The following is a 57,671-nucleotide window of genomic DNA, read 5'->3' as shown; positions in this document are numbered from 1 at the left end:
ACAAGGGGCACTACCGGATCCCCTTCTCGAAGCCGGAGTGGTCACCCGAGCGGATGCTCGGTCAGATGTACACATCGCACCTCTCGGTGTTCCGACGGACCCTGCTCGAGCAGGTCGGTCCGTTCGACTCGGCGTACGACGGATCGCAGGACCACGACCTGGTCCTGCGGTTCACCGAGCAAGCCAGGGGCATCGCGCATGTGCCCGAGGTGCTCTACCACTGGCGAGCCGTGCCCGGGTCGACCGCGCTCAACGGCTCGGAGAAGAGCTACGCGTGGGCGGCCGGTGCTGCGGCCGTGAGTGCCGCCGTCGCTCGCCGAGGATTCGACGCGGAGGTCTCATTCGGCCCGAACTTCGGAACCTACACGGTCGACTACGCCCTCTCACCGGCGACGTCTGTCTCAGTCATCATCCCCGCAGGCGCGGATGGGCAGCCCATCGACGCGCCCCGCATCGATGGGCTCCTCGCAGACCTCGCGCGAGCCGCCGGCCCGGTCGCCGAAATCGACGCGATCATCGTCCATCCGTCGGGAACCCCCAGACCAACAGAGCGTTCGACGGTCGGCATGGTCCAGGTACGAGTCGAGGAGAGCACGTCGACCGAGTTCACGTCGATGCTGCAGTGCGGTGCGCTCGGAGCCCGAGGCGATGTCCTCGTCTTCATCGGTGGGAGCATCGTCGACCTGCCCGCCCGATCGGTCGCCCGTGTGGCTGGCCCGACCGCGCAGGACGACGTGGCCCTGGTCGGCGGCCGCATCGTGTTCGCCGACGGAACCGTGAAGCATGCCGGCTACCGCAAGTCGAAACTCCACCTCCGGGATGCGTTCCGCGGCTGGCCGGCGTATGCCGACAGCACGTATGGAGCGCTGACGGTTAACCGTGAGGTGTCCGCCGTCTCCACCGAGTTCGCGGCCGTGCGCCGCGACGCGTTCCTGGCGGTCGGCGGCTTCAGCTCGCTCCTCGACGGCTATTGCGCCGAACTCGACCTTGCCTGCAAGATCCGCGCCCGTGGCGCGCGCGTACTCAGCATGTTCGGACCCACGGTCACCTCGAGTGACACCACGGTCCCCCCGCACGAACTCCCCAAAGCGCAGCGAAAGGTGATCGCGGCGCGATGGGGGTGGAAGGGCGTCGACCCGTACACACCGTGAAGCCGGGTGAGCCCTGGATTCACGGCGCGAGCCGCGCATGGACTCAGCCGCGCAGTGTCGCGTAGAACGCCCGGGCGTCATCCCAGGTCGGCAGGAGGCCGGCGGCGGCCGCCTCGTCGAGGCCGGGGGCCTCGGTGTCCTTCGGCGAGAGCAGCGGGGTGCCGGCCTCCGGCGGGATGACGAGACCGACCCGCTCGTCGAGCGGGTTGATGCCGTGCTCACGGTCAGGACGGTAGACGTCGGTCACCAGGTAGCTGACCGTGGCGTCGTCGGTGAGCGCCACGAAGCAGTGACCGAGGCCCTCGGAGATGAAGATGGCCTTGCGGTCGGTGTCGTCGAGCAACACCGAGTCCCACTGGCCGAAGGTCGGTGAGCCCACGCGGATGTCGATGACGTAGTCGAGGACGGCACCGCGCGTGGCCGTGACGTACTTCGCCTGCCCGATCGGGATGTCCGCGAAGTGGATGCCCCGGACCGAACCGCGCTTCGACACCGAGGTGTTCGACTGGGCGAGCTTGATGGACCGGCCGGAGGCCTCTTCGAGCTTGTCGAAGCGGTACCACTCGAGGAACACGCCTCGGTCGTCACCGAACTGCTTCGGCGTGATCTCATAGCTGTCGGGGACGTTCAGTTCGCGGATCTGCACCCGGGGAGTCTACCAAGACGGATGCGCCCAGCGGCGGGACGCCGCGGTCCTGTTCCCGGTCGCCTCAGGCATAATCGAGTGTCCACGCACAGAACGGCCCGCCATGATCCCCCTGCTCCGCCGACTCTGGGACGGCGTCGCCGCGTACGCGGTGAAGTTCGGCGTCGTCGGACTCATCGGCTTCGGCCTCGACGTCCTCGTGTTCAACCTGCTGCGGGTCGGCGTCTTCGGGCATGACCACCTCGCGCAGTCCCCCATCGGCGCCAAGGTCATCAGCGTCTCGGTCGCGATCGTCTTCAACTGGATCGGCAACCGGTACTGGACCTTCCGCGAGCACCGTCGGAAGAACTTCGTCCTGGAGCTCGGCGAGTACGTGATCGTCTCCCTGGGCGGCATGGCCATCGCCGTCGGCTGCCTCTACGTCAGCCACTACGTGCTCGGCTTCACCTCGCTGCTCGCCGACAACATCGCGTCGAACGTGATCGGGCTGGGCCTCGGAACCCTGTTCCGCTTCTTCCTCTACCGCTTCTGGGTCTACGGACACCACCGGGCGGACGGCCTGGCCAACCTGGCTCGGGTGGAGGAGGCACAGCGGACCCTGTTCGAGGAGCCACCGACCGACGCCACCCGGTCAGCGACCTCCCCGACCGAGCCGGGTACGATGAACGGGCCACTCCCGAGAGGACCCCTATCTTGACGTACCTGATCACCGGCGCTTCCGGCATGCTCGGCCACGATCTGCAGGAGGCCCTGACGGGTCGCGAGGTCACCGCCCTCGGTCGCGCGGAGCTCGACGTGACCGACCTCGAGGCCGTCCGCGCCGCTGTCGCGGGTCACACCGCCGTCATCAACGCGGCCGCCTACACGAAGGTCGACGACGCCGAATCGCACGAGGCCGACGCAGCCGCCGTGAACGCCATCGGCGCTCGCAACCTCGCGGTCGCCGCCCGGGAGGCCGGTGCGAAGCTCGTCCAGGTGTCCACCGACTACGTGTTCGACGGCTCCGCCACCTCGCCGTACCAGGAAGACCACCCGCTGGCCCCGATCAGCGCGTACGGCCGCACGAAGGCCGACGGGGAGCGCGCCGTCCTCGCCGAGCACCCGAACGGCGGCTATATCGTCCGGACGGCCTGGCTCTACGGCAAGAACGGACCGAACTTCGCCGCCACCATGGCGAAGCTGGCTGCGAACGGCGTCGACCCGGCCGTCGTCACCGACCAGCTCGGCCAGCCGACGTGGACCGCGGACCTCGCCGCGCAGATCGTCGCGTTGCTCGACGCCGACGCTCCTGCCGGGGTCTACCACGGCACCAACGCCGGGCAGGCCTCCTGGTACGAGTTCGCCCAGGCGGTCTTCGAGGCGGTCGGCGCCGACCCGGCACGGGTCTCCCCCACCGACAGCTCGGCGTTCGTCCGCCCCGCGCCGCGCCCCGCCTACTCGGTGCTCGGCCACGATGCATGGGCCACCGCCGGCCTCGCGCCGATGCGTGACTGGCAGGAGGCCTTCGAGGCAGCGACGCAGCACGGCGTCGTCACGGCACCGTGACCACCCTCCGCGTCGTCGTCGACCAGATCGTCGCACCGGTCGCCGGTGGGGTCGGTCGCTACTCCGAGGAACTCACCCGGGAACTCATCGCGAGTGCCCCGGCGGGATGCGACGTCGAAGGCATCGTCTCGGCGGTGCCGAAGGAGAAGATCGACCTCCTGGAGTCCAAGCTCCCCGGGCTGGCGGCGCTGCATCGCACCACGCTGCCGCGTCGCGAGCTCAGTGCCGCCTGGCAACTCGGCATCGTGGCACCCGGGACGGCGAACGGCATGGTGCACGCCCCAGGCCTGCTCGCACCGCTCAACCGCCATGACCGCATCAACGACGGCAACCAGATCGTCGTCACCATCCACGACACGCTCGCCTGGTCGCACCCCTCGTCACTGACGCCGATGTCGGTGGCCTGGCAGAAGGCGATGGTCAAGCGGGCGAGGAAGCACGCGGACGCCATCGTGGTCCCGACGCACGCGGTCGCCGATGAGCTGCGCGATATCGTCGATCTCGGCGACCGCGTCCGCGTCATCGGGGGTGCCGCCGCGACCACGCTCAGCATCCCGACCGACGCCGACGGCCGCGCACGGACGCTCGACCTCCCGCCCGAGTACCTCGTGTCCGTCGGTTCACTCGACCCCCGTCGTGGCATCACGGAGCTCATCACCGGTCTCGGCCGGCCCGGCGCCCCCGACCTCCCGCTGCTCATCGTCGGCACCGACAGCTGGGGCGACGTCACCCTCGCCCAGGTGGCCGATGAAGCCGGTCTGCCGGAGGGGCGGGTGCGTGCACTCGGATTCCTCGACGACGCCGACCTCGCCGTCGTCCTCGACCGCGCGACGGCTTTCGTCTACCCGAGTCTCGCCGAAGGGTTCGGGCTCCCACTCGTCGAGGCGTTCCGCTTCGGCACGCCCGTCATCCACTCCGACGTGCCGGCGCTCATCGAGGTCGGCGGCGGAGCCGGCGTCGTGGTCGAGTCCGGAGCCAAGGGGTACGCCGATCGCCTCATCGCGACCATCAACGACGTCATCGGCGACAGCGAGCGCCTCTCACGCCTGCGCATCCTCGGCATGGACCGCGAGCAGGCCTTCAGCTGGCGAGACTCCGCTGAACGCGTCTGGCAGCTGCACGCGGAGATCTGAGCCAGTCGGGACGATGACGATCAGCGTCGGCTCACGCCGCTGAACCAGCCCGTTCGTAACGTGGACGGACGACCGATCCGACACTCGTAGGGTGGATGGGTGACCTCTTCGACCGCTCGCGAGCGCTACACGCTCGGCCACCACCCCAGTGTCCTGCGCACCCATTCCTGGCGCACCGCCGAGAACTCCGCAGCGCACCTGCTCCCCCATCTGCACGCAGGCCTCCAGGTCCTGGACCTCGGCAGCGGACCAGGCACGATCACGCTCGACCTCGCCCGCCTCGTGGCGCCAGGCACGGTCGTCGGCGTCGACGCCTCGGACGAGGTCACCGCCGACGCCCGAGCCCGCGCGGCCGCCGCCGGCGTCGGGAACGTCAGCTTCACCGTCGGTGACGCCTACGCACTCGACCTCCCCGACGACAGCGTCGACGTCGCACACGTCCACCAGCTCCTCCAGCATGTGGCCGACCCGGTCGCCGTGATCCGCGAACTGCGGCGGGTGGTCCGACCGGGCGGCATCATCGCCCTCCGCGAGATCGTCTACGGCGGGGCGGTCTGGTACCCGCTGTCCCCCGGCCTCAGCCGGTGGATGGAGGTCTACCAGGAGCTCGCCAGGGCGAACGGCGGTGAACCGGATGCCGGTAGCCGGCTCAAGTCGTGGGCGATGGAAGCCGGGCTGGCGGACGTGCGCAGCACGGCGAGCGTCTGGTCGTTCGAATCCCCGGTGGACCGCGAGTGGTGGGGCGGCGCGTGGTCGGAGCGGGCGCAGACCTCCAGTTTCGCGACCCAGGCGCTGGAGACCGGGATCGCGGACGACGCCGACCTCGAACGCATCTCGACGGCATGGCGGGACTGGGTCGACGCGGACGACGGATGGTTCGCCGTTCCGCACGGTGAGATCATCGCGACCGTGCGCTGAGCCCGTCGACAGGCTCAGGGACCTTGGGCTCAGCCGGCGTCGGGCTCCGGGCTCGGCGACGGTGGGAACAGCTGGTCCTGCACCATCTGGTGGATGAGCGTGTAGTCAGGCTCTTCCGGATCGATCGTCGGCGGGACGAATTGCAGGGAGTTGATCGGCAGCTCGCGCGTCTTGAGCGCGAGGTTCACGAAGTAGCCGAGCATGCCCTGGGGCACATCGGTCTTGACGACATCGCCTCCGGCCGCCGCGACGTCCTGGAATCGGGCGAGGACGTTCGCCGGGTTGAACTGCTTGAGCATCGCCGTCTGCAGGATGTGCTGGCGGGCCATGCGGTCGTAGTCGCTCGTGGAGTGTCGCGACCGGGCGTACATGAGCGCCGTCCAGCCGTCCATGTGCTGCTTGCCGGGCTCGATCCACGCTGTGACGTTCTCGAGGTCGGCGTCGCCGTCCATCGGGAGCCGTTCCTTGACGTCGATGTCGACGCCACCGAGCGTGTCGATCAGCGTGGCGAAGCCGTACATGTCGATGAGGACGTACCACTGGATGTGCAGCCCGGTGATGCCCTCGGCGGCCTGCTTCATCGCCTCGATGCCGGGCTCACTCGCCTCGGCCGTCGCCTTGGGGAACAGTTCGGGGTTCTTCAGCTCAATCTCGGTGTAGATCGAGTTGAGCTGACAGACGTCGACGTCGCAGGAGTCGTCGTAGCCGTCCGGGTAGAGGGACGCCATCTCGCTGCCCTCGGGGAACGGGATGTCGACGAGGTCGCGCGGCATGGACATCGTCGTCGCCTGCCCGGTCTCCGCGTTGATGCTGACGACCGACATGCTGTCCGGCCGCATACCGTCGCGGTCGGGGCCGGCGTCGCCACCGAGCAGCAGGATGTTGTAGTAGCCGTCCACCGGCGGCTCCGACGGACCGGTGTTGCCGAAGATGGAGGAGATCGAGCCGCGGGTGGCGCCTGCGACGACCGCTCCGTACCCGGCCCCGCCGGCCACCAGCACCATGGCGAGGGTCGTGAACAGCGCGACACCGAGCCTGGCGTTCGGCGAGGCCTTCACGAGGCGGACCAGTCGTAGGGTGTCGAGCGTCAGCACGACCCACAGGATCGCGTAGGCGACGAGGAGGACCTGGGCGACCGTCAGCGCGATCGGGTTCGTCGCGAGGGTGAAGAGCACCTCGCGGGCGAGGAACATCGTGGCGATGCCGACGACGACGAACAGCCAGAGGAAGAGCGTGAACCCGAGTCCGAACCGCCCGAGCTTCCGGTTCCCGGCGAGCACCTGTGCGGAGCCGGGGATCAGGAGGTTGAGGACGACGAGCCACCAGGCACGCTTCGTCATCACCTCGCGTGAACGGGTGTCTGGGTACCGCATCGGCTTCGCGGCGGTGGCTGCACTCGTCATAGCTGCGCTTTGAGGTTCCGGTTCTTCTCCTCGACCGAGTCGGCGAGGGCCTCGGCATAGGCGACGAGCGCCTGGTGCAGGGCGTCGTCGGCCGTGGCGAGGATCTTGACGGCGATCAGCGCGGCGTTCTTCGCGCCGCCGATCGAGACGGTCGCGACCGGCACGCCCGCGGGCATCTGCACGATCGACAGGAGCGAATCGAGGCCGTCGAGGCGGGAGAGCGGCACCGGCACGCCGACGACCGGCAGCGTCGTGACCGAGGCGAGCATCCCGGGGAGGTGGGCCGCGCCGCCGGCTCCGGCGATGACGACCTTCACGCCACGACCGTGGGCGGCCTTACCGTAGGCGATCATCTTCTCGGGCGTGCGGTGAGCCGACAGCACCTCGACCTCGAACGGCACGCCGAAGTCGCGGAGCACCTGCGCCGCATCGCTCATGACGTTCCAGTCGGAGTCCGAGCCCATCACGACGCCGACGAGCGGCGGGGCGTCAGGGGACGGGGCGGAGTTCTCGGGCATGAGCACCATCGTAGATCGCGGTGCCTGAAGATCGGCTCAGGACGCACCGCAGCTGGTGGACAAGCCCTCCCCAAGGCGACCCCAGTCCGGGGACGCCTCCGCGCCGCGCAGCGCACCGATCGACAGGTGTCTGGGACAATCGGCGGATGAGCACGCCGACCGCGGATGGATCCGCAGCACGCCAGGAGCCACCCAGCCAGCGCGAGCTGCGGCGGTGGCGCGGGTACCTCGCCGACGAACGCGCCGAAGCCGCCGTCTACCGGGATCTCGCCGGCCGGCGGAGCGGTGAGGAGCGCGACATCCTGCTCGCGCTCGCCGAAGCCGAGAAACGTCACGAGTCGCACTGGATCGCCCTGCTCGGGGACGACATCGGCAAGCCGCAACGCGGTGACCTGCGGACCCGGCTGCTCGGCTGGCTCGCGAGGCGGTTCGGATCCGTCTTCGTCCTGGCGCTCGTCCAGCGCGCCGAGTCGCGCTCGCCCTACGCGACCGAACGGGCGGCCACCGAACGCATGGCCGCCGACGAGCAGATCCACGAGGAGGTCGTCCGGGGCCTGGCCGCCCGAGGACGCAACCGCCTGTCCGGAACCTTCCGGGCGGCCGTGTTCGGAGCGAACGACGGACTCGTCTCGAACCTCGCGCTCGTCATCGGCATGAGCGCCACCGGTGTCGGCAACGGCGTCGTCCTCGCCGCCGGGCTCGCGGGCCTCCTGGCGGGTGCGCTGTCGATGGGTGCCGGTGAGTACGTCTCCGTCCGGTCGCAGCGCGAGCTGCTCGAGGCGTCCAGCCCAAACCCGGCGGCCGACGACGCCCTCCCCCACCTCGACGTCGACGCGAACGAACTCGCGCTCGTCTACCGGGCCCGTGGCATGGAGGTCGGCGAGGCCGAGGCACACGCCGCGGACGTCCTGGCCCGCGTCGGTGCCGGGACCTACGAGCGCGAGGCCCGTGCGGCGCTGGAGCACGAGGCCATCGGGACCGGGCTCGGAGCCGCGCTCTCGAGCTTCTGCTTCTTCGCATCGGGCGCCGTCATCCCGGTCCTGCCCTACCTGTTCGGACTGCAGGGCGTCGCTGCACTCCTCGTCGCTGCACTCCTGGTCGGGGTGGCCCTGCTCGGCACCGGCGCCGTCGTCGGGCTCCTCTCCGGCGGTCCCCCGCTCCGCCGGGCATTGCGACAACTCGCGATCGGGTACGGCGCTGCCGCGGCGACCTACGTGCTCGGCCTGCTCTTCGGCGCGAACGTCGGCTGACCTGACCGTCGACCGTCCGCCGCGCGACACCCGAAACCGAAGCGAACCGGTCACCTGCCGTCCACGAGTGCGTCACCGGCGTTCCCTACGCTGAGCCAGCCGTCCGTCGATCCGGACGGCGGAGGAGGGCGCGTGAGGCAGGTGCAGGACCGGACCGGCGCGCCTCCCCTCCTCGGAGCGGTTCCGCGCACGCAGCCCGACATCCAGCTGCTCCGCGCGATCGCCGTCCTGTCCGTCGTGGTCTTCCACCTGTCGTCGAGCCTCCTGCCCGGCGGGTACGTCGGCGTCGACGTGTTCTTCGTCGTCAGCGGGTATCTGATCACGAGCCACCTCGCGCGCCAGGCCGACGAGACGGGACGCGTCGACCTCCCGGCGTTCTGGGCCCGCCGGATCCGGCGACTCCTCCCGGCCGCCCTGCTCGTCCTCGCCGTGACCGCCGTCCTCATCTGGCGGCTGGCTCCGCCGAGCGCCTGGACGCAGTTCTTCACCGAGACCGTGGCGAGCGCGACCTCCTGGGAGAACTGGTTCCTGGCCGGGAGTTCCGTGGACTATCTCGCACAGGGCAGCGCCGCGTCACCGGTCCAACACTTCTGGTCGCTCTCCGTCGAGGAGCAGTTCTACCTCGGCTGGCCGCTCGTCGTCGTGCTGTGCGTGTGGCTCACCCGGCGTCGACCGTCGGACCTCCGGCGCGCCCTCGGGGTGGCGCTCGGGATCATCGGCGCCACCTCACTCCTGTGCTCGATCCTGTACACGGCGGCGGATCCGGCACCGGCGTACTTCGCCACGCCGACCCGTGCCTGGGAGTTCGCGGCCGGCGGTCTCCTCGCGCTCCTCGGGCCGGTCGTGGTCGTGCACCGCACCCGGTGGCGAACGGTCTCCGGCGTCCTCGGCGTCGTCCTCCTGGCGGTCGCCCTGGTCGCCTTCACCGAGCGGACGGCGTTCCCCGGGATCGCCGCCGCCCTCCCGGTCCTCGGGACGCTCCTCGTGATCGTCGGTGGGTCGTCGACCCACCGGTGGTCCGTGACGACCATTGCGCGCACACGGGCGTCGCTCCTCCTCGGCGATCTCTCCTATTCGCTGTATTTGTGGCACTGGCCGCTCATCGTGGTCGCGCCGTGGGTGCTCGGCGTGCCCGTCGCGCTCGGCGACCCACTCGGGTGGGCGGTCGCCGCCGCACTCCTGGTCGTCGCCGTGATCCTCGCCGCGCTGACGAAACGGTTCGTCGAGGACCCTGTCCGACGAGCCCCCGTCCTCGCGCACGCACGCTCCGCACGGACCGTCCTGCTGGCGGGCGCGGCGACCGCACTCGTGCTCTGCATCCCGACCGCGGGGTTGCTCACCGTCGCTCACGAGGAACGCACCCTCGCGAGCACCGTGGACGCCTACGTCGCGGACGGCGAGCCGTGTTTCGGTGCCGATGCGGCCGTGTCGGGCTGCACCAATCCGGCGTTGGCGGACGAACTCCTGCCGCCGCTGTCGGTGCGGACCGAGGACACCGGCGACACCTTCCGGTGTTCCGCGGCGGCCGAAGCACCGGATTTCCCCGGCTGCACCTTCGGTTCCGAGCGCCCGGACGCCACGCGGGTCGCGCTCACCGGGAACTCGCACGCCACGATGCTCATCCCCGGACTCGTCGACCAGCTCGAGGCGCGCAACTGGCGACTCGACGTGTACGTCGGCAAGGGCTGCGAGTGGCGGGCACCGGGACCCGACGACTCGGCGGCCTGCGACGCCCGGCGGACGCTCATGCAGGAGGCGTTCACGGGTGAGCGACCGTACGACATCATCCTGGTGACCTCCAAGAGTCCGGACGAAACCTCGGTGGCCGAACAGGCCCGGATCCGCGATGCGACGCTCGCGGCATGGGGACCGGTGCTCGAGCAGGGGACGTCGATCGTGGTGCTGCGGGACAATCCCCGCGTGCCGGTCGAGGCCGCGGCCTGCGTCGACCGCACGAGCGCCGCCGAGCTCATCGCGGGGGCGTGCGCCTTCCCCGTGGCCGAGGCGTACCCGACGTTCGACCTGAACACCGCCACGGCGGCGATGACCGACGGCGCCGTGCCGGTCGTGGATCTCGGCGAGCTGTACTGTGCGGCCGGAACCTGTCCGCTCGCCGTCGGGAACGTGCTCGTCTATCGCGATCTGCACCACATCACGGCCACCTGGTCGCGGACCCTGGGCCCGTTCCTCGTCGACCGCATCCGAGCCGCCACCTCCCGGGGGTGACCAGTCCCCGATCGGGTGGAGTGCCAGCGCGGTGCGCTGACGCGAGGGTGTCGAAACCGGCGTCGGCGCGGTGCGCTGACGCGAGCGCGGCGGAACCGGCACGAGCGCGGGGCACACACGTGAGCGCGCCCCTCCGGAGACCCGCGCTCACGTCCCCGACCCGCGGTGACGTCAGCGCACCGCGCTGGCGACCACCCGGGAGAGCTCGGGCGAGGGGCGGTCAGGCGGAGGTGGGCTCGTACTGGCGGCGGTCGCCGACGACGCCCGCGAAACGGAACGGCGCGCCGGTCTCGCGAGGGCGGTCGGAGTCGTGGACGTCGGCCGAGGCCGCATCCTCGAGGAGCTGCAGGTAGCGGGCGTCGTCGACGACCGTCCGCGCATCGAGCTGCGCACGGTTCGCGTCGCTCCGCAGAGCCGAGCGGTAGCCCGGACGCACGATGCCGCTGAAGCACTCCGCGACCGCACCCGATCCGTAGCTGAGGAACGCGATGCGCCGACCAGCGAGGTCGTCGTCACCGTCGAGCAGCGCGAGCAGCGCGAGGTACACGGAGGCCGTGTAGCTGTTCCCGATCCGGCGGTTGTACCCGGTCGTCGGCTCGATCTGTGCGTCCAACTCCTCCTGGGTGCGCTCGGAGCCGAGCGACTTGGCCAGGTGACGGTGCGCCTTGATCGCCATCTTCGTGAACGGCTGGTGATAGCAGAAGTGATCGACCTCGGAGAAGTCCGCTCCGCCGCGCGACCGGTAGTCCGCCCAGGCCCCCTCGATCGCGTCCTGGTAGGCGGAGATGGACAGCTTGCCGTCGACGATCGCCGTCGCACTGTGGTTCGGGCGCCAGAAGTCCATGACGTCCTGCGTGTAGACGCCGGTCGCGGTCTCGAGCTCGAGGATGGCCGGATCGGCGGCCACGAGCATGGCGACGGCCCCGGCGCCCTGCGTCGGCTCGGCGTTGGAGTGCAGTTCGTACCGCGCGACGTCGCTCGCGATCACGAGCACGGTCTCCTCGGGGTTCCGCGCCACGAGCGCAGCCGCGAACTGCAGCGCCGCGGTGGCCGAGTAGCAGGCCTGCTTGAGCTCGACCACGCGGACCGCCTGCGGCAGACCGAGCAGCCGGTGCACGTAGACGCCCGCGGACTTCGACTGGTCGATCCCGGACTCGGTGGCGAACAAGACGGTCCGGAGCCGGTCGCTGCCGTGCCGTTCGATGATGGGCGCGGCAGCGGCGGCGGCCATCGTGACGATGTCCTCGTCGGCGGCAGGGACGCTCATCTCGCTCTGGCCGAGACCGACGTAGTACTTGGCGGGTTCGACACCGAAGCGCCCCGCGAGCTCGGCGAGGTCGATGCGGTTCGCCCCGGTCGCGAAGGCGATGTCGTCGATGCCGACGGCGGGGTTGCTGGTCTGGTTGGTGTTCACGTGCGGGGTGCTCCGTTCGAGCGTCGACGATGCACCGGTCCCCCGGTGCGGTGGGAGGGTCAGGCGGGCGCGCCGGCTGCGGTCTGTGCGCTGCGTTCGAGCTTCAGGTGGGCGGCCATGAGCTCACCGGGGTTGGTCTGCGCGGCGAGGAGTGACAGTTCGCCACACCAGACGGCGGCAGCACACAGGACGGCGAGTCGCCGGGCGTTGGCGCCGGGTTCACGGTCCTCGCGGCACCCGAGGCGGGTGAGGTTCTCCTCGACGAAGCCGAGCCCCTTGCCGTTGCCGACCGTGCCGACGATGAGGTTCGGCAGGGTGCAGGAGAAGTAGAGGTCGCCGTCGTGGACCTCGGCGTGCGTGACGCCCTGCGAGCCCTCGACGATGTTCGCCGCGTCCTGGCCGGTCGCCAGGTAGAACGCGAGCAGCATGTTGGCGTAGTGGGCGTTCGCGCTGCGCAGGCCACCGGCGAGGATCGTCCCGACGAGGTTCTTGCGCACGTTCAGCTGCACGATCTGCTCGGGCGTCGTGTGCAGGAACCGCTCGACGATCGCCCGCGGGATCGTCATCTCGGTGACGACGTTCTTGCCACGGCCCAGGATGCCGTTGACCGCGGTCGCCTTCTTGTCGGAGCAGAAGTTGCCGGAGATCGAGCCGTACCGGAGCATCGGCCAACGCTCCATGATGTACGGCATGAGGCGGTCCGCCGCGAGCGTGACCATGTTGTGACCGGACGCGTCACCCGTGCGGAACTCGAGGCGCAGGAAGAGCAGGTTGCCGGCGATCTGCGAGTTGATCTCGATGAGTTCTGCGAAGTGACTCGACTGGGCGACGACGGCCTGCAGCTCGGGCAGGCTGCGCTCGATCTCGCGGAGCGCCTGCAGGGCGTCGCCGGCGGAGTCGACCTCGAACAGGACCGAGCGGCTCATCCGCTCGTCGACGAGCGTCGCGCGGATGCCGCCGGGGACCATGGAGGAGATCCGCGCGCCTCGGCGCACCGACGGCCAGAGCGGGCTCTCGTACGTGGCGAGCGGGACCTCCTGCTCGCCCTCCATGACGTTGCCGCTCAGGTGGAGCGGACCGATCCACTTGAGTGGGACCGGTGCGACGCCGTCGGGTTCGTTGCTCATGCGTGGGGTTCCGTTCCGCCCCGGAGGACGTCGTGCTGCTCGGCGAAGGCACGAGCGTAGGTGGATCTGATGGATTCGACCGCGTCGTCGTCGGTACGGCTGATCTCCGACGGCCCCCACGGGCTGTGGGCGGCGTCGATGAGTCCGGTCGGCGGGTGCACCGTGAGCGGGAGCCGCTCGATGCCGTGCGCCGACCAGTCGTCCTCGAGGGCGGCGGTGGAGACGGACTGGCCGATGAACGCGATCCCGCAGTCGCCACCACCGGCACCGGAGGACTTGGCCGCCCCGCCGAGGCGCTCGGCGGCGTCGCAGAGCTGAGCAAGCGCGGCGGTCTCGATGTCGACACCGGCGTCGCGTCCGAGACCGGCGAGCGTCGCGCGCGCGGAGCGGACGGCACCGAGCACGAGGGCCGGGTCCTCGTCGTTCAAGCCGATCGTGAGGGCGTCGACGGCGGCGCGACTGGCCGCGAGGAACGAGGTGTAGTGGGCGGTCTCCGCCCATTTGCGGGACTGTAGTTCGTCGACGAGACGCGTGGTCGAGGCGGGCTCGCCGGTCCAGCCGACGAGGAGACGGAGCGAGGTCGGTGGCGACAGGCGCTCGAGCCCCAGCTCGGCCCAGGGGTCGCGGAGGGCGGCGAGCACCCCTTCTCGGTGGCGCACCTCCCTCAGCCGCGCCCGATCGGGCGAGGTGTAGCGGAGCCAGCCGCCGAACATGCTCGCCGCGAGGTCGCCCCCGGAGGCTGCCGGCGCGACGTCGATGGTGGCGAGGATCGCGAGCTTGAGCATCTGCGTCCGGGTGAGGTCGAGCTGGTAGAACTCGTCGAGGGCGCGGATGGTGGCGGTCGTCACGGCCGCGCTCGAGCCGAGGCCGAACTTCCGGCCGCTCGCGTCGTCGAGCTCACTGGTGATCGACAGCGCGGAGAACCGCTGCGCCACGCCGAGCTCGGCGACGAGGGTCTCCATCGTGCTCACGGCGGAGAGGACGTGGTCGAGCGGGCGTTCCTCGTGCTCGACGACGACCCCGTTGCGGTTGCGACGCCAGATGATGGGCGCTCGGCCGTACTGGTCGGAGAAGATGCGGCCCTCGTGCTCGCTCGCCTCGAGTCGGACGGTGACGCACCGGTCGACCGCGACGAGGATGGATGGGTGCCCTGGTTCGACGACGGCGTACTCGCCGGCCACGAAGAGCTTGCCGGGCGCCTTGATCTCGATCATCGCGCTCCTTCCGTTGTCTGCTCGCCCGCCGATCCGCCGGGCTCCGAGGTGATGAGCCTCGCGCCCCGTCCGGCTCTGGCGGGGATGACGCCGATGTCGGGCTGCGCCTCGAGGATCCGAGTCGCGAGCTCGTCGACCGCGTCGGCTCGACACAGGATCTTCACGTTCGGGCCGGCGTCCATCGTCGCATAGCATTCGAGGCCGTCGCCTCTGAGGTTTGCGACGAGATCGAGCAGTTCCACGCTCGCCGGTCCCCAATACCTGACCGGCGGCTCGGCGCCGAGCATCGTGGCGTGCATCCGCATCGCGTTCCGCTCGGCGATCGTGCCCACCGCGGTGAAGTCGGCGCGGGCGATCGCGGCGAGCATCTCCTCGAGTTCGACGGGGGTGCGTTCGACCCAGGCGGGGTAGTACGGGGAGGTGTCGACCGTGCGCCGCATGCCGTCGCGACTGGAGACCGACTTGGCCCGGGCGTCGAGGACGGTGAGGACCATGCCGAGCTCGAGTCCGGGCGCGGGCACCGCCTCGGCGAAGGAGCTCTCGTCGTCGTGCCCGGCGTGCCAGACGGCGATCCCGTCGAAGATCGAACGGGAAGCCGATCCCGAGCCACGGCGGGCCAGCCGGGAGAGGGCACGCCGATCGAGGTCGAGTCCGAACGCGGTCGATGCGGCGAGCGCCAGTGCAGCGAAGCCGGAGGCCGAGGAGGCGAGGCCGGCGCCCGTGGGGATCTCGTTGTGGGAGTCGACGGTGACGCGCTCGTCTCGGCCGGCGAGCGCGCGCACGAGGTCGATGAAGCGCGTGACGCGGGAGCGGGCGGTGCCCTCGAGGGCTCGACCGCCGAGGAGCACGACGTCGTCGGCTGCGTCCGTCAGTCGCACCGTCGTCGTCGTGGGCGCTGCGTCCAGGGTCAGTGAGAGGCTTCCGGTCCACGGGAGGATGAGCGCCTCGTCCCGCTTGCCCCAGTACTTGACGAGGGCGATGTTGGGGTTGGCGAGCGCGGTCGCACTGCCCTCCTCCGAGGCGGTCGTCGCGAGCTGTTGCGGGGTCAGGGTCACGCGTAGTCCTCCGCGTCGATCGTCCAGGTGCCGAGTGCTCCGGCCTCGAGGAGGGCTTGCGAGATGCGTCGGGCTGACGCGGGGTCTGCGGCGAGGGTGATGATGCATCCGCCCTGCCCGCCGCCCGTGAGCTTCGCGCCGAGGGCGCCGTTCGCCTCGGCGACCGCGATGAGCGCGGTGATGGCGGGGTGCCCGGCGCCGAATTCGTCGAGGACGACCTGAGCCGCGTTCATGCGGGTCCCGAGGTCGTCGCGGCGGTCCGCTGCGAGGTCGGCGACGCCCGCCACGGTCCCGCGTTCGAGCTCGGCCAGGAGCGCGCGACCACGCTCGGGGTGCAGCTCGACGAAGGCGCGGACGTCGGCGACCGCCTTCCGGGTCGACCCGCGCGCACCGGTGTCGGCCACGACGAAGCTGCCGCCGAAGCGGATCGGCGGATGCTCGACCCGGCCGGCGGTGAAGAGGATGGGTGTCGAGGCGCTCGTGGCCCGGGCGTCGAGACCGCTGGGCGTCCCGTGGGCGACGCGTTCGCCGCGCTGCACGAGCTCGAACCGGTCGGCGTCGTCGAGCGCCACGCCGTGCAAGTCGGCGACGGCGTCGACGATCGCGTTGGCGGCCGCGGCACTCGATCCGAGGCCCCTGCCGATCGGGAGCGTCCCGCGGACGACGACCTCGACACCGGCCGGTGCCGCACCGACGTGAGCGAGGGTCTCGAGGACGGTGGTCCCGAGCGGATCGGAGGCGTCGAGCGGGCCGAGCGAGATCTCGGTGTCGAGGACCGAGGCCCCGTCGATGCGTCGGGCGGTCGCCTCGACCCGGAGCGACGGGATGGGCAGGGCGACGGCTGGAGACCCGTACACGACGGCGTGCTCGCCCAGCAGGATCGCTTTGGCATGCGCGAAGCCGCGACCGGTCGCAGCCGTGTGCTCTGTCGTCATCTCACCATTCTGGTCCGAAAAACATGCAGCTGGCTGCACATCGGTCGTCCGGTCGCGATCCGATCCACCACGGGCCGGCTCGTGAGCCGTCCCGCAGCGCATCCGGGCGCTGCACGATGGGCCGTCGACGGGAGCCGCCGGAGCGCTCACGGCGTGTCCCATGCGTACCGGAAACACCCAGCCTACGCCGAACGGCCCGGTTCGGCTCGTTACGGTTGAGTGGGCGGGACGGCCCGGTTAGGATCGGAACACCTCCATTCATGCAGACGACGGCCGCCGCACCCAGCGCCCGCGTCGACACGGACCCACCCTCCAGCGACGTAGATCCGGTCCCGTCATCTCACCGTCTCCGGGCCGTCCAGCGCCCGCATTCCGAGGGGTACCCCGTCGTGATCTCGTCTTCCGTCCCACCGCGCCCGCGCACCGCCGCACCATCGCCCCTGCCCGACCTCGTCGATCGCCAGACCGACAAGAGCGACTGCGGCGTCGGCTTCATCACCCGCAAGGATGGCGTGCAGAGCCACGACGTCATCGCACTCGGCGACACCGCCCTGTGCGCCATCCCCCACCGCGGCGGCATGTCGTCCGAGGGTGTCGGCGACGGAGCGGGCGTGCAGATCGACCTCTCGGTCGACTTCTTCAGCTCTCTCGTCGGCAAGCCGCTCGTCGCCGGTCGGTTCGGCGTCGCGAACGTCTTCCTCCCGGTCGACCACGGTCGGATCGGCGATGCCGAGGCGCTCATCGAACGCTCGCTGGGCGAGGCCGGTTTCACCGTGCTGCTCGCCCGTGCCGTGCCGACGGTCGACGCCGTCCTGCGCCCGAAGGCCGTGCAGTACCAGCTGCCGATCCGGCAGTGGATCTTCGAGCCCTCGGACGACGCCTCCGCGGAGGACCTCGACCGGCGCGCGCACGCGGCCCTGCTCGCGATCGAGGCGACCGCTTACACGGACCTCACCCTCGACGGCCTGTACCCGCTGTCGCTCAGCACGCGCACCCAGGTCCTCAAGGGACGCCTCAACTCCGGCGAGGTCATCCCCTACTTCGCCGACCTGGCCGACCCGCTGCACCGGGTCAGGACCCTCGCCTTCCACACCCGGTTCTCGACGAACACCGCTCCCCACCCGTCGATGGCGCAGCCCTTCCGCCTCATGGCGCACAACGGCGAGCTCAACACCGACCGCAAGAACCGTCTGTCCGAGACGGCGCTGGCGGCGTCACGTGGCCGGAAGATCATCCGGGCCAGGGGCCAGTCGGACAGCTCGCGACTCGACCAGACGCTGCACAGCCGCGTCGTCGAGGACGGCCTCGAACTGCTCGAGGCGGTCGTGTCGGTCATGCCCCCGGCCTGGGAGAACGATCGCACGCTGAGCCGCGAGGTTCGGGCGATGCTTGAGTACTTCTCGCTCGTCGAGGAGAAGAACGACGGCCCGGCCGCGCTCATCTTCAACGACGGCACGACCGTCGGCGCCCGCCTCGACCGCCTCGGCCTGCGCCCGTTGCGCAGCGTCGAGACGGCGGACTACCTCTGCGTCACCTCCGAGGCCGGGCAGCTGCCGTTCCCGGACGACGAGGTGGTCCACCGCGGTCGCATCGAGGCCGGCGGCATGCTCGCCTACGACCACCGCACGGGCACGCGCCTCCGCACGGGCGAGGCGCTCGAGCTCCTCGCGGCGCGCAAGGACTACCCGGCGATGCTCGCCGCATCGGCCACCGACCTCGACGCGCTCGAGGACCGGGGTGTCCCGGTGTCGGCACCGACGGCCTCGGCGGACGACGCCTTCGCTTACCGCGGTGGCCTGAGCCAGGTGCAGCGCTACGTCGCGTACTCCCTCAACCAGGAGAGCTTCCGGTTCATGACGGACCCGATGCTCGCCTCGGGCAAGGAGCGGATCTCGGCGATGGGCTACGGCAACGCCATCAACGCCCTGTCCGACCAGGAGGGCGGCCTGGCGAAGTACTTCTCGCAGCGCTTCGCCCAGGTGACCAACCCGCCGCTCGACAGCATCCGTGAGGCGGACGGCATGACCCTCCGGGTCGCGCTCGGCCCGAAGCCCGGCAGCGGCACGATCGGAACGAAGCAGCTCGTCCTCCGATCCCCCATCGTCAGCGAGGACGAACTGCGGCGCCTCAGCGCTCAGCATGAGTCGCCGGTCGCGTGGTTCGACATCCTCTACCGGCCCGAGGTGGACGCGCAGGCGAACGCCGACGCGCTCGAGGCCGCCGTCGAGCGCGTGGCCGCGGAGGTCGCCGGGTTCGCCGCAGAGAACGGCGGCATCGCGATCCTCAGCGACCGCGGCGTCCACGCGGAGGGTGCCGCCCTGCCGCTCATCCTCGTCGTGGCGGCCGTCAACCAGCGACTCATCGACGACGGCCTCCGGCTCCGCGTGTCGCTCGTGGTCGACAGTGGCCAGCTGCCGTCCTCGCACCACGTCGCCTCAGCCCTCGGCTTCGGAGCGTCCGCGGTGCACCCGCTCGCGGTCCGTCTCCGTGCCGAACAGCAGCACCCCGACGACGTCGAGGCCGCGTTCCGCCGGTTCGCCTACGCCGCCGAGAAGTCGCTCCTGAAGACCATGGGCCGGGTCGGCCTCTGCACCGTCGAGAGCTACATCGGCGGCGAGTTCTTCGAGCCGAACTACCTCGACACGAGCGACCCCGTGCTCGCGCGCGCCTTCCCGCACCTCCGCGCCCCCGTCGGCGGCGTCGGGTTCGCCGGGATCGCCCGGACGGCGAGCGCCTGGCACCAGCGCGCCCTGACGACGTCGAGCGACGCGGACGTCCCGCTCCTCGGCCTGTTCAAGGAACGCGCCGAGGGCGCCGGCCACTCCTACGGGACGACCGCGGTCCGCGGCTTCGTCGACCTCACCGAGGAACCCGTCCAGCTGCCGCGAGCGGACACCACGGCCGTCGACCGCGACGGCGGCACGCTCGGTGACGACCCGCTGCGCCTCCACACCATCGGGAACCTCGAGGACGCGTTCGGGATCGACGACGACGCCTACCAGCACACCTCCTTCGACGCCCTCGACGACGACGAGATCGACGCCTTCACCATCACGCCCGGCTACCGCTCCTTCGTCCAGTCGATGACGACCGAGCGGCGCCGTCGCCCGGCGGCCCTCCGCGACGTGCTCGTGCTGCCCGAGGACATCACCCGACTGACCACCCCGGAGGAGTTCGCGCGCGAACTCGACCGGCTCGGCCCCGTCGGCAACTCCTCGATCGTCGTCCGCGGCCTGCGTGCGACGCGGACCGAGCAGGGACGGCACCGGCTGCAGCTCACGGGACCGCTCGCGGGCGACCTCACCCGGGTCTCGGCGCTCGGCGAGTACTACGTCCACCGCTTCGGCGGCGAGGTGACGGGGCACTGGATCTCCGGGGGCGACCTCATCGTGGAGGCGACAGGCTCGGCCGACGACTACTTCTCGATGCTCGTCGAGGGTGCCGAGAGCATCTCGACCGACCTCGTCCAGCCGGCGAGCGAGATCACCCGATCCCTCGCGTCCGGGGCGATGAGCCACGGCGCCCTCGTGGCGACCGCGCACGAGGCGGTCGCGCACGGCACCAACATGGTCGGCGGGATGTCGAACAGCGGTGAGGGCGGCGAACACCTGTCCCGCTACGGCACCATCCGCGGCTCGCGCATCAAGCAGTTCGCCTCGGGCCGCTTCGGCGTCTGGGCCGGCTACCTCGCCGACCCGATGCTGCAGGAGCTCGAGATCAAGATCGGCCAGGGCGCCAAGCCCGGCGAGGGCGGTCAGCTCCCGGCGCCCAAGGTGACGGTGGACATCGCCGCCGCCCGGGGTGGCACGCCCGGCATCGAGCTCGTCTCGCCGCCGCCGCACCACGACACCTACTCGATCGAGGACCTGGCGCAGCTCATCCACGACTGCAAGGCGGCTCGGGTCCGCGTCGTCGTCAAGCTCGTCTCCTCCGAGGGCATCGGCACGATCGCCGTCGGCGTCGCCAAGGCCGGTGCCGACGTCATCAACGTGGCCGGCAACACCGGTGGTACCGGCGCAGCCGCCGTGACGAGCCTCAAGTACGCCGGACGCAGCGCCGAGATCGGCATCGCCGAGGTCCACCAGGCCCTCAGCGCGAACGGTCTGCGGTCGAAGGTCACCCTGCGCTGCTCCGGCGCACACCAGACCGGTCGCGACGTCGTCATCTCCGCCCTACTCGGCGGCGACAGCTTCGAGTTCGGGACCACCGCGCTCATGATGCTCAAGTGCGTCATGGCGAAGAACTGCAACGTGAAGTGCCCGGCTGGTCTCACGACCAACCCGGAGACCTTCGACGGCGACCCGCGCGCGCTCGCGCAGTACCTCCTGAACATCGCGCACGACGTCCGCGAGCGGCTCGCCATCCTCGGCCTCCGCTCGCTTCGCGAAGCCCGCGGTCGCACCGACCTCCTCCACCTCGTCGACCACCCGGCGGCCGTCGCAGACCTCGACCTGCGCGCCATGCTCGCCGTCGTCCCCGAGGTCGTCGTCACCGACCCCGTGTACCTGGAGAAGGACTTCACGCTCGACGACGCCCTCATCGAGCGGGTACGGGCAGGACTCTTCGACGACGGCCGGACGACGCTCGACCTGGGCGCCGAGGACGCCGACGGCGGGATCCGCCTCGGCAACCGCTGGCGTTCCGTGGGCGGACAGCTCGCGATCGACCTCGAGCGCATCCTCAACCACGAGCTCGACGACGCCCAGGCGGCGGCGATCCCCTCGGTCGTCACCGACGACCGCGGCCACCGTTCCCTCGCCGCCGACACCGTGACCATACGCACCGAGCACTCCGCGGGGCAGTCGTACGCGGCATTCTGCGTCGACGGCCTGCACTGGCGGCACACCGGCACCTGCAACGACGGCGTCGGGAAGAGCGCATCCGGCGGCACCATCGCGATCCTCTCCCCCGGCGGCGGCAGCTCGGAGGACGGCGGCAACGTCCTCATCGGCAACTTCGCGCTCTTCGGCGCGACCGGTGGCCGCACTTTCGTCCAGGGCGAGGCCGGCGACCGCTTCGCCGTCCGCAACTCGGGCGCCACCGCGGTCGTCGAGGGCGTCGGCGACTACGCCTGCGAATACATGACCAACGGCGCCGTGCTGAACCTCGGCGGCTTCGGGAGCGGCTTCGGCAACGGGATGAGCGGTGGCTTCGTCTACCAGTACGACCCGCGGGGCGAACTGCCGAGCAAGGTCAGCGCGGACTCCCTCCTCCTCGGATCGATCACCGAGGGCGAGCAGGCAGCGTTCCACGAGGCCGCCGTGCTCCTGCTGCTGGAGTGGCACGTCGAGGCGACCGGCTCGCCGCTCGCCTCCCGGTTGCTCGCCGACTGGGACACGGCCAGGCACCAGTTCGTGTTCGGCATGCCCCGCGCGCTGCTCCTCTACCAGGACAGCGACGCGATCCTCGCGGCCAAGAGCCGCAAGGAACTCCTCGACGAGCTCGGCGCGGCCCTCGCGGCACAGCAGCTCCGCACCTTCAAACTCGACTACCGCGACCGCCGACCGGTCCGCGGCGGTCGCGCCCCCGGACTCGGCGAGCCCGCGGCGGACCCGCAGGACGTCTACGCGCTCCTCACGAGCTACACGGTGCTGAAGCTCGCCCAGGAGGTCGCGCTGTCCCGCACGCCCGGCATCGACGACCCGTCGCACCCGCTCGTACAGGCGAGCGTCCGCACGCTCATCCTCACCGAGGACTTCTTCGTCATGCAGCGGGTGCAGCGGGCGGCTCGAGAACTGCTCGAACGGTACGACGACGGAGCGCTCGCCGCCATGATCGCCGCGAAGCGCCTCCACGACTACACGGAGGCCCTGCGCCTGCGGAACGTGCGGTCGATCGACCACCCGGGCACCACGGGGTGGATCATGCACCAGCACGCCAAGAACCGTGCCCGATCCGCAGCGACCGGTGGCACCGAAGCACTCCTTGCATCGGCCGCTCTGGCCGAGCTGACCCTGGCGGGTTCCCGATGAACGCGCCCGAACTGGAGGGGACGATGCCCTCGACCCATGCCCCGGCGGCCAGCACACCGAGCCCGGTGCTCTTCGAGGCACTCGCCGCGCTCGGCAGCAGCGCCGACGACCCGTTCATCCCGGCGGACGCGCCGTTCAGCCCCGAGCAGCGGGTCTGGCTCGCCGGATTCCTGGCAGGGGTCCGCTCCAGCGCGATCGACGCCACCGACGCCGGTGGCCGCACGCCGCAGCTCGCCCTGCACGTGCTCGTCGGGACGCAGACGGGCACCGCGGAGGCCATCGCGGAGGATCTCGGCCGAGCCGCCTCCGGCTACGGCGTCGCGGTGACGACGATCGGACTCGACGACGTCGAGGTCGACCGACTCCCGACGATGGGACACGTGGTCGTCATCACCTCCACGTACGGCGAAGGTGAGATGCCCGACAACGCCGAACTGTTCTGGGAGACGCTCCAGGCGAGCACCGCACCACGCCTCGACGGCCTGAAGTTCTCCGTGCTCGCGCTCGGCGACTCCGGATACGACGGGTTCTGCCAGGCGGGCAAGCTCATCGACACGCGTCTGGAGCAGCTCGGCGCGGAACGCATCCTCGCCCGCGTGGACTGCGACGTCGACTACGAGGAGCCCGCCGCGGCGTGGACCACACAGGCCTTGTCGCTCTTCGGCGCCCTCGCCCCGACGGACGCCGATGCCGCACCCGCTCCCGCGCCGGCGGCCAAGCCGGCGAAGAAGCCCGGACGCACGCGCTCACCGTGGACCCGCAAGACGCCGTACGGCGCCACCCTCGCTGTCAACCGCGTCCTGTCCGGGCCCGCCTCGTCGAAGGAGATCCGGCACTACGAGTTCGACCTGGGCGACAGCGGCATCGAGTACGCGGCCGGCGACGCCCTCGGCGTCATGCCGAGCAACGACCCGGCGCTCGTCGACGCCATCATCGCCGAACTGGACGCGACCGCGGACGAGTCGGTCGACGGCTCGACCCTGGCGGACCGGCTCACCCACGGGTTCGAGATCCGCACCCCGTCGAAGGACCTCGTGGCCGAACTCGCCGACCGCGCGCCGGACTCGGAGCTGGCGGGGATCCTCGCGCTCGCCCAGGCGGAGACGCTCGACTCCTGGTTGCGCGACCGCGACATCCTCGACCTCCTGCGCTCCACCGCGGTCCGGTTCGACGCCGCCGCGCTCCTCGACGTGCTGCGTCCGCTCCAGCACCGCGCCTACTCGATCTCGTCCAGTCCGCTGGCGGCCGACGGGCGCGTGCACCTCACCGTCGCGAGCGTCCGGTACGCGGTCGGCGACCGTCTGCACGGCGGCGTCGCGTCGACGCATCTCGCCGACCGGGTCGCGGAGGGCGCGACGAGCGGGATCTTCGTCTCCGCGAACGCGGGCTTCCGGGTGCCGTCGGACGACGACGCGCCGCTCATCATGGTCGGCCCGGGAACCGGGATCGCACCGTTCCGCTCGTTCCTGCAGGAGCGCCGCGAGCGCGGGGCCACCGGTCGGAACTGGCTGTTCTTCGGCGACCAGCACCGGGCACACGACTTCATCTACGAGGACGAACTCGGCGAGCTGCTCACCGGAGGGGTGCTGGATCGTCTGGACCTCGCGTTCTCCCGCGACCAGCGCGAGAAGGTGTACGTCCAGACCCGGATGCGCGAGAACGGCAAGGAGCTGTACGCCTGGCTCGAGGAGGGCGGCCACTTCGCCGTCTGCGGTGACGCCTCACGGATGGCGAAGGACGTCGACCAGGCGCTGCACGAGCTCATCGCCGAACACGGCGGGCGTTCGACGGAGGCCGCGGCCGAGTACGTGCACACGCTCAAGCGCGAGAAGCGCTACATCCGCGACGTGTACTGAGGCGCACCTCGACCGGTCCCTGGGCCTGTCGAAGGGCGCACCTCGACAGGCTCGGCGACCGGTCATCGGTCCCTGAGCCCAGCCCTCGGCCCCTGAGCCTGGCCCTCGGTCCCTGAGCCCAACCACCGGTCCCTGAAGCCCAACCACCGGTCCCTGAGCTTGTCGAAGGGCGGTCAGGCGTTCTCGGCGCCGAGCAGCGCCGCGGCGGCGCGTGCCTCGTACACGACGTCGTCGAGGTCGTCGCCCGCGACGTTGACGTGGCCGACCTTGCGCCCGGGGCGCGGGTCCTTGCCGTAGTTGTGCACCTTCGCCAGCGGGTGCGCACCGAGGACCTGCGGGTAGCGGTCGTCGAGCGACCCCTCGGCCGGCCCGCCGAGCACGTTCACCATGACGGTCCAATCGCGGTGGCAGCCCGTCCAGCCGAGGGGCAGGTCGAGGACGGCGCGCAGGTGCTGCTCGAACTGGCTCGTGACACTGCCGTCCTGCGTCCAGTGCCCACTGTTGTGCGGACGCATGGCGAGTTCGTTGATGAGCAGGCGGTCGTCCTCGGTCTCGAAGAGTTCGACGGCCAGGACCCCGGTCACCCCGAGCGCGGTCGCGACGGTCACGGCGATCTCCTCCGCGGCGTCGGCGAGCCGGCCCGCCGAGCCGGGCGCCGGAGCGATGACCTCGCTGCACACCCCACCGAGCTGCACGGTCTCGACGACGCGCCACGGCACCACCTCACCGGACGGGCGCCGGGCGACGAGCTGGGCGAGCTCGCGCCGGAACGACACCAGCTCCTCGACGAGCAGCGCACCTCCGTTGGCGTCCTCGGAGAGCGCCGTGAACCAGTCGGCGACCTCGTTCGGTCCGTGGACGACACGGACGCCCTTGCCGTCATAGCCACCACGCGGCGTCTTCACGACGCCCTTCCCGCCGTGCTCGGCGAGGAAGGCCGCGAGCTCCTCCTGATCGTGCACGCGCGCCCAGTCGGGGACCGGCAGTCCGAGCTCCGTGAGGCGTTCGCGCATGAGCAGCTTGTCCTGGGCGACGGCGAGCGCGTCCGGTCCCGGGTGCACCTGCACGCCGGCGTCGACGAGTGCGCGCAGGACGTGCTGCGGCACGTGCTCGTGGTCGAAGGTGATGACGTCGACCGTCTCGGCGAAGGCGAGCACGGTGTCGGCGTCGCGGTAGTCACCCACCTCGACGGTGGCGAGTCGGGCGGACATGCCATCCTGCTCAGCGAGCACCCGGATGTCGAGTCCGAGGTTCACGGCCGCCGGCACCATCATCCTGGCCAGCTGGCCGCCGCCGATCACTCCGACGCGAATGCTCATGGGTTCACTCCAGCTCTCCGGCGACCGGCCGGCGGGTCTCGTATCGGCAGGCGGGACGGGCGGATCCGGAGGCGGATCGGCTGGTGCCCCGACTCGAACATCGTACCGGCCGGGCGGGCCGGTCACCGGTCAGCGTCGGACCGGTGGCTGCTGCGTCGGAGCCGGTGCTGCCGGGTACGGCGCGGCGATGCTCTGGTTCTCCGCGACGAGCTCGTGCAAGGCGTTCTGGACGAGGACCGCACCGGGCACGTCCCGCAGGACGACCGGTACCTCGCCACCGCTCGTCACCCGGACGTTGCCGCTGCCGAAGGCGCTCTGCACCCAACTCTTGTGCACCGTGATGCCGTAGCCACGGGCGTGGTAGAGCTCCTGGCGCGTCCGCACGAAGAACCCGCGACGGACGATCAGTCGGCGGGTCGTGATCACGTAACGGACCGACAGCCAGGCGATGAACGGCAGGACGCAGGCGACCAGCACGATCACCCCGCCGCCGATGAGGACGGCCCAGTTCTGCCACTCGAGGTCGAACGAGCCGAAGAAGTACGCACCGGCGCCGCTCACCGCGATGAGCAGGAGCGCGGGGAGCAGGAGCCGCCGGGCATGCGGACGCAGGCGTGCGACCACACGTTCGGTCGCCGCCGCGGGAGGAGCCGGCCTGCCCGGCCCCGTCATACCGGGATCAGCCATACTCCCATTCTTAGCAGTCGCGGCAACCCGCCGCCTGCTCCCACCCCGCCCGTCGGCGATCCCGAGCATCCGTGCATCGGCCGCCCGGCTAGCATGAAGGCGTGAAACCGGCCGACAGCACCGCACCGACGGCGCAGCACCCCGGCGTGGTCGGGTCGTTCCTCGAGGGGATCGGCATCCTCTTCGGCGGGTTCCGCCTCTGGGGTACCTCGCCGAAGCGCATGCTGCTCGGCATGATCCCCGCCGCGATCGTGGGCGTCGTGTTCATCGCGTTGCTCGTCGTCCTCGGCGTCAACGCCGCCACGATCGTCGACTGGGCGACACCGTTCGCCGACACCTGGGACGAGCCGTACCGCTCGTCCATCAGGGTGGCCGCCGCGGTCGCGTTGGTGGCCGTGGCCGTCGTGGTGATGCTGTACGCCTACGCCGCAGCGACGCTCCTCGTCGGCGACCCCTTCTACGAGCGGATCTGGGCCGACGTCGAACGCACCCTCGGCGACGCTCCTCCGGAGTCGGGTGAGTCCGCGTGGCGCGGCCTCCTCACCGGTGTCACCCGGGCACTCGGCCTGCTCCTGCTCACCATCCCGACGGCGGCCGTCCTCTTCCTCCTCGGCTTCGTCCCGGTGATCGGCCAGACGGTGGTCCCGGTGCTCGGGCTCGCTGTGAGCGGTTGGTTCCTCGCCCTCGAACTGACGGGCTACGCGTTCGACGCGAGGGGGTTGTCGTTGCGCGACCGCCGCCGGACCCTCGCCAGGCGACGCGCCCGCACCCTGGGCTTCGGGATGACGGTCGCGGTCCTCTTCCTCGTGCCGGTCCTGTCCGTCCTGGTCATGCCGGCAGCCGTCTCCGGCGCGACGGTGCTCGCACGCCGGTCCCTCACCGAACGGGCGGGGACGCTCAGCGCACGTGCGTGACGTCTCCGGCCGCCACCGCGACCGGCGCACCACCGTCGGTCGGCCGGACGACGAGCCGCCCGTCCACGTCGATCCGCTCGGCCGTGCCGGTCAGAACGTCGCCGCCGGGGAGTTCCACCCGCACCGAGCTGTCCAACGTCATGCATCGCTCCGTGACCACCGCTCGGAGCCCGCTGGCCTCGGCGTCACCGGACGCCGCCAGGTAGGCGTCGTACAGGGTGCCGAAGGCGCGCAGGTAACCGACGAGGACGGTGTCCGGGTCCGGATCGGCGAGGCCGGCGAGCGCGAGCGAGGTTGACCGGTCGGTCGGCAGTTCCTCGGCACGCTGGCGGAGGTTGACACCGGTCCCGAGGATCACCGCGTCCCCGCTCGGCAGCAGCTCGGCGAGGATGCCGGACACCTTGCGACCGCCGATGAGCACGTCGTTCGGCCACTTCACGTCGGCGGCCACCCCGAGCTCCCGGAGCGACTCCGCGAGCGCCGCGCCCGCGAGGAGTGGGAGCCAGCCGTAGGCCTGCAGCGGGAGCGGACCACCCGACGGAGTGACCGGCCGGAGCAGGACCGACACGGCGAGTGATGTGCCGGGTGGCACCGTCCACACGCGACCGAGGCGACCGCGTCCCCCGCGCTGGTCGTCGGTGAGGACCACCGAGCGGTCGGGCCACGCGTCGCCGCCGTCCTCGCGCACGCGTCGGGCGAGTTCGTCGTTGGTGGAGCCGGCGTGGGCGAGGATCTCGAGGCGTGGCACGAGGGCGGCGGTGAGGGGCAGATCCATGGCACAACCCTACTGAGGCCGGTCGTCGGCGCCCGCGTCGCCCACCGGCACGCTTGGACGATGCCGACAACGGATCGGCGCGCCACTTGTACCCGATCGTCAACGGGTCGGCCGGGGGACCACCGGGTAAGGTGAAAGCGTGACCGACGAAACCACCTCCGGCCCTGACCTCTACACGACGGCCGGGAAGCTCGCCGACCTCAAGAACCGCTATCACGAGGCCGTGACGGCGAGCGGCGAAGCCGCCATCGAGAAGCAGCACAAGAAGGGCAAGCTCACCGCGCGGGAGCGCATCGCGCAGCTGCTCGACCACGGCAGCTTCGTCGAACTCGACGAGTTCGTGCGGCACCGCACGACCGCCTTCGGCATGGACCGCTCTCGGCCGTACGGCGATGCCGTCGTCACCGGCACCGGCACCATCCACGGCCGCCAGGTCGCCGTGTACTCGCAGGACTTCACCATCTTCGGCGGTTCGCTCGGCGAGGTCGCCGGCGACAAGATCATCAAGATCATGGACCTCGCGTTGAAGACGGGCGTCCCGATCATCGGCATGCTCGACTCCGGCGGCGCGCGCATCCAGGAGGGCGTCGTCGCGCTGGGTAAGTACGGCGAGATCTTCCGACGCAACACGCAGGCCTCCGGGGTCATCCCGCAGATCTCCATCATCATGGGTCCGGCGGCCGGCGGCGCCGTCTACTCCCCCGCACTCACCGACTTCGTCATCATGGTCGACAAGACCAGCCAGATGTTCGTCACGGGCCCCGACGTCATCAAGACCGTCACGGGCGAGGACGTCGGCATGGAGGAGCTCGGCGGCGGGTACACGCACAACACCCGCTCGGGCGTCGCGCACTACCTCGCGAGCGACGAGCCGGACGCCCTCGACTACGCCCGCACCCTTGTCGGCTTCCTGCCCGACAACAACCTGTCCGAGGCCACGGTCTTCGACGTCGAGGTGGAGCTGGAGACGACGGACGAGGACCGCCGACTCAACACCCTCATCCCCGACTCGCCGAACCAGCCCTACGACGTGAAGACCGTCATCGAGCATGTCGTCGACGACGCCGACTTCCTCGAGGTCCAGCCGCTCTTCGCGCCGAACATCGTCATCGGTTTCGCGCGCGTCGAGGGACGGTCGGTCGGTGTCATCGCCAACCAGCCCTCCCAGATGGCCGGGACGCTGAACATCGAAGCGGGCGAGAAAGCGAGTCGGTTCGTCCGGTTCTGCGACGCGTTCAGCATCCCGATCCTCACCCTGGTCGACGTCCCCGGCTACCTGCCCGGCACCGACCAGGAGTGGACCGGCGTCATCCGCCGCGGCGCGAAGCTCCTCTACGCCTACGCCGAGGCCACGGTGCCCCTGGTCACCGTCATCCTGCGCAAGGCCTACGGCGGCGCCTACATCGTCATGGGCTCGAAGCAGCTCGGGGCCGACATCAACCTCGCCTGGCCCACGGCCGAGATCGCGGTCATGGGCGGGCAGGGTGCCGTCAACATCCTGTACCGCGGCGAGATCAAGCGGGCCGAGGAAGCCGGCGAGGACGTCGCCGCCGTGCGCACGCGCCTCGCGAACGAGTACACCTACAACGTCGCGAGCCCGTTCCTCGCCGCCGAGCGCGGCGAGCTGGACGGCGTCATCGAACCGGCGGCCACGCGGGTCTCGGTCATCAAGGCGCTCCGCGCGCTCCGGACGAAGCGTGCGAGCCTGCCCGCCAAGAAGCACGGGAACATCCCGCTGTGAGCACCGGCGCCGAGCCGAACACGACCGAGCCGTCGTCGATCGATCTCCGGATCGAGCGCGGTACCCCGACCGACGAGGAACTCGCGGCGCTCACCGCGGTGCTGAGCGTCGCGATCGCCGAACAGGCGCTGCGTGACGCCGACACCGCCCCGGCACCCCGCGTCCCGTCGACGTGGGAGCGGACGAGGCGGAACCTCCGCACAGGGATCACCGTGGGCCCAGGACACTGGCGCGCGTTCACGGGCTGAGCCGTCTCGAGGGAGGACTCACGCCGGTTGCCCCTCGCGGCGCGCGGTGCTGTCCCCCATTCGTGTCCTCCATAGTGCCGACTGTCGGGGGTACCCCTGATGGAGGATCATCATTCTCGAAAGTTGCGTCTCATCGAGACCACTTCACCAGCTCCTGCTCCATCTAGGGTAAGCGGGCAGGAGTTCGGGGGCGGGTCAGAGCGGTATTCGGGTTACCGCTCTGACCCACGAACGTCACGGAGGGCCAGCATCGGGTGCTGGCCCTCCTTTCGTTCGTCCGGGACCAGGCACGCCGACAGGCTCAGCGACCGGGAGAAGTCCACTCGGACGCGTTCCGGTCCCTGAGCTTGTCGAAGGGCACCACGAGGAACCTCCCGCTCCGGCGATCTCCCCCGGTCCCTGAGCAACCCCCTCCGGTCCCTGAGTAACCTCCTCCGGTCCCTGAGCCTGTCGAAGGGCCCACGAAGAAGCATCCACAACCGGCGACGCCCCACCGTTCCCTGAGCGACCCCCGCCGGTCCCTGAGCCTGTCGAAGGGCACATGAGGAACCTCCCGCTCCGGTGATCCTCTTCCGGTCCCTGAGCAACCTTCTCCGGTCCCTGAGCTTGTCGAAGGGCGCACGAGCAACTTCCCCAACCGGCACAACTCGGCGTCTGGAATGTCAGTCGTCCATGATGGACTTGTTCCATGACCGAGACCACCCGCACCGCGATCCGCGTCGGCGACGACTACGCCGCGCAGCTGGCGGAGTTGTCGGACGAGTGGACTGAGATCCACCGGCAGCAGGCCGTCCTCGACGCACGGAAGGCGCGCCTCCTCGCCCGTTCCGCCGCCTATGCCGACGCCTTCGCCGACGCCACGGTTCCGGCGATCTTCCCGCCCGCGGAACGGCAGGCGCTCTCCCGCCGGTCGACCTGTACGGCGCTCGCGATGGCGACCCGCACGCCCGAGCGGACCGTGCAGCGGGCGACGAACGACGCCGAGCGCCTTGTGAATGATGCTCCGGCCGTGCTCGAGTCGCTCGAGGCGGGCCGCATCTCAGCGCGGCACGCGCAGACGATCATCGACCAACTCAGTGACGTGCCGACCGCGGGGCGGGCGGCGTTCCTCGCTGAGGTACTACAGGTCGCGGAGGAGACGACCAACGCGAACCTCCGCAGGCGCGCCCGCATCCTGCGCGAGCGACTCCACCCCGAGTCCATCACCGCCCGAGCGGTCCGCTCCGAGGCCGACCGCCGGGTCGAGTTCGAACCGGCCGCCGACGGCATGGCGTGGGTGCACCTGTTCACCACGGCGCCGATCGCCCAGGGGCTCATCGAGCGCGTCGAGGCGGCCGCCGCCGAGTCCCGCTCAGCAGGTGACACCCGCACCTGCGCCCAGCTCCAGGCGGACGCCCTCGCGGCCCTCGCCCTCACCGGTGTCACGCCCGACGACGTCACGTCGAGCCCGGTGCTCCCGCACCCGATCGAGGTCCAGGAGCACATCAAGCCCACCGTGCAGATCACCGTGCCGGCACTGGGCATGGCCGGCGTCTCCGACGCCCCGGCCACCCTCGACGGATACGGCCCGATCGACCCCGAGACCGCCGCACGTATCGCCGTGAACGCACCAAGCTTCACCCGGATCCTCGTCCAACCGGAAACCGGCGCGGTCCTTTCCGTCGGCCGCAATCAGTACCGGGTTCCGGCTGACCTGCAACGCGCGGTCCGCCTGCGAGACGGCACCTGTCGGGCACCGGGCTGCGGCAGACGAGCCCGGGCCTGTGATCTCGACCATTCGGTCGCGTGGGAAGACGGTGGGACCACGGATGTGGGGAACCTTGCCTGCCTGTGCCGACATCATCACCTGATGAAGCATCTGCCCGGATGGAACCTCGACCACCAGCCCGGCGGAGTACTCGAGTGGACGACACCTGATGGGAAACGCCACCGGACAGAACCCGATCCCGCACCGTTCTGACCTCCGCCGGTCCCTGAGCCTGTCGAAGGGTTCTCCGTGGGCACTTCGACAGGCTCAGTGACCGGGAGAGGTGTGCCCGGAACGCTTCGGTCCCTGCGCTGCGCCCGTCGACGTGTCGAAGGGGGTTCTCGTGGGCACTTCGACAGGCTCAGTGACCGGGAGAGGTTCACCGGGAACGATTCGGTCCCTGAGCCTGTCGAAGGGCACTCAGGTCGCGCCGGTTCTGTGGACGGCGGCGGTCCACCCGGAGTAGCTCCGGTCCCTGAGCAACGCCGCATTGAGCCTGTCGAAGGGTGTTGCACCGTCGGAGCGGTTCAGTCCTCGTCGGACACGCCGACCGCACCCACGCCGGCACGGGAGCCGTCGCGCGGGATCTCGAGCCAGACATCGAGTTCCTCGTCGTCGTCGTCCGGCCCCGCAGCGACACCCGGATCGCGGTGCACCGCACGCAGGCCGACCACGGTCACCGCGACGCGCTCGTCGTCCGGGACGCTCCGCACGATGAGGCGCGTGGCGTGCGAGGCGGCGAGCGCTTCGGCGATCTGCTCGTGGATCGCGTCGAGGACGCCGGCGTCCAGCTCCTCGAGGCCGCCTTCGTCCAGCATGTTCACGATCGCGCCGCGCCGCCGGGCCGCGAGCACTTCGGCCCGGACCGGGTCGCTCAGGAGGTGTCGCCCGCGGATCTCGTCGCGGAGACTGGCCTCCAGCGTCCGGCACTCCGTACGATCGACCACCGACAGCCTGCCGCCGTTGGCGATGATCGTGCGGAGCATCGGGGTCGCCAGGCGGCCCGTCTGACTGAGGCGTCGTCGCCGCTCGTGCACGTGCGCGTACTGCGCCGCCTGCCAGTCCGAAGTCGCATGCTCCGCCTGCGTGAGGCGCTCGGCGTCGTGCTGCGCCCCAGCGATCGATCGGGTGAGCACACTCGCGAGGACGACCCAGATGAGGCTGCCTGTGACACCCATCCCGAGCGCCAGTCCCGGACCCGCCCAGAGGAGCGACTGGACCGTGAGGAAGACGATCCCGATGTAGGCGACCGCCTCCCGCTGCCGGACCACGGTGATCGTCATCAGTGTCCCGATCGACGCGACGTGCCAGGTGGCGTACCCGTTGTTCCGCGTGGGGTCGAGCTGGCTGGTCACGAGCAACGGGACGATGATCGCGGTCGCGAGGTTGATGCTCGCGAGCCACGACGGCATGCGCGTCGTGCCCATCGGCCAGAGACTCAGAACGCTCGCGACGGCGTAGACGAGCATCGCGATGAGGACCGGGACGACGTCGCGGGGTGTCTCGAGCGTCAGCGCCGCACGGAGCAGGTGGTACGCCGAGAACAGGGCGGCGAGGATGACGAGGGCGTACCGCGGTGCCGGGGTCACGAGCCGTGCTCCGGTGACCACTCGATGCGGATCACGGCACCCTCACCCGGACGGGAGATCACCGTCGAGCGTCCGCCGACCGCGGCGACGCGCTCGACGATCGAGACCTTCAGCCCGAGCCGCTCCTCGGCGACCTGCTCGGGGCAGAACCCGACGCCGTCGTCGCCGACGATGACGCAGACGCCGCCGGAGACCGTGCCCTCGATGGACAGGCTCCGCGCAACTCCCGAACCCGCGTGCTCGACGCTGTTGACCATCGCCTGCACCGTCGCCCAGTAGACCGCGTTCGCGACCGTGACGGGCAGGACCCGGCCGGAGGCCCCCTCGACCGTGACGGAGAACGGTTCACCGAGCATCGACGCGGCCGCACGCAGCCGTTCGATGAGTTCGGCGAGACCGGTGACCTCGTCCTCGTTCGTCATCGGCGCTCCGACACCCTCGAGCTGTTCGATCGCGACCCGCGCCATCATGACGGCGAGCGCCTCCGACTTCGGGGTCAGCGCCCGATCCGCGGCGAGCAGGGAGGCGAGGACGCTGTCGTGGACGATCGAATCGACCTCGACGCGCTCCACCTCCGTGGCGTGCTGCTTGACGGCCGCGTCGTAAGTGGCGAGGGCGGCCGCCCTCGCGATGTCGACCCGACCGGCCAGCACACGGAACAGCCCGACGAGGACGACGATGAGCCCACCGATGATCGTCGCGTACGAAGCGTCGAGCGCACCGATCTCGAAGGACGCCGGCGCGAAGTCGGCGTCGATGACGCGGTTGACGCCGTACATGACCGAGGTCACCACGAGGTACACGATGGCACCCCGCAACTGCAGCGGGATGCAGGCGAACGCGACGGCGATCGTGCAGAGGTACCAGATCCACGGTTCCTGGTTGATGTCCGCCGACGCCTGCGCGTTCACCGCGGGCCAGATGAGGAGGGCCACCAAGAACACGACGGCGAAGACGCCGGAGGCGATGCGGTGGTGCCACAGGAAGAAGCAGCAGATGATGGCGCCGAACATCGTCCCGAAGACGAGGGAGACGTAGAGCACGCCGAACCAGCCGGTGATCTGGACACCCTGCCCGAGCGTGGTGAACGCGGTCTGCAGTCCGAAGACGAGTCCGATGATCGCGACCGAACGGCCGAGGAGGCGTTCGAAGTTCGCGGTGTTCAGCATCCGGCGCTGAACCTGGGCATCTCTCGTGGTCGCGGGGATCGCGGGATGCCTGGTCGGTGCCCGGAAGCTAGGAGACATCCGTCCCGCCTTGATCGAGGCCGGGGAGGATCCCGTCCTCGACCGCTCGGCGGAGCAGGTCGACCTTCGTCGGTGCCGGGCGCCCCACCTCGACGTACTTCACCCGGATGCGGTCGATGTGCTCTCGGGCCGTGGAGTAGGCGATGCCGAGCTGCATGGCGACGGTCTTCAGCGGCAGGCCGGACGCGTAGAGGTGCAGGACGTCGCGCTCGCGACGGCCCAGCTGTGCGCGCGCGAAGTCGCTGTCGGCGTCGATCGCGCTCGCCCACTCGATGTTGTTCAGCGCCTCGCCACGGGCCACCGTGCCGATGGCGGCGATGACCGTGTCCGTCGGCGACGACTTGGGGATGACCCCGGACGCTCCGGCGGCCAGCGCCTCGCGCACCAGTGCGACCCGATCGGCGATGGAGTGGATGAGGACGTGCGCCCCCACCGCCTGCACCGCGTGGATGTTCGAGGTCGGCGTGCTGCCGTCGGAGAGCGAGAGGTCGAGCACGACCACGTCCGGCACCACGCCGTTCAACGCGGCGATGCACTCGACGGCGGTCGGGGCACTCGCCACGACCTGATACCCGGCGTGCGCGCACACCGCTTCGATCCCGAGCCTGACGGACTCGTGATCATCAATGATTGCGACGGTCACCACGGCACCATCGTAGCGAGTGACGGACCCGCCGGGCGCGACGGCCTGATCGCGAGTCGCCTCCGTCGGCACGGGCCCGCTCAAGCCGTTCGCGAGAAGCCCGCGACGGCCTCGAGGTGGTGCGTGTTGGGGAAGAGGTCGTAGGCCGCGAGGTGGTCGAGCTCGTAGCCCTGCTCGGCCAGGAGGGCGACGTCGCGGGACAGCGCGATGGGGTCGCAGGCGACGTAGACGATCGAGGCGGGCCGGAGCTCGCCGAGCATGGCGACGATCTCCGCGCCGGCGCCCGAGCGGGGCGGGTCGAGCACGACGGTCGCGGTGGCGTACCGGGACCGCTCGATCCGACTGCCCGTCGCGATCTCCGACCGCAGGAAGGCGTCGACCTTCGCGGTGACGGCCTGTGCGCCAACCCACTCGGACAGGTTCTCGCCCGCGTACTCGGTGGCGCGTTCGTCACTCTCCACGGTCGTGATGCGGGTGGTGGAGCCGAAGCGGTCGCCCACGCCCGCGGCCAGGAGGCCGACGCCGCCGTAGAGGTCGAGGTTCGCGGCGCGCGGATCGAAGCGCGCGTCGTCGATGGCCGCGGACACGGCCTGCTGGAGGGTCGTCGCAGCCTGACGGTGGACCTGCCAGAATCCGTTCGCGTCGACGATGAACTCGCGCTCGCCGACGAGCTCGCGGATCGGGTCAGCCGCGGGACGGACCGGTTTCGGTCCCCCGCGTCGACCGCGCCCGCCACCGCGTCGGCGGTCGCCGCCTCCGGCCTCGTCCGCACGCGTCAGGACGCGGACCGTCCCGGTCGACGAGGCGACGATGTCGATGGAGGTGGTGCCGTGCGGCAGCTCCTCGAGCTTGGCCGCTTCGGCCACTGCTTCGATCGCGAGCGGCAGGTCGTCGACGGGGACGACGTGGTGGGATCTCGAGGCGTAGGGACCGATGTTGCCGTGCTGGTCGACGTGCAGGGAGACCCGCGTCCGCCACCGGGTGCCGTCGGGCGTCTCGCCGTCGACCGCGGCGACCGTGAACTCGGGAGCGACTCCGGCGAACCGCTCGAGCCCTTCCGCGAGGACCTGGTGCTTCAGCGCGCGCTGGTGGGCGAGCTCGATGTGTCCGAACTCCGCTCCCCCGGCCCGCTCGCTCGGCTCGCGGTCGACGGAGGCCTCAGCCCAGACGTGCGGACGGCGGTGCTCGGACGGCGTGAGGACTTCCAGGGTCTCCGCCCGCCAGAAGCGCTTCTCGTTCTCGTCGACGATGCGTGCCCGCACGCGCTCACCGGGGAGCGTGTCGGGGACGAAGACCACCCGGCCCTCGTGCCGGGCGACGAAGACACCCCCGTGGGCTACGTTGGTGATGTCCAGTTCCACGGTGCGTGCAGTCGTCGTGCTCATGCGTCGAGCATGTCACACGGGCGGCTGTGGGGAGTCCACCGTCCACTGCAGAAGGAACCGTCATGCGCCTCACGCTCGCCTCCACGTCACCGGCCAGACTCGCCCTGCTGCGGTCGAGTGGCATCGAGCCGATCGTCGTCCCGTCGTCGGTCGACGAGGAACAGGCCGTCGACGATGCGACCCGCGCCGCGGGTGCCCCCCTCGCCCCGGACGAGGTCGTGGCCCTCCTCGCCCGCGCGAAGGCGGAGGCCGCTCTGGCCGTCGTGCGCGAACGTGGCGACGCGGCCGACCTCATCCTCGGCGGCGACTCGGTGTTCGTCCTCGACGGCGTCGTCCACGGCAAGCCCCACACCCCCGAGCGCGCCCGCGAACGCTGGCACGCCCAGCGCGGCCGGACGGGGACCCTGTACTCCGGTCACTGGCTCATCGACTGCACCGGTGCCTCGCCGGTCGGGATCGGTGCGGTCGCGAGCGCCGAGGTGTCCTTCGCCGACGACCTCGACGACGCCGAGATCGACGCCTACATCGCATCGGGCGAGCCCCTGGCGGTGGCGGGGGCGTTCACGATCGACAGTCTGGGTGCCGCCTTCATCACCCGCGTCGAGGGCGATCCGTCGACCGTCGTCGGCCTCTCACTCCCGACCCTGCGGCGTCTCGTCCGCACGCTGGGACACGACTGGCACGAGCTCCGCAACCGGCGCGGCGCCCTCTGACACCTCAGCCCTTGTAGAGGCGACACGTCGTTCCTGCGACTTTTTTGTGCGTGTGAGCCAAAGGCTCACCCGGGCCTCCCGGTAGGCTCGTGGACTGTGCCACGTATAACCAAGGTCCTCATCGCCAACCGTGGCGAGATCGCCGTCCGCGTCATCCGAGCCGCGAAGGACAGCGGGATCGCCTCCGTCGCCGTCTACGCCGACCAGGATCGCGACGCCATGCACGCCCGTCTCGCCGACGAGGCCTACGCCCTCGATGGGACGACGAGCGCGGAGACGTACCTCGTCATCGACAAGCTCCTGTCCATCGCCCGACGGTCCGGCGCCGACGCCGTCCACCCGGGCTACGGCTTCCTCGCCGAGAACGCTGACTTCGCGCGCGCCGTCATGGCCGCAGGGCTGATCTGGATCGGCCCGTCGCCCGAGGCCATCGAGCGGCTCGGCGACAAGGTCTCCGCCCGCCACGTGGCCGAGAAGGTGGGCGCTCCGCTCGCCCCCGGCACGCTCAACCCCGTCTCGGGTGCCGAGGAGGTGCTCGACTTCGTCGACATCCATGGCCTGCCCGTCGCGATCAAGGCGGCCTTCGGCGGCGGCGGTCGCGGCCTCAAGGTCGCCCGTGAGCGCGAGGAGGTCGCCGAGCTCTTCGAGTCCGCCACCCGCGAGGCCATCGCAGCCTTCGGCCGGGGCGAATGCTTCGTCGAGAAGTACCTCGACCAGCCGCGCCATGTCGAGACACAGTGCCTGGCCGACGCGCACGGCAACGTGGTCGTCGTCTCCACCCGCGACTGCTCGCTGCAGCGTCGCCACCAGAAGCTCGTCGAAGAGGCACCGGCACCCTTCCTCACCGACGACCAGGTGACGGAGCTCTACCGCGCGTCGAAGGCGATCCTCAAGGAGGTCGGTTACCTCGGTGCCGGCACCTGCGAGTTCCTCATCGGCAAGGACGGCACCGTCTCCTTCCTCGAGGTCAACACCCGCCTGCAGGTCGAGCACCCGGTCTCCGAGGAGATCACCGGCATCGACCTCGTCCGCGAGCAGTTCCGTCTCGCCGAGGGCGGCGTCCTCGACTACGACGACCCGCAGCCGAGCGGCCACTCCTTCGAGTTCCGCATCAACGGCGAGGACCCGGGACGCGGCTTCCTCCCGCAGCCGGGCCCGATCCACGTCTTCAAGACCTTCGGCGGCCCCGGTGTCCGCCTCGACTCCGGCGTCACGGCCGGCGACACGATCTCGGGGGCGTTCGACTCGCTCCTCGGCAAGATCATCGTCACGGGACGAACCCGCGAGGAGGCGCTTGAGCGCAGCCGTCGCGCGCTCGACGAGTTCGAGGTCGCCGGCCTCCCCACCGTCATCCCCTTCCACCGCAAGATCGTCCGCGACCCCGCGTTCACCGCGGAGGACGGCACCTTCGGTGTCTACACCCGATGGATCGAGACGGAGTTCGTCAACGACATCGAGCCCTGGGACGGATCCATCGATGCGCAGCAGGCACCCGCTGCCCGCTCGACGGTGGTCGTCGAGGTCGGCGGCAAGCGGCTCGAGGTCAGCCTTCCGGGCGGACAGCTGGGGCTGAACGTCGGTGCACCGGTCGCCGCTCCCGCTCCGCACCGCCGCGGTGGTGCAGCGGTGGTCTCTGGTGCGACGGGAGATTCCGTCTCGGCGCCCATGCAGGCGACCATCGTGAAGCTCGCGGTCGCCGAGGGCGATGTCGTCGTCAAGGGCGACCTCGTCGTCGTCCTCGAGGCGATGAAGATGGAACAGCCCATCACGGCGCACAAGGACGGCACGGTCGGCGCGATCGACGCGACGGTCGGTGCCACGGTCTCCTCGGGTCACCAGCTCCTCACCATCAGCTGACCCGACCGGCGCCTTCGGGCGTCGCATCGGACCCGGCGACGATACGCTGAGCAGGTGTCAGCAGCCGACCTCCTCGAAGATGCGTTGGATCGTGTGGCGGACTTCGACGCCGCCGGTGCGATCGCGCTGCTCGAGGCAGAGCCGCACGCGGCGTCCGATCCCCGCGTCCTCGCCCTCCTGTCGTACGCCAGGTTCACCACCGCCGACTTCGCGGGTTGTCGCCGGGACGCGGTGGATGCACTCGCCGCCTCGACGCACTCCGACCGGACGACGCGCCTGCTCGTGCTCGGGGCCGCCGGACTCGCCCTCGGGTCGGACCGCTCGTCCGGCTCGGAGCTGGAGGGGTGCTTCGCGGAGGCGGACGCCCTCGTCGACGACGGCGGGGACCTCGAACCGACCCTGGCCTGGCTCGTCGGGTATCTGCTGGTCGAGGGTGCCGTCGTCAACGTCCTGATCCACGCCGCCCGGCGCTTCGCCGACGCGTTCGCCGACGACATCGCCGCCACCCCGGGCCGCTTGTACCGGACGCTCGTCGACGGGGTCCTCGCCCGCCTCCTGCTCAACGAGGGACGCGTCGCCGACGCAGAGGCCGCCGCGCTCGCGATGTTCGAGCGGGCCGGGAGCGGACCGACCGCACTGTACGCGGAGGCCGTGCAGTGCCTCGTCGCAGGGAACCGTGCCGAGCAGGGGGCGACCAGGACGCTCGCACGCCGCGTCCGTCAGGCCATCCCCGAGCCCACGGGCGCCTTCCAGACGACGTGTTACCTCCTCGTCGGCTACGGTCTCGCCGCCCTCGCGGACGACCACGGAGCCGCAGCCCTCGCGCGGAGCGCCTCGGGGAACGACTTCAGCGGCCTGTCCGTCCAGGACCGCGCCCTCGCGATCGAGCTGCTCGTCTCGAGCGCCTTCCTCGACCGCGACATCGTCGAATCGGAACGCCTCATCGGCTTCATCGCCGCCGACGTCGACCGCAGGGTCCCCGGGCCGGCCATCCTCCGGATGCAGTGCAAGCTCGAACTCCTCCGTGGGCGACCCGCCGAGGCGCTGGCGCTCGCGCGCACGGCGACCACCCGCGCGTTGGTCGACGGACGCATGCTGGAAGCCGGGATCGGCGAGATCCTCGCGACGCGTGCCCTCATCGCCATGTCCGACCGGACGCGGGCCGTCCGTGAGCTGGCCGCGCTCGCCGAGCAGGCGGTCCTCGGCGGGCACACCGCCGCGACCCGCTCCGCCGCCCGGGAGCTGAAGGCGATCGGCCGACGTCTCGCGCCGGTCGCCGGTTCCGGTTGGGACGGACTGTCGCCCCGCGAACGCGAGGTCGCCCTGCTCTCCGCGGAGGGCAACTCGACGGCGGAGATCGCGTCCGTCCTCCAGCTCTCCTCGCGCACGGTCGACGCGCACGTCACCCGAGTGCTCGCCGCGTTCGGGATCGTGTCCCGCCGCCAGCTCCCCTCACGGCTCCCGGCCACGCTGCCGTTGACCGCCGTCCCCGTCCCGACCGCGCCGCTGACGCCCCGACAGCGGGACCTCACCGAACTCGTCGCGGACGGCCTGTCGAACGACGAGATCGCGACGGCCCTCGGCATCTCCCGCAAGACCGTGGAGAAGCATCTGAGCGCCGTCTTCCAGGCCTGGGGCGTGCGCTCGCGGGTCGCCGTCGCACGCATCGTGCTCGCGAACCGCGATCGGTGAACTCCGGCGTCTCAGCGCCGGTTCGACGAGGACGACGCCTATTCGACGATGTGCATGGCGCGCGCAGCATCGGTGATCGACCCGGTGAGTGACGGGTAGACCGTGAAGGCACGTGCCACCTGGTCGACGTTCAGCCGTTGCTCGACCGCGAGGGCGAGCGGGAAGATGAGCTCGCTGGCCTTCGGGGCGACGATGACCCCGCCGATGACCGTCCCGCTGCCGGTCCGCGCGAACAGCTTGACGAAACCGTCCTTGATGCCCATCATCTTCGCGCGCGGGTTCTGGGCGAGGGGCAGCTTGTAGATCTCGCCCTGGGCGATGCCGTCCTCGATCTGCTTCTGGGTCCAGCCGACAGTCGCGATCTCGGGCTGCGTGAAGATGTTCGCGGCGACGTTGCGGATCTCGGTCGGGTTCACCGCGTCGCCCATCGCGTGCAGCATCGAGGTGCGACCCTGCATCGACGCGACGGACGCGAGCGGCAGGAAGGTCGTGCAGTCACCGGCGGCGTAGATGTTGGGGACGCTCGTGCGGGCCACCCGGTTCACACGGATGTGCCCGGAATCGGTCAGCTGCACGCCGGCCTCCTCGAGACCGATCCCGGCGGTGTTGGGCACCGAACCGACCGCCATGAGGCAGTGCGAACCCTCGACCGTGCGCCCGTCGGAGAGCGTGGCGACGACGCCGGTCTCGGTCCGTGTGACGGAGTCGGCCCGCGACTTCGACAGGACCGTCATGCCGTTGCGCTTGAAGACGTTCTCGATGACCGCTGCCGCATCGGCGTCCTCACCGGGCAACACCTGGTCGCGGCTCGAGATGAGCGTGACCTTCGAGCCGAGCGCCGTGTAGGCGGAGGCGAACTCGGCGCCCGTGACGCCCGAGCCGACGACGATGAGGTGCTCGGGGACGGAGGTGAGGTTGTAGAGCTGCGTCCAGGTGAGGATGCGCTCGCCGTCCGGCAGGGCGGAGGGCAACTGGCGCGGGCTCGCGCCGACGGAGACGACGACGGTGTCAGCCTCGATGCGGTCGAAGTCGGTGCCGCCGGACAGGTCGGTCGAGACGATGACCTCGTTCGGTCCGTCGAGCCGCCCCTGACCGTTGACGATGCGGACACCGGCACGGATGAGACTCGCCCGCATGTCCTCGGACTGCTGGCGGGCCAATCCGAGCAGCCGTTTGTTGACGGCGGCCAGGTTCACGGCGACCTCGGGACGGCTGGGCTTCCCGGTGGTCTCCGAGCGGACGAAGAACTGCACACCGAGGTCGGCCGCCTCGCCGATGGCCCCGACCGCGTCGGCCGTGGCGATGAGGCTCTTGGACGGGACGACGTCGGTGATGACCGCCGCGCCGCCGACGCCCGTGCGCTCCACAAGCGTGACGTCGGCCCCGAGCTGTGCCCCGGCGAGGGCAGCCTCGTACCCGCCGGGTCCGCCTCCGATGATCGCCACTCGCTGCTTGCGTTCGAACTCGTAGGCCATGCGTCCATTCTCGCGCGCCACCAGGGGCGGGACCAAACCCGTTCGGGCCTGCGGCGGTGGGCATCGTGCGCGGATGAGCGGGGTCGGCACGGTTGGGCGGCGGCCCCGCCCCTGTCTAGAGTGAGAGGATGTCCGAAACCTCTGCGAACCCACTCGATCTGTCCGATGTCGATCCCTTCGAGATCGCCCGCGAAGCCGCCGGCCAGATCGCTGAGAAGACCGGCGTGGAACGCCACGACATCGCACTCACCCTCGGCAGTGGCTGGGGCAAGGCGGCCGACCTGATCGGCGAGACGACGGCGACGATCCCGGCCTCCGAGATCGTCGGCTTCTCGAAGCCGGCGCTCGAGGGCCACGTGGGCACCCTGCGCTCGGTCCTGCTCCCGAGCGGGAAGCGTGCGCTCGTCATCGGCGCCAGGACGCACTACTACGAGAACCATGGTGTCCGGCGTGTCGTGCACAGCGTGCGGACGGCCGCTGCGGCCGGCGCGGGCATCATGGTGCTGACAAACGGCGCAGGCGGCATCAAGGACCACTGGACGCCCGGCACGCCCGTGCTGATCAGCGACCACATCAACCTCACGGCCGACTCGCCGCTCGAGGGCGCGACGTTCATCGACCTCACCGACCTCTACGCCAAGCGGCTGCGGGACATCGCGCACAGCGTCGCTCCGGAGCTCGACGAAGGCGTCTACACGCAGTTCCGCGGACCGCACTACGAGACCCCGGCCGAAGTCCAGATGGCGAAGGCGATCGGCGGCCACATCGTCGGCATGTCGACCGCGCTCGAGGCGATCGCCGCACGTCAGGCCGGTATGGAGGTCCTCGGGATGTCGCTCATCACGAACCTCGCCGCCGGCATCCAGCAGACGCCGCTCAGCCACGCCGAGGTCATCGAAGCCGGCCAGGCGGCCGAGCCGGTGATCAGCAAGCTCCTCGCGCAGATCGTCGCGGCCCTGTGAGCGAGGCGACGAGCCTGCTCGCGACCGCCGAGGCCTGGCTCGCCCAGGATCCCGACGACGAGACCCGGGCCGAACTGGCAGGCCTCGTCGAACGCGCCCGGGTGTCCGACGACGTGGCCGTCGCCGAGCTGCACGACCGCTTCGACACCCGACTGCAATTCGGCACTGCCGGGCTCCGCGGTCGCATCGAGGCCGGCTCCAACCGGATGAACCGGGTCCTCGTGTCGCAGGCCGCGGCCGGGCTCGCCGCCTACCTGATCGAGCAGGCGCCGGAAGGGGTGACGCCGAGCGTCGTCATCGGATACGACGGCCGGAAGAACTCCGCCGTGTTCGCCGGCGACACCGCCGAGCTGATGGCCGGTGCCGGTGTCCGCGCCATCCTGCTCCCACGGCTCCTGCCGACGCCCGTCCTCGCGTTCGCCGTGCGGTTCTTCGACGCCTCGGCCGGAGTCATGGTGACCGCGAGTCACAATCCGCCCGCCGACAACGGCTACAAGGTGTACCTGGGCGGTGAGCACCACGGGTCCCAGATCGTCTCCCCCGCCGACGCGGCCATCGCCGCCCACATCGGGCGCATCGCCGAGACGGCGCTCGTCCAGGACCTCCTGCGCAGCGACGGGTTCGAGATCGCGGGCGAGGACGTCGTCGACGCCTATGTCGCCGAGACCGCGGCCGTCGCTCCCGCCCCGGCGGGCAGCCAGCTGCGCGTCGTCTACACGGCCATGCACGGCGTGGGTTGGGAGACGACCCGACGCGTCCTCGAGACGGCCGGTTACCCGGCACCGGAACTCGTCACCGAGCAGATCGATCCCGATCCCACCTTCCGGACCGTCAGCTTCCCGAACCCGGAGGAGCCGGGCGCACTCGACCTGTCCTTCGCGACGGCGCGAGCAGTCGGCGCCGACATCATCATCGCCAACGACCCCGATGCCGACCGCCTGGCGATCGCGATCCCCGACGACGCAGCGCCGTCGGGGTTCCGTCGACTCACCGGCAACGAGGTCGGTCTCCTCCTCGGCTGGCGGGCCGCCCAGGCCGCCAGTGCCGCATTCGACGGCGACGCGGCACCCGAGGGCACGCTCGCGTGCTCGATCGTCTCCTCCCCCGCCCTGCGCATCGTCGCCGAGGCGCACGGCCTCGAGTTCCGGGAGACGCTCACCGGGTTCAAGTGGATCTCCCGGACGCCGGGCATGGTCTTCGGCTTCGAGGAGGCCCTCGGCTACCTCGTGAACCCCGGGACCGTGCGCGACAAGGACGGCATCTCGGCCGCCGTGGCGTTCCTCGGTCTCGCGACGGCGTCGGCGCAGGCGGGCGAGAGCGTCGCGGGGCTCCTCGACCGGTTCGCGGACACCTTCGGTTCCTTCGGCAGCGACCAGATCTCCATCCGCTACGCGGAGCTCAGCCGCATCGGCGAGGTCATGTCCGGGCTGCGGGCACTCCCGCCGACGGAGCTCGCGGGAGCCCGGGTGACCCGGATCGACGACCTCGCCGACGGCTTCGAGGCGCTCCCGCCGAGCGACGTCCTGCGCGTCTGGCTCGACGACGGCACCCGGGTCATGATCCGGCCGAGCGGCACGGAACCGAAGCTCAAGGTGTACGTCGACGTCCAGTCCGCCGACGGCGACGCCGCCGAGCGGGCGGCGACGGTCACCGCGCGGCTCGCCGCGCTGCGGACGGATCTCACGGCGCTCGTCTCCTAGCCCCTCGACGGGCTGAGCGGCCTGGCGGTGTGCGGCCCGGAGATCGGGCCGCACCGGTCAGCCGATGGCGCGTTCGAGCTTCTCGGTGAGTTCGGCGAGGTCGAAGTAGTTGTCGATGACGACGATGTCGGCGAAGGTCTTGCCGATGCGCTCGACGAGTTCCGGCGAGGTCAGGATCACCTGGGCGTCGGCCGCGGTCGTGCCGAGGCTCTCGATGTCGCCGGCGACGACGTCGGCCTCGAGGTCGAGGCGTTCGAGCGCGCGTTCGGCGTTGAGCTTGAGGATCGCGGAGGAGCCGACCCCCGAACCGCAGACGGCGACGATCTTCATGCCTGGTCTCCGATGCTCAGGGGGGACGCACCGAACACGGCCCGCACCTCGTCGAGCGTCGTGGCCGCTGCGAGCCGCGGGATGGCGGTCTCGTCGTTGAAGACGTTGGCGATCTCCGCCACCCAGCCCACGTGCGACTCGGCGGTGGTGACCGCGAGGCCGAGGACCACTGACACGGGGTCGTTGTGGGGGTGGCCGAACCGGACCGGAGCAGCGAGCGTCGCGACGACGAGGGCGTCCTCGTGGACGTCGGCACCCGGTCGGGCGTGCGCGAGCGCCAGGCCCGGCGCGATCACGACGTACGCGCCGAACTCCTCGACGACGTCGATCATCCGCTGGGTGTACGCGGCATCCGCCGCGTGGGTGTCGGACAGCAGCGCTCCGGCTACGCGGATCGCCTCGCGCCAGTCGCCGGCATCGACGTGGAGCGCGACGCTGGCTTCGGACAGTTCTGGGAGTGGCATCGCTTCAATCAGAGGATCGGTCGACCCGAATGGATCGGAACCATCGTAACGCTCCGAGGCTGGAAGCCTGCCGCGCAGGTGCCGCCCAGGCGGTCGCCGGAGCAGCACCTGCCGGCATCGTCAGTCCTTGTCGTCGTCGTCGAGGAACTCGTCGAACGCCTCCGAGATGCGGTCGGCCAGGGCCTCGCGGATCTCCAGCGGCTGGAACGTCGCGGCGGCGGCGTTCAGCTGGAAGGTCTCCAGGTCGGTGAGGTCGTAGTCGAACGCCTCGGAGAGGAGCGCGAGCTCCTTCGTCAGGCTCGTGTCGCTCATGGTGCGGTTGTCGACGTTGACCGTGACGGCGAAGTCGAGCTGGTAGAGCAGGTCGAACGGGTGGTCCTCGAGTTCCTCGCCCCAGGCCGCGATGGCGCCGGTCTGCAGGTTCGACTGCGGGCTGAGCTCCAACGGGATCTTGCGGTCGCGGACCCACTCGGCGACGGGACCGAGCGTGGCGTAGAGGGACTCGGCGTCGTCGCGCTCGATGAAGATGTCCTCGGCGATGCGGACACCGTGGCCGAGTCGCAACGCGCGGCCGTCGAGCATGGCGCTCCGGATCGACTCGATGCCGTCGGCCTCCCCCGCGTGGACGGTCACCGGGAACAGCTCGGCCGCGAGGTAGTCGAACGCCAGTCGGTGCTTGCTGGCGGGGAAGCCCGCCTCGGCGCCGGCGATGTCGAACCCGACCACGCCGCGCTCGCGATGGCGCACGGCGAGCTCAGCGATCTCGAGCGCGCGGTCGGCATGCCGCATGGCCGTGACGAGCTGGCCGATCTGGATGTCGGAGCCGGAGTGGGCCGCGTCCTTGATGCCGAGCTCGATGCCCTCCTGGACGGCCTCGACGACCGCGTCGAGGCTGAGGCCGCGGGTGAGGTGCTGCTCGGGAGCCCAGCGCACCTCGCCGTAGATGACGCCGTCCGCGGCGAGGTCCTGGACGAACTCGCGTGCGATGCGGACGAGCCCCTCCTCGGTCTGCATGACCGCGGTGCTGAGGTCGAAGGTCTTCAGGTACTCGACGAGCGAGCCGGCGTTGCACTGCGTGTAGAACCAGTCGGCCAGGCCGTCGGGGTCCGACACGGGGACGTCGACACCGTTCGCTTCGCCCAGCTCGATGATCGTTGCGGGCCGCACACCGCCGTCGAGGTGGTCGTGGAGCGAGATCTTCGGGAGCGCGCGGAGGTCGACGCCGGAGAGGGGGGATTCGTCTGCAGAGGTCACGGGGTTCACTGTACCGCTCAGCCCTCCGTCGAGGTGAGGCACTTCGTCACTCCCCATCGCCCTCAACGACCAACCGCCTCAACTCGGCCGGGGCCGCCGAGGCGCACCCGGATGCGCTCCGCGAGCATCGACGGTCGGCGGAGGTCGTCGGGAGTCAAGCGCATCACCGTCCATCCCTCATGTGCCAAGTCCTCCGTGCGCGCGATGTCCTTCCGCCATTGCGACCGGTCGGTCCGGTGATGGTCTCCCTCGTACTCGAGGACCAGACGCTGGACACGGAACACCACATCGCCCCGGACCACTCGCCCGGAGCCGTGGAGGACGATCTCGGCGTTGTGCTCCGCCTTCGGGAGCGCCGACGCCTCGAGGATCAACCGGAGCTCGGTCTCCTTCGGCGACTGGCAGCGGTCATGCAACCGCGGGATCGCCGACCGAAGGGCGACGACGCCACGACGCGACGGATACTCCTCGACGGCCTGACGAAGCCGATCGAGGGACGTCCGAGGATCCAGGAACCAGAGAAGGGCGTCGCCGGCGGCGATCAATGCCGGGAGCGGTACCACCGTCGCGAGGTCGCACCAGGTCCGCTCGACACTGGTGACCGGGAGTCCGTCGAGATCGACGATGTCCCCCGGGCCGAGGGTGCCGCGATGTCCCACCACGCCGCGCCCCTCTCGCGCCCGGACGCCAGCAGGTGACATGACATGCAGCGGGACGTCCGGACTCGTCGGCCTGGGCGTCGGGATGCCGTGCAGAGCAGCGGCCGTCTGATGGCTGAAGGCTCCCCCGATCGGGAGAGCACTCAGGTAGGCGACCGCTTGGTGGTACAGGTCAGTCGGGTAGCCCGGTGGCGTTCGGATCCCGTGGAAGGGAGCACCAAGCGCTGGGTTCCGGAGCTGGCGGGGAGTGAACCCGGCGCGCACTGCCGACTGAGCGGGCTTCCGCCCGGCCATGATCGGGATCGAGGATCGGAAGGTCATCCTTCGATCGTGCCGCCGGCAGGAGCTTCCCCCGTCGTTCTCCACAGGTCGCGTACTCAGGTGAGGCAACTCGTCGTCCGGAACGGCGATGGACGACGAGTTGCCTCATCTCAACGGACTCAGGCCTCGATGCGGGCCCGGACGATGGGGCCGCGCGGCGGAGCCGTGTCCTCGATCGTGTAGGCACCCTCGAGGGCCTCGAGCGCCCGCGGGAAGCGGGCCGCATCGTCGGCGCTCAGCGTGAAGAGGGGCTGTCCGGCCCGGACCTCGTCGCCCGGCTTCGCGTGCAGGTCGATGCCCGCCGCGTGGATGACCGGGTCCTGCTGCCTGGCCCGACCGGCACCGAGGCGCCAGGCCGCGATGCCGAACGGCAGTGCCTCCTGCGTCGCCAGCACGCCGTCGCGCGACGCCGTGACGACGTGGGTCTCCTTGGCGACCGGCAGCGGTGCGTCCGGGTCGCCGTCCTGCGCGCGGATCATGCGCTTCCAGACGTCCATGGCCCGACCGTCCGCGAGGGCGCCCTCGACGTCAGCGTCCGGCTGTCCGGCGAGGGTCAGCATCTCCCGCGCGAGGGCGAGGGTCAGCTCGACGACGTCCGCCGGACCACCGCCCGCCAGGACCTCGACGGACTCGCGGACCTCGTTCGCGTTGCCGATCGCGAGGCCGAGCGGGACGTTCATGTCCGTCAACAGTGCGGTCGTCGCCACACCGGCGTCCGTCCCGAGCGCGACCATCGTGCGCGCCAGTTCCTCGGCACGCTCGTAGTCCTGCATGAAGGCGCCGGAGCCGAACTTGACGTCGAGGACGAGCGCCCCGGTGCCTTCGGCGATCTTCTTCGACATGATGCTCGACGCGATGAGCGGGATCGCCTCGACCGTGCCCGTCGTGTCGCGCAGGGCGTACAGGCGCTTGTCCGCCGGGGCGAGACCGGAACCGGCGGCGCAGATGACCGCACCGACGTCCGCCAGTTGCGCCATCATCTCGTCGTTCGTCAGCGCCGCACGCCAGCCGGGGATGCTCTCGAGCTTGTCGAGCGTCCCACCCGTGTGCCCGAGCCCGCGGCCCGACAGCTGCGGCACCGCGACGCCGAAGACGGCGACGAGCGGGGCGAGGGGCAGGGTGATCTTGTCGCCGACGCCGCCGGTCGAGTGCTTGTCCGAGGTCGGCTTGTCGAGCGATGCGAAGCTCATCCGCTCACCGCTCGCGATCATCGCCATCGTGAGGTCGCGGATCTCGCGCCGCTCCATGCCGTTCAGCAGGATCGCCATCGCCAGCGCCGACATCTGCTCGTCGGCGACATAGCCACGGGTGAAGGCGTCGATCAGCCAGTCGATCTGCGGCGTCGACAGCTCTCCGCGATCGCGCTTCGTGCGGATGAGGTCGACGACGTCGAATGCTTCTACGGAACTCATGCGTGGTACTCCTCGAGTTGACGTGGTCCGAAGGCGTCCGGCAGGACCTCGTCGATGGTGCGGATGCCGGAGACGGTGTCGAGCAGCATGCCCGCCGTCGAGTGTTCGTACAGCAGCTGTCGGCAACGGCCGCACGGCATGAGGCGTTCGCCCTTGCCGTCGACGCAGGCGAACGCCACGAGGCGTCCTCCGCCCGACATGTGGAGGGCGGAGACGAGCGCGCACTCCGCGCACAGCGTCAGCCCGTAACTGGCGTTCTCGACGTTGCAGCCGGAGATGATCCGGCCGTCGTCGACGAGAGCGGCCGCGCCGACCGGGAAGCGGCTGTAGGGCACGTAGGCGTGACCCATCGCCTCCCGGGCCGCGGTGTGCAGCGCCTCCCAGTCAATGGGGGGCGTGGTCGTCGTGTCGCTCACGGTCAGCCCTTCACATAGGGCTTGCCGGCGGCTGCCGGTCCGCGGGAGATGCCGACGAGTCCGGCGACCGCGAAGATCGTCACCACGTACGGCAGCATGAGCATGAACGCGCTCGGCACCGGGGAGCCGATGGCGCTCAACGCGAACTGCAGGTTCTGCGTGAAGCCGAACAGCAGCGCGGCGAGCGTCGCCTTGAGGGGGTCCCAGCGTCCGAAGATGACCGCCGCGAGCGCGATGTAGCCGGCGCCCGCCGTCATCTCCTTGTTGAACGCACCGACCGAGCCCAGGGTGAAGTACGCCCCACCGAGGCCGACGATCGCGCCCGCGAGCGCGACGTTCCAGAAACGAGTCCGGTTCACGTTGATGCCCACGGTGTCAGCCGCCTGCGGGTGCTCACCCACGGCGCGGAGGCGGAGGCCCCAGCGCGTGTAGAACAGGCAGAAGAACACCACGGCCACGGCGATGTACATCAGGTAGATGATGATCGTCTGGCGGAACAGCACGGGTCCGATGAGCGGGATCTCGCTGAGGATCGGGATGTTGATCCGGGGGAACTTCGGCGGGCTGTTGAAGAGCGCCTCGTTCTTCGTGAGCACCTGCGAGTACAGGAAGCTCGTGAGACCGACGACGAGGACGTTGAGCACCACACCGACGATGACCTGGTCGACGAGGTACTTGATCGAGAACGCCGCGAGCAGGAAGCTCACGAGCGTGCCGGCGATCATCGCCGCGACGAGCCCGAGGAAGGCGTTCCCCGTCACCGACGCGACGAAGGCGGACGAGAACGCGCCGGCGAGCAGCTGGCCCTCGATCGCGATGTTCACGACGCCGACCCGCTCGGAGATGACGCCGCCGAGCGCACCGAAGATGAGCGGGACGCTCAGGGCGACGGTACCGAGCAGGAGCCCGGTGATCGGGATCGCCTTGCCCGCGGCGGCCCACGAGAGGAACCCGACCATGAACAGCACACCGAACACGGTGATGAGCCAGAGCGGGACCTTCTTGCCCGTCGTGACCAGGTACGCGCTCAGGGCCGTGATGGCGGCCAGGAGGATCGTGACGACGATGCCGGTGACCGTCGACGGGAGCACGACCGTCGGCAGTTGGATGACGTCGCCGTCGCTGGAGAGCCGGAACGTGCTGTTGCCGTCGCGGTGCCAGATGACGAACAACAGGAACGCGATGACGGTGAAGATCCCGAACGCGATCGGGGCCTTCCAGCTCCGGACGACGACCGTCTCGAGGACGATCGGGGCGTCGGGAGCCGGCTGCGGCGTCTGCTTGTCGAGCGTGAATCCACTCATGCGGACACCTCCTTCTTGGCGGAGCGACGCGTTCGGCGCGTCGAGCCGTCGGGCTTCGGCAGGAAGAAGATCGCCCGCACGAGCGGCGGAGCCGCGATGAACAGCACGATGAGTGCCTGGAGGACGAGCACGATGTCGATCGGCACGTTGACGCCCTGGGTGGCCTGCATGGAGTACCCACCGGCCTTGAGCGCACCGAACAGGATGCCGGCGATGAGGATGCCGCCCGGCCGACTGCGTCCGAGGAGCGCGACGGTGATGGCGTCGAAGCCGATGCCGGCGTCGATGCCGTTGTCGAACCCGGAGGTCACCGTACCGAGCACCTGCGAGACGCCGGCGAGACCGATCAGTCCACCGGAGAGCAGCATGGCGTACACGTAGGTGTTCTTCACGTCGATACCCGCGACGCGCGCTGCGTTCGGGTTCTCACCGACCGCACGGAAGCGGAAGCCGATCGAGGACCGACTGAACAGCCACCACACGAACACGACCGCGAGGATCGCGATGAGGAAGCCGGCGTGCAGGTTGTAGCGGTCACCGAGGAGCTTGGGCAAGACGGCGTTCTCCGCCATCCCCGCGCTCTTCGGCACGTTCGACCCGGGAGCCTGCAACAGCCCCTGCGTGGAGAGCATGAAGGTGATGAGGTAGAACGCGACGTAGTTGAGCATGATCGTGATGATCACCTCGTGCGCGCCGGTGCGGGCCTTGAGGACACCGACGATGCCGCCCCAGAACGCGCCACCGATGATGCCGGCGGCGATCGCGACGAGCAGGTGCACCACGGGCGGGAGGTCGAGCGTGAAGCCGACCCATCCGGCGCAGGCGGCGGCGATGAGCATCTGACCGCGCCCACCGATGTTGAACATGCCGACCCGGAACGCCAGGCCGACACCGAGTCCGGCGAGGATCAGCGGGGTCGCGAAGGTCAGCGTCTCCGTCAGCGGGCGGATGCCGTTCAGGAAGTCGGGGCGCTTGAAGTTGTAGATCGACCCCTGGAAGAGCGCGCCGTACGCACCGGTCGCCGACTGCCAGACCGCCGCGATGGTGTCGCCCGGGCGGGCGAAGAAGTACCCGGCGGCGGTGTGGACCTTCGGATCGGTCAGTGCGATGAGGATCGCACCGACGACCATCGCCAGGACGACGGCGAGGATCGAGATGACGATGCTCGAATTGAGGATCTCGGCGAGCACCTTGTTCGAGCGCGGCTGGGTCGTGTCGGGCTTCGCCTCGCCCGGTGCCACCGGCTGGACCGTTCCGGGCGGGGTGTGGGACGTCTCGCTCATGCTGCTGCTCCTGCCGGGAGTTCGCCGGCCATCATGAGGCCGAGAACCTCTCTGGGGGTCGATGCCGGGACGATCCCGACGATGCCGCCTCGGTACATGACGGCGATGCGGTCGGCGAGCGCGACGACCTCGTCGAGCTCGGTCGACACGACGATGACGGGGATGCCGGCGTCGCGCGTGGCGACGATGCGCTTGTGCACGAACTCGATCGAACCGACGTCGATCCCGCGGGTCGGCTGTGCGGCGACGAACAGCCGCAACTCGCGGCTGAGCTCACGGGCGAGGACGACCTTCTGCTGGTTGCCGCCCGAGAGGGAGCCGGCCGGTGATTCGATACCCTGTGACCGGACGTCGAACTCCTGCGACTTCTCGCGCGCGAACTCGTCTCGGAATCCGCGCTGGACGTTGCCGCCCTTCACGAAGGGTGCACCCGTCGATCGGTCCAGCATGAGGTTCTCGGCGATGGTGAACTGTTTGACGAGCCCGTCCTCGGATCGGTCCTCCGGCACGAACCCGACGCCGGCGTCGAGCACCTTGCGCGGGGTGGACCCGACGAGTTCGACGCCGTCGAGCTTGATGCTGCCCTTGGTGTGCGGCTGCAGCCCGAGGATCGCCTCGGTGAGCTCGGTCTGCCCGTTGCCCTGGACACCGGCGATGGCGAGCACCTCGCCCTCGCGGACCTCGAAGCTGACGCCGTTGACGACGAGCTGGCCGAGGTGGTCGACGACGGACAGGTCCTGCACGGTGAAGGTGGTGTCGCCGAGGTTCGGCGCCTCCTTGTGGACCGTGAGTTCGACGGGACGCCCGACCATGAGGGACGCCAGCTCGGCGTTCGTCGCGGTGGGCGAGGCCTCGCCGACGACCTTGCCGAGCCGGATGACGGTGATGCGGTCGGCGACTTCGCGGACCTCGCGCAGCTTGTGGGTGATGAAGACGATGGACGTGCCCTCGTCCTTCAACTGCTTCATGATCGCCATGAGCTCGTCCGTCTCCTGCGGGGTGAGCACGGCGGTGGGCTCGTCGAAGACGAGGACGTTGGCGTTGCGGGAGAGCGCCTTGACGATCTCGACGCGCTGCTGCACTCCGACCGGGAGGTCGCCGACGATGGCGTCCGGGTCGAGGCTGAAGCCGAACCGCTCGGAGATGTCGATGACGAGCTTGCGGGCCGCTGCGACGTCGAGGCGGCCACCGCCCTTGGTCTGCTCGTGGCCGAGCATGACGTTCTCGGCGACGGTGAAGACGGGGATGAGCATGAAGTGCTGGTGCACCATGCCGATGCCGGCGCCCATGGCGTCGCCAGGGCCCTGGAAGTGCTGGACGACGTCGTCCAGGAGGATCTCGCCCTCGTCGGCCTGATAGAGGCCGTAGAGGACGTTCATGAGGGTGGATTTGCCGGCACCGTTCTCGCCGAGGAGACAGTGGATCTCCCCCGGTTCGACGGTGAGGTCGATGTGGTCGTTGGCGGTGAGTGCACCGAACCGTTTGGTGATGCCGCGGAGCTCGAGCTTCATGGGTCCCAATCTAGTCACGTGTCGGATGTCGGCACAGGCGGTCGGGATCGCCGTCCGGCCGTGCCGCGAACAAAGCGGGGGGAGGTCGCGGATCGCGACCTCCCCCCGGAGTCCCGGGCGAGGGCCCGGGTGAAGAGGGACTACTTGACGGGCGAGGAGACCGAGGTCGCCTTGATGGAACCGTCGATGATGCCAGCCTTGATCGTGTCGAGCTCGTCGGCCAGGGTCGGGGAGACCTTGGACTCGAAGTCGTGGAACGGCGCGAGGCCGACGCCCTCGTTCTCGAGGGTGCCGATGTACGCAGCTGCGTCGAACTTGCCGCCACCGGCCTCGGTCACGGTGTCGGCGACGCCGGCCTTCATGCCCTTGAGGATGGAGGTCAGGAACAGGCCCTTGTTCTCGGAGTTGGTCTCGTACAGGTCGGCGTCGACACCGATCATGGCGATGTCCTTACCGGTCTCCTGGATCTCGGCGATCGCGCTCAGGAAGATCGGGCCACCGACCGGAAGGAGCACGTCGGCGTTCTGGTCGATGAGTGTGCGGGCGAGCTGCTTGGCGGTGTCGTTCGCCTCGAAGCCACCGGTGAAGGAACCGGTCTGAGCGGCGACGTCCCAACCGACGACCTGGACGCTCTTGCCCTTCTGCTCGTTGTAGTACGCGACGCCCTCGGCGAAGCCGTCCATGAAGATCTGGACGGACGGGAAGGGCTGGCCGCCGAAGGTGCCGACGACGCCGGTCTTCGAGTAGTCGGCCGCTGCGTAGCCCGCGAGGAACGCGGCCTGGACGGTGTCGAACAGGATCGGCTTGATGTTCGGGGCGTCGACCTTGCCGTCGAAGTCGTTGTCGGCCGCGTCGTCGATGATCGCGTAGTCGACGTCCGGGTTCGCGAGTGCCGCGTCGACCGTGTCGGCGGAGAGGGCGAAGCCGACGCTGACGATGAGCGAGCAGCCCTGGTCGGCCAGGCTCTGCAGGTTCGGCTTGTAGTCGTCGGCCTTGTCGGACTGGACGGTGATGGGCTCGACGCCGAGCTCCTTCGCCGCTTCGGTCAGACCCTCGTAGCCGAGCTGGTTGAACGACTTGTCGGTGAAGCCACCGGCGTCGGAGACCATGCACGGGAGGAAGTCGGATGCGGCACCGGTTGAGTCGCCGCCACCGGTGCTGGGAGCCGATGCACAGCCGGCGAGCAGTGCCATGAGACCGACGCCGGCGATTGCGCCCGCAGCGGCCTTCCGAGTTGAGATTGCCAAGGTAGCCTCCAAGATGCAGCCCCGCGGGTCACGGGGCGTATGGGGTTACGTTACCCAATGCGACGACCGCCGGACGGACGATCCCGGCTTCGCGACCGAAGCGTTACAGAACGGTGGCACCGGCGTCATGCGCCGGAAACACGCGGATGCGCAGACGCGCATCGGGGCTGGTCGTCGCTGCGCAGGTGAGCAGGCCGAGCCGCCCGTCTGCCCGGCTTGCGCTCCGGGTGCCTGTGGTTCCCGCCTGGGCACCGAGCGCTGCTCGGTGCCCAGGCCGAACCGACCGGGGTCCCGGTCAGCGGCGGTCCAGCGTCAGGGCGTCGCCGGCCCAGCGCCGACGGAGCCACCGGTCGTGGCTCGCGATGACGACCGCCCCCGGGTAGTCGCCGAGGGCGTCCTCGAGCTCCGTCGCAAGCGCGAGCGACAGGTGGTTCGTCGGCTCGTCCAGGAGGAACAGGTGCGGAGGCCTCGCGATGATCAGCGCCAGGGCCAGACGGCGCTGCTGCCCGACGGAGAGCTGGCCGATCGGGCGGTCGAGGTCGCGAAGCGCCAGGAGCCCGAGACCCGCGAGCGGGGTGCGCGCTGCACGCGCCTCGCCGAGCGTCCGGTCGTAGACCTCCCGAGGTGATCGCTCCGCATCCTGGAACGCGACGTCCTGCTCGAGGAGCCCCACGCGGAGCCCCTTCCGCCGGAGGAGGGTCCCAGCATCGAGGCGCAGCGAACCGGCGAGCACCGCCAAGAGCGTCGACTTCCCCGAACCGTTCGCCCCGGTGACCAGCACCCGCGACCGGGGCGCCAGCTGCAGGCGTTCGAGGTGCAGCCGGCCGTCGACGCGGGCGTCGGCGAGGTCGAGCAGCTGCTCCCCCTCGTCGAGGACCGTCGAGCCGCTCGGGATCCCTGCGAACGAGAGTTGGCGAGGCGGGCGCCGCACCTGCTCGCGGTCCAGGACCTCGAGTCGGAGCTGCGCGTTCCGCACCCGCCGACTGATCTGCTGCTCGACGCGGTCGCCGCGCATGCCGAACGCCATCCGGTTGTTGTCGCGGATGCCCCGACCGTGGTTGATCCGCGGGGCCACGTCGTGCACCGCGGACGCGAGCCGTCGCAGCTCGGCCTGCTCCTCCTCGTAACGCGTCGACCACCGGTCGAGTTCCGCTGCCTTCCAGTCGAGGTACTCGCTGAACGGCCCGCCGAACTCCACGACGGGTGACGCCTCGCCGACGGGGACGGGGCGGGACGGATCGATGTCGACGAGCCCCGTCGCCACCTCGTCGAGGAAGGCGCGGTCATGGCTCGCGAAGAGCACCGGACCCGGCCACTCCGACAGGTGGCCGCGGAGGAAGGCGACCGCCTCGTCGTCCAGATGGTTGGTCGGCTCGTCGAGCAGCAGCGCGGTCGGTCTGGCGACGAGGAGCGCGGCGAGGGCGAAGCGGGATCGCTGTCCCCCGCTCACCCCACCGAGTCGTCGCGACCGTTCGATCGCGGCGATGCCGAGGCCGTCGACGACCGCGTCCAACCGGGCGTCCGCCGTCCAGACGTCGGCGCGTTCCGCCGCATCGAGCGCGGCGGCGTACCGCTGCTCGGCGCAACCATCACCGGCGGAACCCGTCTCACCGAGTGCCGCCGCCGACGTCTCGAGCTCCTGCTCGACGGCCCGGACCTCGCCGAGCGCCTGCTCCAGCAGCTCGCCGACCGTCGTGTCGTCCGGAAGTTCGAGTTCCTGCATGAGGATGCCGGTGCGAACCGGGCGGACGGCCTCGCCGTCGTCCGGCTCGTCGATTCCGGCGAGGATGCGCAGCAGCGTGGACTTCCCCGCGCCGTTCTCGCCGATCAGGCCGAGACGGTCCCCGGCCGACACGACGAGGTCGACGTCGCGCAACACGACGCGGTCGCCGTAGGAGCGGGTGACGCCGTCGGCGCGGAGCTGCTGGATGTCGATGGATCGCCCGAAGATCGAAGCGGTGCGGCGGTGGACTGGTGTTGCTTGGGTCATGGGTGCTCGCATGGAGGCCCCTTTCGAGATGGGGCACGCCGCGTACGGTCGTCGTCCGACACGTCAGGAGTGAGCACTGGGCTCGAACTCCTGGGCGGACCTGGAAGCGTCTGGCGTACCTCGATGGATTCCCGCCGGGCACATCACGTTCGTGATGGTCTGCCGCAGGCGCGGGACGTCGATTCGCTCAGTTCTTCACAGTGATCTCAGGCTATCCGTCGGTTGTCGGCCGCCGCAAGCCCTGCACGTCACCGGTCCCGATTAGGCTGGTCGTCATGCGTGCACCGTCGGTCCCCTCGCCCGCGCGGCGTCGCCGTGCGCATCGATCGACCGCGGCCTCGCTGTTCGCCGCGCTCGGCATCGGTGCGCTCGTCGCACTCGGCGCACTGCCGACCACGCCGGCGACCGCGGCCGCTGCGAGCT

The 57,671-nt window shown here is 70.3% G+C and carries 45 protein-coding genes (1 of these 45 running past the window's edge); 18 read left to right on the top strand and 27 right to left on the bottom strand.

Going from position 1 to position 57,671, the window contains the following annotated elements:
• Positions 1–1,151, top strand: partial view of a glycosyltransferase family 2 protein gene (locus tag IFT89_RS01945; RefSeq protein WP_202938055.1) — the 3' portion only. Its footprint begins 403 nt before the window's first position; 1,151 of the gene's 1,554 nt are visible here — the last part of the coding sequence; the start codon falls outside the window, past its left edge; the stop codon is at positions 1,149–1,151.
• A gap of 43 nt (positions 1,152–1,194) precedes the next feature.
• Here IFT89_RS01945 and IFT89_RS01940 read toward each other — a convergent pair whose 3' ends face one another.
• Positions 1,195–1,797: a dTDP-4-dehydrorhamnose 3,5-epimerase family protein gene (locus tag IFT89_RS01940; protein ID WP_137243398.1), complete on the bottom strand. Its 603-nt coding sequence runs from the start codon at positions 1,795–1,797 to the stop codon at positions 1,195–1,197.
• Positions 1,798–1,900: 103 nt separating this feature from the next.
• Here IFT89_RS01940 and IFT89_RS01935 point away from each other — a divergent pair, with 103 nt between their 5' ends.
• The 4 genes from IFT89_RS01935 to IFT89_RS01920 all read left to right on the top strand — a co-directional run bounded on the left by IFT89_RS01935 (position 1,901) and on the right by IFT89_RS01920 (position 5,393).
• Positions 1,901–2,494: a GtrA family protein gene (locus tag IFT89_RS01935; RefSeq protein WP_137243399.1), complete on the top strand. Its 594-nt coding sequence runs from the start codon at positions 1,901–1,903 to the stop codon at positions 2,492–2,494.
• Positions 2,491–3,342: a dTDP-4-dehydrorhamnose reductase gene (rfbD, locus tag IFT89_RS01930; RefSeq protein WP_199862189.1), complete on the top strand. Its 852-nt coding sequence runs from the start codon at positions 2,491–2,493 to the stop codon at positions 3,340–3,342. Before IFT89_RS01935 ends, rfbD begins: the two co-directional genes overlap by 4 nt.
• Positions 3,339–4,475, top strand: a complete 1,137-nt coding sequence (locus tag IFT89_RS01925; RefSeq protein ID WP_202938054.1) for a glycosyltransferase family 4 protein — start codon at positions 3,339–3,341, stop codon at positions 4,473–4,475. Before rfbD ends, IFT89_RS01925 begins: the two co-directional genes overlap by 4 nt.
• A gap of 99 nt (positions 4,476–4,574) precedes the next feature.
• On the top strand, positions 4,575–5,393 hold the full coding sequence (locus tag IFT89_RS01920; protein WP_194645498.1) for a class I SAM-dependent methyltransferase: 819 nt from the start codon (positions 4,575–4,577) through the stop codon (positions 5,391–5,393).
• Positions 5,394–5,422: 29 nt separating this feature from the next.
• On the opposite strand, the gene IFT89_RS01915 is transcribed toward IFT89_RS01920, so the two are convergent.
• Both IFT89_RS01915 and purE read right to left on the bottom strand, forming a co-directional pair.
• Positions 5,423–6,796, bottom strand: coding sequence for an LCP family protein (locus tag IFT89_RS01915; RefSeq protein ID WP_244650537.1), 1,374 nt, complete (start codon positions 6,794–6,796; stop codon positions 5,423–5,425).
• Positions 6,793–7,314, bottom strand: a complete 522-nt coding sequence (purE, locus tag IFT89_RS01910; protein ID WP_085513536.1) for a 5-(carboxyamino)imidazole ribonucleotide mutase — start codon at positions 7,312–7,314, stop codon at positions 6,793–6,795. Before purE ends, IFT89_RS01915 begins: the two co-directional genes overlap by 4 nt.
• Before the next feature lie 146 nt (positions 7,315–7,460).
• Between purE and IFT89_RS01905 the strand changes: the two genes are divergently transcribed.
• Both IFT89_RS01905 and IFT89_RS01900 read left to right on the top strand, forming a co-directional pair.
• The gene (locus IFT89_RS01905; RefSeq protein WP_202938053.1) at positions 7,461–8,564 is read left to right on the top strand and encodes a VIT1/CCC1 transporter family protein; all 1,104 of its coding nucleotides are present in this window, start codon (positions 7,461–7,463) and stop codon (positions 8,562–8,564) included.
• A 132-nt stretch (positions 8,565–8,696) separates the two neighbouring features.
• Complete coding sequence (locus IFT89_RS01900; protein ID WP_202938052.1) at positions 8,697–10,790, top strand: acyltransferase family protein; 2,094 nt, start codon at positions 8,697–8,699, stop codon at positions 10,788–10,790.
• A gap of 220 nt (positions 10,791–11,010) precedes the next feature.
• Here IFT89_RS01900 and IFT89_RS01895 read toward each other — a convergent pair whose 3' ends face one another.
• Genes IFT89_RS01895 through mvk form a run of 5 tightly spaced genes read right to left on the bottom strand, consistent with a single transcriptional unit; the run spans position 11,011 to position 16,535 of the window.
• Entirely contained in the window at positions 11,011–12,204 is a 1,194-nt protein-coding gene (locus IFT89_RS01895) for a hydroxymethylglutaryl-CoA synthase (RefSeq protein ID WP_192018498.1), read from the bottom strand.
• Positions 12,205–12,263: 59 nt separating this feature from the next.
• Positions 12,264–13,331, bottom strand: coding sequence for a hydroxymethylglutaryl-CoA reductase (locus tag IFT89_RS01890; protein ID WP_079002857.1), 1,068 nt, complete (start codon positions 13,329–13,331; stop codon positions 12,264–12,266).
• Positions 13,328–14,545: a phosphomevalonate kinase gene (locus IFT89_RS01885; protein WP_071262515.1), complete on the bottom strand. Its 1,218-nt coding sequence runs from the start codon at positions 14,543–14,545 to the stop codon at positions 13,328–13,330. The genes IFT89_RS01890 and IFT89_RS01885 overlap by 4 nt, the downstream gene beginning before the upstream one ends.
• On the bottom strand, positions 14,542–15,600 hold the full coding sequence (gene mvaD / locus IFT89_RS01880) for a diphosphomevalonate decarboxylase (RefSeq protein WP_307783383.1): 1,059 nt from the start codon (positions 15,598–15,600) through the stop codon (positions 14,542–14,544). The genes IFT89_RS01885 and mvaD overlap by 4 nt, the downstream gene beginning before the upstream one ends.
• Positions 15,597–16,535, bottom strand: coding sequence for a mevalonate kinase (gene mvk / locus IFT89_RS01875; RefSeq protein WP_202938050.1), 939 nt, complete (start codon positions 16,533–16,535; stop codon positions 15,597–15,599). The genes mvaD and mvk overlap by 4 nt, the downstream gene beginning before the upstream one ends.
• 389 nt (positions 16,536–16,924) lie before the next feature.
• Between mvk and IFT89_RS01870 the strand changes: the two genes are divergently transcribed.
• Positions 16,925–22,507, top strand: a complete 5,583-nt coding sequence (locus IFT89_RS01870; protein WP_307783382.1) for a glutamate synthase-related protein — start codon at positions 16,925–16,927, stop codon at positions 22,505–22,507.
• Between the two features lie 23 nt (positions 22,508–22,530).
• The gene (locus IFT89_RS01865; RefSeq protein WP_202938048.1) at positions 22,531–24,363 is read left to right on the top strand and encodes a sulfite reductase subunit alpha; all 1,833 of its coding nucleotides are present in this window, start codon (positions 22,531–22,533) and stop codon (positions 24,361–24,363) included.
• Between the two features lie 173 nt (positions 24,364–24,536).
• On the opposite strand, the gene IFT89_RS01860 is transcribed toward IFT89_RS01865, so the two are convergent.
• Positions 24,537–25,682: a 5-(carboxyamino)imidazole ribonucleotide synthase gene (locus IFT89_RS01860; RefSeq protein WP_202938047.1), complete on the bottom strand. Its 1,146-nt coding sequence runs from the start codon at positions 25,680–25,682 to the stop codon at positions 24,537–24,539.
• 129 nt (positions 25,683–25,811) lie between these two features.
• Positions 25,812–26,369, bottom strand: a complete 558-nt coding sequence (locus tag IFT89_RS01855; protein ID WP_161578613.1) for a PH domain-containing protein — start codon at positions 26,367–26,369, stop codon at positions 25,812–25,814.
• A 101-nt stretch (positions 26,370–26,470) separates the two neighbouring features.
• On the opposite strand from IFT89_RS01855, the gene IFT89_RS01850 reads away from it, so the two are divergent.
• The gene (locus tag IFT89_RS01850) at positions 26,471–27,283 is read left to right on the top strand and encodes an EI24 domain-containing protein (protein ID WP_202938046.1); all 813 of its coding nucleotides are present in this window, start codon (positions 26,471–26,473) and stop codon (positions 27,281–27,283) included.
• Here the strand turns inward: IFT89_RS01850 and IFT89_RS01845 are convergent.
• The gene (locus IFT89_RS01845; RefSeq protein ID WP_202938045.1) at positions 27,267–28,058 is read right to left on the bottom strand and encodes a biotin--[acetyl-CoA-carboxylase] ligase; all 792 of its coding nucleotides are present in this window, start codon (positions 28,056–28,058) and stop codon (positions 27,267–27,269) included. The two genes, IFT89_RS01850 and IFT89_RS01845, sit on opposite strands and share 17 nt — an antisense overlap.
• A gap of 139 nt (positions 28,059–28,197) precedes the next feature.
• Between IFT89_RS01845 and IFT89_RS01840 the strand changes: the two genes are divergently transcribed.
• The 3 genes from IFT89_RS01840 (at position 28,198) to IFT89_RS01830 (ending at position 32,007) form a co-directional block, all read left to right on the top strand.
• A complete protein-coding gene (locus tag IFT89_RS01840) occupies positions 28,198–29,799 on the top strand; it encodes an acyl-CoA carboxylase subunit beta (protein WP_137243414.1) in 1,602 nt (533 codons plus the stop codon).
• Positions 29,796–30,047, top strand: coding sequence for an acyl-CoA carboxylase subunit epsilon (locus IFT89_RS01835; RefSeq protein ID WP_124769700.1), 252 nt, complete (start codon positions 29,796–29,798; stop codon positions 30,045–30,047). Before IFT89_RS01840 ends, IFT89_RS01835 begins: the two co-directional genes overlap by 4 nt.
• Positions 30,048–30,735: 688 nt before the next feature.
• The gene (locus IFT89_RS01830; RefSeq protein WP_202938044.1) at positions 30,736–32,007 is read left to right on the top strand and encodes an HNH endonuclease signature motif containing protein; all 1,272 of its coding nucleotides are present in this window, start codon (positions 30,736–30,738) and stop codon (positions 32,005–32,007) included.
• A gap of 314 nt (positions 32,008–32,321) precedes the next feature.
• On the opposite strand, the gene IFT89_RS01825 is transcribed toward IFT89_RS01830, so the two are convergent.
• The 4 genes from IFT89_RS01825 to IFT89_RS01810 all read right to left on the bottom strand — a co-directional run bounded on the left by IFT89_RS01825 (position 32,322) and on the right by IFT89_RS01810 (position 36,658).
• Complete coding sequence (locus IFT89_RS01825; protein ID WP_202938043.1) at positions 32,322–33,383, bottom strand: hypothetical protein; 1,062 nt, start codon at positions 33,381–33,383, stop codon at positions 32,322–32,324.
• A complete protein-coding gene (locus IFT89_RS01820) occupies positions 33,380–34,552 on the bottom strand; it encodes a sensor histidine kinase (RefSeq protein WP_202938042.1) in 1,173 nt (390 codons plus the stop codon). Before IFT89_RS01820 ends, IFT89_RS01825 begins: the two co-directional genes overlap by 4 nt.
• Before the next feature lie 67 nt (positions 34,553–34,619).
• Entirely contained in the window at positions 34,620–35,276 is a 657-nt protein-coding gene (locus IFT89_RS01815; protein WP_064294846.1) for a response regulator transcription factor, read from the bottom strand.
• A 77-nt stretch (positions 35,277–35,353) separates the two neighbouring features.
• Entirely contained in the window at positions 35,354–36,658 is a 1,305-nt protein-coding gene (locus tag IFT89_RS01810) for a class I SAM-dependent RNA methyltransferase (RefSeq protein ID WP_192018489.1), read from the bottom strand.
• 62 nt (positions 36,659–36,720) lie between these two features.
• On the opposite strand from IFT89_RS01810, the gene IFT89_RS01805 reads away from it, so the two are divergent.
• The 3 genes from IFT89_RS01805 to IFT89_RS20680 all read left to right on the top strand — a co-directional run bounded on the left by IFT89_RS01805 (position 36,721) and on the right by IFT89_RS20680 (position 40,920).
• Complete coding sequence (locus tag IFT89_RS01805) at positions 36,721–37,371, top strand: Maf family protein (RefSeq protein ID WP_202938041.1); 651 nt, start codon at positions 36,721–36,723, stop codon at positions 37,369–37,371.
• A gap of 96 nt (positions 37,372–37,467) precedes the next feature.
• Entirely contained in the window at positions 37,468–39,228 is a 1,761-nt protein-coding gene (locus IFT89_RS01800; protein ID WP_079707321.1) for an ATP-binding protein, read from the top strand.
• 54 nt (positions 39,229–39,282) lie between these two features.
• Positions 39,283–40,920 carry a LuxR C-terminal-related transcriptional regulator gene (locus IFT89_RS20680; protein WP_202938040.1) on the top strand — a complete coding sequence of 546 codons (1,638 nt, stop codon included), beginning with the start codon at positions 39,283–39,285 and terminating at the stop codon, positions 40,918–40,920.
• Positions 40,921–40,958: 38 nt separating this feature from the next.
• On the opposite strand, the gene IFT89_RS01790 is transcribed toward IFT89_RS20680, so the two are convergent.
• The gene (locus tag IFT89_RS01790; RefSeq protein WP_079707323.1) at positions 40,959–42,395 is read right to left on the bottom strand and encodes an NAD(P)H-quinone dehydrogenase; all 1,437 of its coding nucleotides are present in this window, start codon (positions 42,393–42,395) and stop codon (positions 40,959–40,961) included.
• 128 nt (positions 42,396–42,523) lie between these two features.
• Here IFT89_RS01790 and IFT89_RS01785 point away from each other — a divergent pair, with 128 nt between their 5' ends.
• Both IFT89_RS01785 and IFT89_RS01780 read left to right on the top strand, forming a co-directional pair.
• Positions 42,524–43,357 (top strand): purine-nucleoside phosphorylase, encoded by an 834-nt coding sequence (locus IFT89_RS01785; protein WP_079707324.1) that lies wholly within the window; start codon positions 42,524–42,526, stop codon positions 43,355–43,357.
• Positions 43,354–45,057 (top strand): phospho-sugar mutase, encoded by a 1,704-nt coding sequence (locus IFT89_RS01780; RefSeq protein WP_202938039.1) that lies wholly within the window; start codon positions 43,354–43,356, stop codon positions 45,055–45,057. Before IFT89_RS01785 ends, IFT89_RS01780 begins: the two co-directional genes overlap by 4 nt.
• Before the next feature lie 57 nt (positions 45,058–45,114).
• Here IFT89_RS01780 and IFT89_RS01775 read toward each other — a convergent pair whose 3' ends face one another.
• The 11 genes from IFT89_RS01775 to IFT89_RS01725 form a co-directional block, all read right to left on the bottom strand.
• The gene (locus tag IFT89_RS01775) at positions 45,115–45,387 is read right to left on the bottom strand and encodes a PTS sugar transporter subunit IIB (protein ID WP_064294838.1); all 273 of its coding nucleotides are present in this window, start codon (positions 45,385–45,387) and stop codon (positions 45,115–45,117) included.
• A complete protein-coding gene (locus tag IFT89_RS01770) occupies positions 45,384–45,851 on the bottom strand; it encodes a PTS sugar transporter subunit IIA (RefSeq protein ID WP_137243423.1) in 468 nt (155 codons plus the stop codon). Before IFT89_RS01770 ends, IFT89_RS01775 begins: the two co-directional genes overlap by 4 nt.
• 120 nt (positions 45,852–45,971) lie before the next feature.
• The gene (locus tag IFT89_RS01765) at positions 45,972–47,162 is read right to left on the bottom strand and encodes an adenosine deaminase (protein ID WP_202938038.1); all 1,191 of its coding nucleotides are present in this window, start codon (positions 47,160–47,162) and stop codon (positions 45,972–45,974) included.
• A gap of 5 nt (positions 47,163–47,167) precedes the next feature.
• Positions 47,168–47,767: a DUF559 domain-containing protein gene (locus IFT89_RS01760; protein WP_202938037.1), complete on the bottom strand. Its 600-nt coding sequence runs from the start codon at positions 47,765–47,767 to the stop codon at positions 47,168–47,170.
• Positions 47,768–48,204: 437 nt separating this feature from the next.
• Complete coding sequence (locus IFT89_RS01755; RefSeq protein WP_079002875.1) at positions 48,205–49,497, bottom strand: thymidine phosphorylase; 1,293 nt, start codon at positions 49,495–49,497, stop codon at positions 48,205–48,207.
• Positions 49,494–49,913 (bottom strand): cytidine deaminase, encoded by a 420-nt coding sequence (locus IFT89_RS01750; protein ID WP_079707329.1) that lies wholly within the window; start codon positions 49,911–49,913, stop codon positions 49,494–49,496. The genes IFT89_RS01755 and IFT89_RS01750 overlap by 4 nt, the downstream gene beginning before the upstream one ends.
• 2 nt (positions 49,914–49,915) lie before the next feature.
• On the bottom strand, positions 49,916–51,217 hold the full coding sequence (locus IFT89_RS01745) for an ABC transporter permease (RefSeq protein ID WP_079707330.1): 1,302 nt from the start codon (positions 51,215–51,217) through the stop codon (positions 49,916–49,918).
• Positions 51,214–52,500 carry an ABC transporter permease gene (locus IFT89_RS01740; RefSeq protein ID WP_124769711.1) on the bottom strand — a complete coding sequence of 429 codons (1,287 nt, stop codon included), beginning with the start codon at positions 52,498–52,500 and terminating at the stop codon, positions 51,214–51,216. Before IFT89_RS01740 ends, IFT89_RS01745 begins: the two co-directional genes overlap by 4 nt.
• Complete coding sequence (locus IFT89_RS01735) at positions 52,497–54,011, bottom strand: ABC transporter ATP-binding protein (RefSeq protein WP_079707332.1); 1,515 nt, start codon at positions 54,009–54,011, stop codon at positions 52,497–52,499. Before IFT89_RS01735 ends, IFT89_RS01740 begins: the two co-directional genes overlap by 4 nt.
• 140 nt (positions 54,012–54,151) lie before the next feature.
• Positions 54,152–55,258 (bottom strand): BMP family lipoprotein, encoded by a 1,107-nt coding sequence (locus IFT89_RS01730; protein ID WP_202938036.1) that lies wholly within the window; start codon positions 55,256–55,258, stop codon positions 54,152–54,154.
• 295 nt (positions 55,259–55,553) lie between these two features.
• Entirely contained in the window at positions 55,554–57,260 is a 1,707-nt protein-coding gene (locus IFT89_RS01725; RefSeq protein ID WP_244650536.1) for an ABC-F family ATP-binding cassette domain-containing protein, read from the bottom strand.
• Positions 57,261–57,671 lie beyond the last annotated feature (411 nt).

The sequence above is a fragment of the Plantibacter sp. CFBP 13570 genome, from assembly GCF_014841395.1.
Taxonomy (GTDB): Bacteria; Actinomycetota; Actinomycetes; order Actinomycetales; family Microbacteriaceae; genus Plantibacter; species Plantibacter auratus.
The sequence above is the reverse complement of the archived record's forward strand: the minus strand, read 5'-3'. Positions and strand labels throughout refer to the sequence as shown.

What these genes read in the sequence shown, in the direction of transcription:
- IFT89_RS01845 (WP_202938045.1), bottom strand. Translation starts at nt 28,058, where the DNA reads ATGGATCTGCCCCTCACCGCCGCCCTCGTGCCACGCCTCGAGATCCTC.
- IFT89_RS01725 (WP_244650536.1), bottom strand. Translation starts at nt 57,260, where the DNA reads ATGCGAGCACCCATGACCCAAGCAACACCAGTCCACCGCCGCACCGCT.
- IFT89_RS01770 (WP_137243423.1), bottom strand. Translation starts at nt 45,851, where the DNA reads ATGCCACTCCCAGAACTGTCCGAAGCCAGCGTCGCGCTCCACGTCGAT.
- IFT89_RS01830 (WP_202938044.1), top strand. Translation starts at nt 30,736, where the DNA reads ATGACCGAGACCACCCGCACCGCGATCCGCGTCGGCGACGACTACGCC.
- mvk (WP_202938050.1), bottom strand. Translation starts at nt 16,535, where the DNA reads ATGACGACAGAGCACACGGCTGCGACCGGTCGCGGCTTCGCGCATGCC.
- IFT89_RS01785 (WP_079707324.1), top strand. Translation starts at nt 42,524, where the DNA reads ATGTCCGAAACCTCTGCGAACCCACTCGATCTGTCCGATGTCGATCCC.
- IFT89_RS01790 (WP_079707323.1), bottom strand. Translation starts at nt 42,395, where the DNA reads ATGGCCTACGAGTTCGAACGCAAGCAGCGAGTGGCGATCATCGGAGGC.
- IFT89_RS01735 (WP_079707332.1), bottom strand. Translation starts at nt 54,011, where the DNA reads ATGAAGCTCGAGCTCCGCGGCATCACCAAACGGTTCGGTGCACTCACC.
- IFT89_RS01935 (WP_137243399.1), top strand. Translation starts at nt 1,901, where the DNA reads ATGATCCCCCTGCTCCGCCGACTCTGGGACGGCGTCGCCGCGTACGCG.
- IFT89_RS01805 (WP_202938041.1), top strand. Translation starts at nt 36,721, where the DNA reads ATGCGCCTCACGCTCGCCTCCACGTCACCGGCCAGACTCGCCCTGCTG.
- IFT89_RS01745 (WP_079707330.1), bottom strand. Translation starts at nt 51,217, where the DNA reads ATGAGTGGATTCACGCTCGACAAGCAGACGCCGCAGCCGGCTCCCGAC.
- IFT89_RS01860 (WP_202938047.1), bottom strand. Translation starts at nt 25,682, where the DNA reads ATGAGCATTCGCGTCGGAGTGATCGGCGGCGGCCAGCTGGCCAGGATG.
- purE (WP_085513536.1), bottom strand. Translation starts at nt 7,314, where the DNA reads ATGCCCGAGAACTCCGCCCCGTCCCCTGACGCCCCGCCGCTCGTCGGC.
- IFT89_RS01855 (WP_161578613.1), bottom strand. Translation starts at nt 26,369, where the DNA reads ATGGCTGATCCCGGTATGACGGGGCCGGGCAGGCCGGCTCCTCCCGCG.
- IFT89_RS01755 (WP_079002875.1), bottom strand. Translation starts at nt 49,497, where the DNA reads ATGAGTTCCGTAGAAGCATTCGACGTCGTCGACCTCATCCGCACGAAG.
- IFT89_RS01865 (WP_202938048.1), top strand. Translation starts at nt 22,531, where the DNA reads ATGCCCTCGACCCATGCCCCGGCGGCCAGCACACCGAGCCCGGTGCTC.
- IFT89_RS01905 (WP_202938053.1), top strand. Translation starts at nt 7,461, where the DNA reads ATGAGCACGCCGACCGCGGATGGATCCGCAGCACGCCAGGAGCCACCC.
- IFT89_RS01775 (WP_064294838.1), bottom strand. Translation starts at nt 45,387, where the DNA reads ATGAAGATCGTCGCCGTCTGCGGTTCGGGGGTCGGCTCCTCCGCGATC.
- IFT89_RS01765 (WP_202938038.1), bottom strand. Translation starts at nt 47,162, where the DNA reads ATGGGGAGTGACGAAGTGCCTCACCTCGACGGAGGGCTGAGCGGTACA.
- IFT89_RS01915 (WP_244650537.1), bottom strand. Translation starts at nt 6,796, where the DNA reads ATGACGAGTGCAGCCACCGCCGCGAAGCCGATGCGGTACCCAGACACC.
- IFT89_RS01820 (WP_202938042.1), bottom strand. Translation starts at nt 34,552, where the DNA reads ATGCTGAACACCGCGAACTTCGAACGCCTCCTCGGCCGTTCGGTCGCG.
- IFT89_RS01890 (WP_079002857.1), bottom strand. Translation starts at nt 13,331, where the DNA reads ATGAGCAACGAACCCGACGGCGTCGCACCGGTCCCACTCAAGTGGATC.
- IFT89_RS01885 (WP_071262515.1), bottom strand. Translation starts at nt 14,545, where the DNA reads ATGATCGAGATCAAGGCGCCCGGCAAGCTCTTCGTGGCCGGCGAGTAC.
- IFT89_RS01810 (WP_192018489.1), bottom strand. Translation starts at nt 36,658, where the DNA reads ATGAGCACGACGACTGCACGCACCGTGGAACTGGACATCACCAACGTA.
- IFT89_RS01740 (WP_124769711.1), bottom strand. Translation starts at nt 52,500, where the DNA reads ATGAGCGAGACGTCCCACACCCCGCCCGGAACGGTCCAGCCGGTGGCA.